Here is a 55,444-nt window from a genome sequence, read left to right on the forward strand (position 1 = left end):
CCCGCCGCTACGCGCGGTGTTTGACGGCGTAAACGGTGCCAGCAGCAGGTCAGCCAGGGTGATAGCGTAGCCGAGCGTCAGGCTGCGACGGCCCAGATATTTCACCAGAATCAGCGCCAGACGGCGGCCGAAGCGGGTTTTATCGTAACCGGCGGCGAACATAAACGCACCGAAGATAAGCCAGACGGTAGAGTTGCCGAAGCCGCTGACCGCCCATTTAAAGGAGGCTCCCGCCAGCTGGAACTTTGGTGCTGCCATCTGTTCAGGGCTGAACAGCACCCACTGGCTGCACAGGGCGATGGCGACCACCCCGGTCAGGCCGATAACGGCGCCCGGCAGCGGTTCAAAGATAAGACCGACAATCACGCCGACGAAGATAGCGAAATAGTGCCATGCGTACGGTGGAAGCCCGTCAGGGACCGGGACAAAGAGGAGCAGCACGGCCACGATAATAGGCAGTGCCATCATCAGAAGACGGTTTTTCTTACCGTCCTTTGGTTTACTCACCGGTGTCGGTGAGTGCGATGTCGCAGATTTCTCGTTCATATTACGCTTCTATAAGTAGTTAATAATTTGGTTTGCTAAAACTGCCGCTGTGCTTTTTTTAGTTTTTTTACTTTATTTAGATTTCAAAAGTACGGCCGGCAATTTTGTAAATAAGGCGGTTGTCGCTATATTATTTAGCGCCAGGTTTAAAAAATCTTATATTCATATAATGCGCTTTTGGATGCCATTACAATTGATCGCGATCAAAAAAGCACAAGCGTGGCATTATTTTTATACTTTAAGTAATAACCCTATTAGGTTATTTGGTATTAATGGTGTTAGGTTAAATTATTTTCTAAGTTTAATGTTATGATTCACATATGGATTTTATGTATGGCATTGATTTTAATGTCATTTTAAGTAATGAAACACTGGTTTGACCACTGTTAAAAAGGTTATAATTGTACTTGTATATATTAAATAATTGTGAATAAAATAGAATTTAATTAGTAACACCATAGAGGTATGTGTGTTATTTAAGGGATTAAATAGTTTTATAACTAACGTAATGACTTTAGTAACTAAAATTATCGCTATATTAATATCATGATATCGGCATAACAAATAACTCAAATGCAGCCCGATCCTGAATTCTTAAATTTTAATTTTTAAAAGTTTGGAGTTAACCCTTATGAACAATCATCATCGCGTACTGAGCTCTTGTACCTTACCGAATGGTATCGAGCTTAAAAACCGTCTGTTTATGGCGCCAATGACAACCTGCTCTGGTTATTATGATGGCTCTGTCAGTAGCGAGCTGGTGGAATACTACCGTGCACGTGCCGGTCTGATTGGCACTATCATCGTAGAATGTTGTTTTGTTGACGATTTAGGCCTGGCGTTCCCCGGTGCGCTCGGCATCGACAGTGATGACAAAATCGCCGGGCTGGCGAAAATCGCTGAGGCTATCAAATCAAAAGGCTCTAAAGCACTGCTGCAGATTTACCACGGCGGCCGTATGGTCGACCCGAAACTGATCGGTGGTCGTACGCCGGTTGGCCCAAGCGCCGTCGCGGCACCGCGTGATGGCGCGGCAACGCCGGTGGCCCTGAGCGCGGAAGAAGTGGAAGGGATGATCGGTAAATTCGGCGATGCCGTACGCCGCGCGATTCAGGCTGGTTTTGATGGCGTCGAGATCCACGGCGCCAATACTTATCTTATCCAACAGTTCTACTCACCAAACTCCAACCAGCGTGACGATGAGTGGGGCGGCAGCCGCGATAACCGCGCGAAGTTCCCGCTGGCGGTGCTGGATATCACTCACAAAATGGTTCGCCAGTATGCGGACGACGCCTTCATCATTGGCTATCGCTTCTCGCCGGAAGAGATGGAAGTGCCGGGGATCCGCTTTGATGACACCATGTATCTGCTGGAGAAACTGGCCGCGCGCGGTCTGGACTATCTGCACTTCTCCGTGGGCGCGTCGCTGCGTTCGTCCATTGTTGACACCACCGACCCAACGCCGCTGATTGAAAAATACGTTGCCCAGCGTTCTGAAACGCTGGCGCAGGTGCCGGTGATGGGCGTGGGCGGTGTCGTAAACGACAGTGATATTGATAGCGCGATGGAACATGGTTATGACCTGATTGCCGTGGGTCGCGCCTGTATCGCGTATCCAGACTGGGCTGAACGTATTGCCGACGGTCAGACGCTGGATCTGTTTATCGACAGCACCCAGCGTGAAGCGCTGAACATTCCTGAACCGCTGTGGCGTTTCTCGCTGGTGGAAGCGATGATCCGCGATATGAGCATGTCGGTATCTAAATTCAAACCGGGCGTGTTCGTTGAAAAAGTGCAGGATGAAGCCGGTGAACTGATTATCAACGTCAGCCTCGAAACCGACCGCATCGCCGACATTGAACTGACCGGCGGCGTGGATCAGGACGTCGAGTTCGTGACCAGCTTTGAAGAGATTCGTTCACGTATTCTGGACGCCAATACCCCGCATGTTGATGCCATCTCCGGGGCAACCAGCCAGAGCGAAGCGGTGAAAAAAGCCGTCTCCAAAGCGATGGTGAAATCCAGCAAAGCGCTGGTGGCGGAAGAGGGCGGCGATAGCGCGGCACCAAAAGCGTATGACGTGGTCGTGGTTGGGAGCGGCGGTGCCGGTCTTGCCGCGGCCATTCAGGCTCACGATGATGGCGCCAGCGTGCTGATTGTCGAAAAAATGCCGACCATTGGCGGTAACACCATTAAGGCTTCCGCCGGGATGAACGCCGCAGAAACACGCTTCCAGCGAGTGAAAGGGATTCAGGACAGCAAAGAACTGTTCTATGAAGAGACCCTGAAAGGCGGCAAAAACAAAAATAACTCAGCGCTGCTGCGCCGCTTCGTGGAAACCGCGCCGCAGGCTATTGAATGGCTGGCGGATCGCGGCATTATGCTGAACGACATCACCACCACCGGCGGCATGAGCATTGACCGTACGCACCGTCCGAAAGATGGCTCTGCGGTAGGCGGCTATCTGATCAGCGGCCTTGTGCGTAACGTCACAAAACGCCAGATCGATGTCATGCTCGACACCTCTGTGGTCGATATTGTCATGGATGGGGGCGAAGTCTCCGCCGTACGTCTGCTCACCGACGAGCAGGAAACGGTCACCATCCAGACCCGCAGCATCATCATGGCGACCGGCGGTTTTAGCGCCAACAGTGAAATGGTCGTGAAATACCGTCCGGATCTGGCGGGCTTCGTCACCACCAACCATAAAGGCGCTACCGGCGGCGGTATCGCACTGCTGGAACGTATCGGTGCCGGTACGGTAGATATGGGCGAGATCCAGATTCACCCAACCGTTGAGCAGAAAACCTCTTACCTGGTTTCTGAGTCCATTCGCGGCGGCGGGGCGATTCTGGTTAACCAGCAGGGTAACCGCTTCTTCAATGAGATGGAGACCCGTGACAAAGTCTCTGCGGCGATTATTGCGCTGCCTGAGCACTATGCTTACATCGTGTTTGATGAGCACGTTCGCGCGAAGAACAAAGCGGCGGATGAGTACATCGCCAAAGGGTTGGTGACCAGCGCCAGTACGACGGCTGAACTGGCAGCTAAACTGGGTTTGGATGAGCAGGCCTTTGAGGCCACGCTTGCCCGCTACAACGGCTTTGTGGAAAAGCAGGATGACGAAGAGTTTGGCCGTAAAACCGCGCTGCGTGCGCCGCTGAATGAAGGGCCATACCACGCTATCCAGATTGCGCCGGGTGTACACCACACCATGGGCGGGGTAACCATCAATACCGATACCTGCGTGCTGAATGTCAACAAACAGGTGATCCCTGGCGCTTATGCTGCCGGTGAGGTGGTCGGTGGTATCCACGGCGGTAACCGTATTGGCGGGAACGCAGTGGCTGATATTATTATCTTTGGTACGCTTGCCGGTCGTCAGGCCGCACAGCGTGCGCAGCAGGTACCCTGGGCGATGCTTGAGTCCGCATAATTAAACGGCATCGGATTGCCTGATGGCGCTACGCTTATCAGGCCTACAAAACCCAACCCGTAGCCCGGCCGAGCGTAGCGACGCCGGGTTGTTACCATCAGCAGAGGGGATATCGATGTCAGACAGTACAAGGGTATACAGCTATTCTGCCGTACTGATGGGCTCACCCATCCTGCTCAAGCTTTTCGCGCACAACGAAGCGCTCGCTTCACGTGTTTTTCGCCTTATCAAGCAGTATGAAGACCTGCTTACCGTCAACCGCGCCCAATCGCAGGTGATGGACATCAACCACGCCGCGGGCCAGCATCCGGTCGTCGTGAGCGCTCCTGTTTATGCTCTAATCAAATGCGCCAAATCGGCAAGCCTGCTGCCGCAAAGCGCGTTTAATCTCGCTATTGGCCCGTTGGTGAAGCGCTGGCGTATCGGCTTTAAAGGCGACAGCGTCCCACCGGTGGATGAAATTTCACATCTGCTAACGCTCACCAATCCTGAACAGGTTGTGCTGAACGATGACGATAACAGCGTGTATCTGGCGCAATCAGGTATGGAGATTGACCTCGGTGCGATTGCCAAGGGCTATATTGCCGACCGCGTGCGCGACTATCTGCGTCAGGAAGGGGTTGAACAGGGGCTGATTAATCTTGGTGGTAACGTCCAGACGCTGGGTACACCGGAGGGCGGTTGGTCTATTGGCTTGAAAAAACCGTTCTCAACCTCTGGGGCGATGATTGGCACGCTGGAAATTGAGAATAAATCGGTGGTGACTTCCGGCGTGTATGAGCGCTTCTTTGAGCAAAATGGTCAGCTCTATCACCATATTCTCGACCCGCGTACCGGCTATCCGCTGGATAATGAGCTGGACAGCGTGACTATCATCAGCGCCGACTCGATTGACGGCGATATCTGGACCACGCTGATGTACGGCATGGGCGTGGAGAAAGGGTGCGCGGCGCTACGTTCACGCCCGGATATTGAAGCTATTTTTGTGACTAAAAACAAAGAGGTGGTGCTCTCTTCATCCCACCTCTATCGTTTTACGCTGCTGGACAGCGAGTACCGTCTTACTGGCAGTATTGCTTGAGCAGACCGTACTGCTCTTGCAGCAAGCGGTAGCGATAAACCGGGCGGCCGGTCGCGCCGTAGTGAATGCTGGTGAACAGAATATTAATCTGCGCCAGCCAGATAAGATATTTACGGCAGGAGACGCGCGAGATATTGACCGCCTGCGCCAGATCGTCGGTGGAGAATTCAGTCTCGGGATGGGCATCAATCCACTGGCACAGCGTGCGCAGCGTCTGCGGCGTTAGCCCCTTTGGCAGCCGTTTGGTGTCCGCTAATTCTGGCGTGCCGCCATGCAGCAGGCGATCGACGTCAGCCTGCTCGTAGTAGGCGTGGCTGCCCATTAGCTGTTTTTTCTCACGCCAGCTCAGCAGCGCCTCTTCAAAGCGCGGAAACTGGAACGGTTTGATGAGATAGTCCACCACGCCATAGCGTAGCGACGTCTGCACGGTGGCGGCGTCCGAGGCGGATGAAATCATAATCACGTCGATGGCGCGGCCTGAGTCACGCACGATAGGCAACAGATCCAAACCGTTGTCCTGTTGCATATAGACATCCAGTAAAATCAGATCGATAGCCTGGGAAGCATCCTGCACTTTATCTTTCGCCTGCTGGAGCGTGGAGGCGATACCGCAGCAGACGAACCCATCGACGCGCTCAATGTAGCAGCGGTTCAGGTCGGCCACCATGGCATCATCATCGACAATTAAAACATTTATCACGCGCTTGTCCTCTCGCTATCCCAGGGAATTTGAACAAAAAATTGGGTGAACACGCCCGGCTCTGACTCGACGGAAAGTGTCCCGCCGAGATTCTCCGTCTGCTGGCGGGCTAAAAATAGCCCGACACCGCGGTTTTCGCCTTTGGTGGAAAATCCTTTATTAAAGATGGCGTCGATGCGGTCAGCCGCAATACCCGGGCCATCGTCGCTAACCTCACCGCTGAGCCAGCCGTTCTGGTAGTGCAGCAACAGGCCAATTTCACCTTCGCCCTGGTCTGCCATCGCATCCAGCGCGTTCTCAATCAGGTTACCCAGCACCGTGACCAGCACCGCAACCTGCTCTTCATTTGGGTTGTCCGGGATCAGGCTCTCTTCGGCCAGCGTTAGCGCGATCCCGGCGTCGCTGGCCCGGTTAATTTTACCGAGCAGGAAGCCAGCAATGATCGGCGATTTGATCTTATGCTGCAAGGTGCCAATATCGGTCTGGTAGTTTTGCGCGGTCTGCAGAATGTAGCCTTCCAGCTTATCGTAGCGCTTCATGTGCAGCAGCCCCAGAATCACATGCAGCTTGTTCATAAATTCATGGGAGTGGCTGCGCAGGGCATCAACATAGTTGACCAGCCCGTCCATTCGCTGCATCAGTTGGCTGATTTCAGTTTTATCGCGGAAGGTGGTGATCGCGCCAATCACGCGGCGGTTGTTGAGCACCGGCACGGTGTTGCACAGCAGCAGGCGGCCGTTACAGCCGATTTCGCGATTTTCAACGGGGGTGCCGCTGGCTAGCACCTCTTTCAGACTCGACAGCAGCGGTGCATGCTGGGCCGCGCCCAAAGCCGGTGCCTGAGGTGAAAACAGGATCTGCCGTGCGGCCTGGTTAATCAACGTGACCCGGCCTTTGGCATCGACGGCAATGACCCCTTCGCGAATCGACTGCAGCATTGCCTGGCGCTGCTCGAACAGGCTGGAAATTTCGTGGGGTTCGAGACCAAACAGGATGTTTTTAAGCACCCGCACCAGCCCCCAGACACCCAGCACGCCGACGATGGCGCTAAACAGCACGAACCAAATCGCATTCCGGCGGGCGGCGCTAATCTGCTCATCCACTTTTTGCAGCGAAATACCGACAATCACCACGCCAATCTGCTGATGTCTGTCGTTATAGATCGGGGTAAACACGCGCATGGCTTCGGCCAATACGCCGTGATTAATAGAGAGGTTTTCTTTGCCTTTCAGCGCCGGCTGGAGATCGCGACCGATAAAATGCTGGCCTATCAGATCCGCGTTCGGATGCGAGTAGCGAACACCGTCCATATTGGTGACAACAGCGTACAGTAGGCCGTTGTGCTGCTGCACGGCGCTGGCGATAGGCTGAATGCTATTGTGGTCCGGTGGCCCACTCAGCCCGCGCTTGATATCCGGGGAGTTGGCCAGCGTACGAGCAATGGCAAAAGCGGTGTCTTCCACACCAGAGCGGGTGGCTTTGGTTATCTGCACAAAGTAGAAGGCGTAAACCACCAGTAAAACGGAAATAATGACGCTGCAGACCATCAGCGTCACCAGCGTACTGAGCTTCATGGGGCGCTTCGGTTGGGGCTGAGTTTGCTGCATGGCGTGCATTAACACCTTTTATTATCAGAGGTCAAAAACACATTATCGCCGATGTGCCTGATTTCATAAAGCTATCCTCCCTTACAAAACCAAACCTCCCTTTGTGACGGTTCTCGCAGAGCAATCCATACAAAACACTTTAGTATTGCTTCAGAACCCATAATAAGGAGTCCGTTTATGAGCATTAAGCTTGCTGGTTCAGTCATGGAACGACGCAATTTAACGACGGCTGAGATTGATAGGTTGTCTACCCGTGATATGTTAAATGTTATTAATCAAGAAGATAAATGCATTGCTGATGCGATTACCCCTTGTCTCGACGACATTACCCTGCTGATTGATAACGCGGTGGCAACCCTTAGCCACGGCGGGCGCGTGGTGATGGTTGGCGCTGGTGCTTCCGGGCGCAATGCGGTGATGACTGCAAACGAATTTTCCCCGGATGAAAAACACCCGGTCATGGGCCTGATTGCCGGCGGGGCGCTGGCGATGCTGCACGATATGACGGGGGCTGCTCAGGACTATGATCGTGGGATGCTGGATCTTCAGGCGATTGGGTTCACGCAAAAAGATATGCTGGTGGCATTAACCGTCAGCGGTAAAACGCCGTGGATGTGGGGCGCGCTGCGCCATGCCTGGTCTTTGGGGGCAACACGTGCGCTGATAACCCGTAATCCACAAAGCGAAGCAACCGATCTGGCCAGTATCGTTATTGCGCCGCAAACCGGCGCTGAGGTGGTGGCAGGCTACGGCAATCCGAAGGCAATTGCCGCGCAAAAAATGGTGCTCTCGATGTTAACGACCGGTCTCGCCATCCGCAGCGGACGAGTCTATAGCAATATGCGTGTGGATATTCGCGATACCGGTACGCATATGGTTGAGCGACAAATTGCGATAGTGATGGAAGCGGGCGGATGTAGTCGGGCGGTAGCGAAAGCGGCGCTGGAAAGCTGCGATCACCAATGTAAGACGGCGGTGTTGATGGTGCTCACCGGGTTGGACGCCTGGAAAGCGCACGACCTTCTGGCGCAGAACAATGGTTTTGTGCGGATGGCGCTACAAGAGGCACCGTAGTTGGTAACAGCATAAAAAAAGCCCGCGTAGCGGGCTTTTTTACGTTGGTCGCTTAGAACTGATAAACCAGGCCGATAGCCAGGATATCGTCAGTGGCGATACCGTTATCTTTGTAGAACTGTACGTCTTCGTCCAGCATGTTGATTTTGTAATCAATGTAGGTGGACATGTTTTTGTTGAAGTAGTAGGTGGCACCGACATCAATGTAGTTCACCAGCGCTTTATCGGTGTACTCAACAACACCGTGAGGACCGTTGTAGCCGCCCATATCTATGCCCTTGGAGTAAACCCAGGCTAAAGATGGACGCAGGCCGAAATAAAACTGATACTGCGCTACGGCTTCGAAGTTCTGCGTTTTGTTGGCAATGCTGTCGTTGCTGTAGCGGGTCATGTTGTAGGTTTCGGCATACATCATCGCCAGATAGACGTCGTTGGCGTCGTATTTGGTACCGATGGTCCAGGCTTCAGCGGTATCACCACCGGCATTTTTGCTGTAGCGGTTATGAACGCCGCCAGCAACGACTTGATCGTTAGTACGATCGGAGCTGGAATAGGCTGCACCCACGCTTAAGCCAGGCAGCATATCGTTAAAGTCATAGGTGGTGGACATCGCGAAACCGTCGCCGTTGCCTTTCGCCAACTTGCCGCCAGCGCCGTTTGCGGTGCCTTCACCGGAGCCGCCATCTTCATTTTTGCCCTGATACTGCAGCGCAAAGTTCAGGCCATCCACCAGGCCGAAGAAATCGTTGTTACGATAGCTGGCAATACCGTTAGCACGGCCGGTGAAATAGACGTCGGTCTGGGTGTAGCTGTCGCCGCCGAACTCCGGCAGCATATCGGTCCAGGCTTCGATGTCGTAGATAGCGCCGTAGTTACGGCCATAGTCAAAAGAGCCCAACTCACCAAATTTCAGACCGGCGAAGCCAAGACGGGTCCAGGAGTTACCGCTGACGCTTTCCGGGGTATCGGCCTGAATGTTGTATTCCCACTGACCGTAACCGATCAGTTGGTCGTTGATTTGGGTTTCGCCCTTGAAGCCCAGACGTGCGTAGGATTGATCGCCATTATCACCGCTGTGGTCTGAGAAATAGTGCAGGCCAACGACTTTGCCGTACAGATCCAGCTTATTGCCATCTTTGTTATAAACTTCAGCAGCATTCGCTGCACCAGCCATCAGTAAAGCTGGGACTAACAGTGCCAGAGCTTTTATTTTCATTGTAATTTCCTTTGCATTATTGCGCATGTGAATATAAGTAATGTCATCCGGTGTTACTATGCTGGATGGTATAGGTAGAGTTCATTTTTTTTAAAAATATAAATGTAATAAAGTTATATAAAATATTTCAAAATATTTCTTTTATATTATATGCAATATGTATTGCATCGATTTATTTGTTTTTGTTGTTGTTTTTACTATAATTATTTTGTTTTTATATTTTTTTCTTTGTTAATATTGATAATGCAAATGTATATCATAAAGGCAAAAAAAATCCCGATCGTACTGGCATACGATCGGGGAGGTCAAAAACATAACTATAATGATGTATAACAAAAGGCTAATAACAAAAAGCATAATGGCATTGTTGCTATGAAAAATAAAGATACAGAAAAAGATTTTATGATTATTTATTATATGAATTTAAATCGGTAATTATTATATTATTTCTATTATTAAAACTGCATGGATGAGGTTATTCCACAGGGAAGGGGGCGAAAGATCTTGCCGGGAATCAAGAGTACCGCCGTCGGCGTAGATGTCATCTGACAAAATTGCTGGAGATCAAGCTAATGGTGAATTGTTACCGGTAACGTAGTGAGAGACTACCTCGTACCATTTTAATCGTTATAATGTGAGCGATATCACATCAATTGCCAGCGTGATGTTGTGGCAGTGAACATGAATAGCGTAATGAGAGTGTTTTTATGCAAGAGCAAATGGAGCGTGGCCCAGGCGGCAAACTGGCGCTATGGGTGTTTTACGCGTTTTGCGGCTACTTTGTCTGGGCGATGGCGCACTACCTGTGGGTCATCAGCGATGTACAGTCTATTCCCGGCGCGACGATCGATGGAGAAATCGGTTCGTCCATGGGGAAATGGATTGGCGCGCTGCTGGGCTTTCTGGTGCTTAGCATCGTCGGGGCACTGCTTGGCGGGATAGCCTGGTATACTCGTCCTCGTCGTCTGGAGCAGGAAGAACAACGCTAATATTGCTATGCTGGGGGTCAATGTACTCTCATCCGCGGTGAAGGAATGGATCTAGCAGCATGGCAGCAGGACGTTGAACGTTGGTTTGAAACCCATTATGTCGGCAGCGATGCGGCGCATGATATTGCCCATTTTCGCCGGGTCTGGCGCACCGCCAGGCGCATTGCTGCCGACGATCCCGTTGACCTCACGGTGATTCTGCTGGCGAGTTATTTTCACGATCTCGTCAGCCTGCCGAAGAATCATCCCGATCGCGCCCGTTCCTCTTTATTATCGGCGCAGCAAACGCTGCTGATTCTACAGCGCGATTTCCCACATTTTCCCGTTGAGCGCTATGATGCCGTGGCCCACGCTATTGAAGCGCACAGCTTTAGCGCGCGCATCACGCCGAATACCCCAGAGGCTAAAATCGTTCAGGACGCCGATCGGCTTGAAGCGCTGGGCGCAATCGGCCTAGCGCGAGTGTTTGCCGTCTCCGGCGCGATGAACGCGGCGCTGTTTGATGCCGACGATCCCTTCGCCGATAACCGTGACCTGGACGACAAAACCTACGCGCTCGACCATTTCCAGACCAAGCTGTTGCGGTTGCCTGAGACGATGCAAACTGAAAAAGGGCGCGAGTTAGCGCAGCATAATGCCGATTTTCTTGCGCACTTCATGGCGAAACTGAGCGCCGAACTGGCGGGCGACCCGCTCTCAGTGGACGCGCAGGTGTTGCGGAGATTCGCGACGCCAGACCCAGGCAACTTATGGTAACCTCAGGTTTATTTTTCTTTTTCTGTATCTGGTCAAATTTATGCAACAACGAGTCTTATCACACGAGGGCGCGTCGTTAGACGCACCGGATGCTCAGACGCTGCTTGAGCATATTCTGGAGATTTACGATCTAAAGACCGTTGTCGCTGAGCTTAGCGCTGTGGGGGAACAGCACTGGAGCCCGGCTATCGTCAAACGCGTGGTGACTCTGTCGAGGGCCAACACGCGTCTGAGTGAAAATGAGTGCGCCCATCTGGCTTCTCTGCTACCGAAACCGCCGAAACATCACCCGAAATATGCGTTTCGCTTTGTCGATCTTTTTGCGGGTATCGGCGGCATTCGTCACGGTTTTGAAGCGATTGGCGGCCAGTGCGTGTTTACCAGCGAGTGGAACAAGCACGCGGTGCGCACCTACAAAGCCAACTGGTACTGCGACCCGGCAGAGCATCGGTTTAATGCCGATATTCGTGATGTGACGCTGAGCAATCAGCCTGACATCAGCGACCGTGACGCTCAGGAACATATCCGGGCGTCAATTCCTCAGCATGACGTGCTGCTGGCGGGCTTCCCGTGTCAGCCGTTCTCGCTGGCGGGGGTATCAAAAAAGAATGCATTGGGCCGGGCGCACGGCTTTGCCTGCGACACCCAGGGCACGCTGTTTTTCGACGTGGTGCGGATTATTGATGCCCGCAGGCCGCCTATCTTTGTGCTGGAAAATGTCAAAAACCTGAAGAGCCACGATAACGGCAAAACCTTCCGCATTATTATGCAGACGCTGGATGAACTGGGCTATGAAGTCTCCGACGCCGCCGATATGGGGGCCGATGACCCGAAAATCATCGATGGTCAGAACTTCCTGCCCCAGCACCGCGAGCGCATTGTTCTGGTCGGTTTTCGCCGTGATTTAGGGCTGCACAATGGCTTCACCTTACGGGATATTCCGGCGCTCTATCCGGCGCAGCGCCCGACCTTTGGCGAACTGCTGGAGCCGAACGTTAACCCGAAATTTATCCTCACCCCGGTACTGTGGAAATATCTCTACCGCTATGCGCGTAAGCACCAGGAGAAGGGGAACGGATTCGGTTACGGTCTGGTGGACCCCACGCGCGCCAGCAGCGTGGCGCGGACGTTATCGGCGCGCTATTACAAAGACGGCGCGGAGATCCTTATCGACCGCGGCTGGGATCGCGCGCTGGGTGAAAAGCACTTTGACGATCCGCACAATCAGCTGCATCGTCCACGTCGCCTGACGCCGCGCGAGTGCGCTCGCCTGATGGGCTTTGAATCACCGCAGGGCTACGGTTTTCGTATTCCGGTGTCGGATACCCAGGCGTACCGGCAGTTTGGCAACTCGGTTATTGTGCCGGTGTTTGCCGCCGTTGCACGCCTTTTGCAGTCGCGCATTTTGCAGGCGGTGGCGCGGCGTGACTCGGAAACCGGCGATGACGGACGTTCACGATAAGGCCACCCGCAGCAAGAATATGCGCGCCATCGGCGCGCAGAATACGGCGATTGAAAAACGGGTGGCCGTGCTGCTGGATAGCCTTGGCCTGCAGTGGCTCGCGCAGGACACGTGCCTGCCGGGCCGTCCCGATTTTACCCTCGATGACTACCGCTGCGTGATATTCACCCACGGTTGCTTCTGGCATCACCACGACTGCTATCTGTTTAAAGTGCCCGCGACGCGCACCGACTTCTGGCTGAGCAAAATTGGCGCCAACGTAGCTCGAGACGAGCGGGTTATGCGTCAGCTCGTCGCTCTGGGCTGGCGCGTGCTGGTGGTATGGGAGTGCGCGTTGCGCGGGCGTGAGAAGCTCACGGACGCCGCGCTGTGCGAGCGGCTGGAGGAGTGGATCTGCGGCGGAGAAGGCAGCGCGCAGATCGGTATTCAGGGAATTTCCCGCCTGAGTTTTACTTCTGGGTCTGGCAGGGAATAGCGGCGGCTTTTGCCGGGAAGAGATATTTCCCCAGCGTCACCAACACCACGGCGGCAATGATAATTGCCAGCGCCACCCACTCGGTACCGGAGAGGTGCTCACCGTTAAAGCCGGTGCCTAACAGCACGGCGACTACCGGGTTGACGTAGGCATAGCTGGTTGCCACCGCTGGCGTGACGTTGCGAATCAAATACATATAGGCGTTGATGGCAATGATTGAGCCAAAGACCGCCAGATAGCCCACCGCCAGAAAACCGTGCAGGCTCGGCAGGGTGGTTAAACGCTCACCGCTGAGCAGCGAGGCGACCATCAGGACAATGCCGGCGGCCAGCATCTCGATGGCGCCTGCCATCATGCCGGTCGGCAGTTCAATACGCGATCCGTACACCGAACCAAACGCCCAGCTCAACGAACCAATCAGGATCATCAATGCGCCCCACGGGTTGCCGCTGAGGTTGCCGCCGCTGTTGAGCAGCACAATGCCTGCGAGACCAATGGCAATCCCCAGCCACTCCAGCTTGCGGGTAGCAATGCCAAAAAAACGGCTAAAGCAGAGGGTAAATAAAGGTACGGTGGCAACCATCACGGCGGCGATACCGGAAGGTACGTTCTGATGTTCCGCGACGGTTACCATCCCGTTACCCACCGCCAGGAGCAGCACGCCAATGATGGCGGCATTGAAAAGCGGCTTGCGCGCCGGTAAGCGATGACCGGTAGCGAGCAGAAACCCCATTAACACCACGCCCGCCGACAGGAAGCGAATGCCCGCCATCATTAAGGGGGGCCAGCTGGCAACGCCAATGCTGATGGCAAAGTAAGTTGAGCCCCAGATAATGTACAGCGCGAACAGCGCGCCTATCAGCGGTAACAGTTGTTTAAAACGCATACTTCCTCACGGCAAAATAGCAAGCAGGCAGATAGTAAACGCCAAAACTACCGCGCTGGCGAGTGCTTTAATTCAGGGCTTGATGTTGTTTTTATGTTGCAAATATGTATCTCTTACACCCCGCGCGATTTTGCTTCATACTTTGTTATCACTAAAAAAATGAAGGAAGACATTTGTGGCAGGAAGTAGCTTATTAACCTTGTTAGATGACATCGCCACCTTGCTGGATGATATCTCGATGATGGGGAAACTGGCGGCGAAGAAAACCGCTGGTGTGTTGGGGGATGATTTGTCGCTGAACGCCCAGCAGGTGTCTGGCGTGCGGGCCAACCGGGAGCTGCCGGTGGTGTGGAGCGTGGCGAAAGGGTCGCTGCTCAACAAGGTCATTCTGGTGCCGCTGGCGCTGCTCATCAGCGCGTTTATTCCGTGGGCCGTGACGCCACTGTTGATGATTGGCGGCGCGTACCTCTGTTTTGAAGGCGTGGAGAAGGTGCTGCATACCCTTCATGAACGTAAGCATAAAGGTGATGATGCCGCGCGTCAGAAACGACTGGAAGCGATAGCACAGCAGGACCCCGCCCTTTACGAGCGGGACAAAGTCAAAGGCGCTATTCGCACCGATTTTATTCTCTCCGCCGAAATCGTTGCCATCACTCTCGGCATCGTGGCGGAAGCGCCGCTGCTCAATCAGGTGCTGATTTTATCCGGCATCGCCATTCTGGTGACCATCGGCGTGTATGGCCTGGTCGGCGTGATTGTGAAGCTCGATGATATGGGCTACTGGCTGGTGGAGAAGCGCAACGCGCTGGCGCAAGGCGTGGGTAAAGGGCTGTTGGTGGTTGCCCCCTGGCTGATGAAAACGCTATCGGTGGTGGGCACGCTGGCGATGTTTTTGGTCGGCGGCGGCATCGTGGTTCACGGCGTGGCACCGGTGCATCATGCTATCGAAGCGTTTGCTGCCCAGCAGGGCGCATGGCTTGCTGCGCTGGTGCCGACGTTCGCTAACCTGGTGCTCGGTTTTATTATTGGCGCGGTGGTGCTGGCGGCGGTGAATCTGGTCTCACGCTGGCGAAAAACCGACGCATAAAAAGTGCGGTTCCGGTACGCAAACCGTCTGTGGATCGGCTAAGGTGAAACAGTTTCACCCTGATACCGGAGGCAACAATGGTCTTTTTGGTCAGTGATGAAGTCAGGCCCAAAAACGGTGGGCCGCGGATGGTTGTAACGGGGTATGCCAGCGGGATGGTGGAGTGTCGCTGGTATGACGGCTTTGGCGTTAAGCGGGAGGCATTCCGCGAAGACGAGTTGATCCCAGGCGAGATTCCTCCGCAGGAGCAAGTTTAGTCTCTACCTTTGCGCCCGGCGCTTGCCGGGCGGTTTAGCGCCGCATTATTCTGGCGCTTTGTCATAGTATGTCGTCGTGGAGCACCATGAATTATCTGCAGCAGGCAAGTATAGAACAGTATCGGGTGCTCGGCCCAAACGAGAGTGTGGGAGCGCAATTGTGCCACCCGTGAACGTGACGACAGTAACCCCCGCAGGCTGGTGGGCAAAGTTAACGCACCGTATTCGTCCAGACCGAGTGGTGAATATCTGCTTTCTGGTGGTGTTGTTCTTTTCAACGCTGCTGACCTGGCGCGAAACCATCGTGCTTGAAGACGCCTATATCTCCAGCCAGCGTAATAATCTGAAGAACGTCACCAACGATATGGACGCGCAGCTGCAGTTCAATACCGACCGGCTGATGTTTTTCCGCAACGGCATGCAATCAGCGCTGCAAATTCCGCTGGCGTTCGAAGTGTTGCGTACCGCCGAGCAAGAGTTTGAGCGCCAGCGCGGGCAGGCCGACTGGCGTATCTCCCTGAACAACAACCGTACGCTGCCGCTGAACGGCGTATCCGATGAGTTTGTTGAACACACTAACCTGCTCTCTCGCGATAATCCGCTGCTGGGCAACGAGTTTATGGCCGCCATTGAGCTTGGTTATCTGCTGCGTCTGTCGGCGATGACGCGTCAGCATCTGGCGCGTTTTGAAACTCATATGCTGTACGTCTCACGCGCCGGTTTTTATCTCAGTACCGAACCGACGCAGGAAGGCAGCATCACGGAGTATTACTATCGACTGGCAACCAGCCCGTGGTTTATCCAGCAGTCGCAGCGAGATAACCCGGAGCGGGGCGTTAAGTGGCAAACCACCTTTAGCCGCGATAAAACGCCGGTGGCGCAGACCGTCACGGCAGCGGTGCCGCTTGATTATCAGCAGTACTGGTTTGGCGTGCTGGCCATTCAGCTCTCGGTCAGCGAAATGACCCAGTTTCTCACGCGCGCGGTGGAAGGGGAGGATGAAGGTGAATATCAGCTTTATGACCGACGCATGAACCTGATTGCCTCTTCTGAACCCGATAAATCAAAGCACAACCAGCTGTCGCAGGAAGTCCAGGCACAGCTGGCGCGGGCCTACGAATCGGAAAATGAAGGCAGTGTGCGCCAGTTGTCGCGCTATATCAGCTGGGAGAAACTGCGGAATTTTGACGGCGTACTGCTGCGCATTCACTCTCTGGAAGAGGGGATTCGCGGTGATTTCGGCTCCATCAGTATTGCCATCACGCTGCTGTGGCTGCTGTTTACCGCTATGCTGCTGATCTCCTGGATGGTTATCCGCCGTATGGTGCGGAATATGTCCTCGTTGCAGGATTCACTTGAGTGGCGCGCGTGGCACGATATGCTCACCCGCCTCTACAACCGTGGGTCACTATTTGAGCGCGCGGGTATGGCGCTAGCAACCTGCCAGCGGGCCGGTGAACCGCTGGCGGTGATCCAACTCGATCTGGATCATTTCAAAAGCATTAACGACCGCTTTGGCCATCAGGCAGGTGACCGGGTGCTGATTCATATCGGCCGGGTGATCCTCAATAAGATCCGCCAGGACGATATTGCGGGCCGAGTCGGCGGGGAGGAATTTTGTATCGTGCTGCCAGGCACGTCGCTGGCGCAGGCGGAGGTGATTGCCGAACGTATCCGGGACAGCATCAACAGTCGGGAAATCCTGATTGCCAGAAAACAGACTATTCGGGTGAGCGCGTCGCTGGGCGTATGCAGTAGTGAAGAACTGGAACAGTACGACTTCCAGCACCTGCAATCTATTGCCGACAAGCGCCTGTATCAGGCTAAAACCGGTGGGCGAAATCAGGTCTGCGCGAAAGATGGCTAGCAGGGTGATTAATCACGGCATGAAATATAAGTTTCACTTATGGAATCCCGGTTGAATGGGATTAATCTCAAAGCCTGGGTGGCGCAAATCTGAAAATAAAAATGCTATATTCCTGATTTATCATTATGTTAGCGAATTGTCTACGTAAGCACGACTACGCTGTCATATTAATTTATTAGGTGAATAATTCTTGTCATTTGACATAAACGACGATAATGTTTCATCCACGTCAGGTTTCCTGATGTAACGAATATTTCAATGCTTCTTGCTTAGGCAAGGTTGATCCCGACGCTCGCGTGTCGGGATTTTTTTTCCATTCAGCGTGTGATTTCCGTGGCACTGAAATCGTGGATATCCAACTCAAAGGCTTCCGCCAGATCGCGCCAGGTATGGTATTCGCGGCCGTCGACGCTCACGTGGTGTGGGTCATCAGTCGCGCGGTGGATTTCGCTTTCGCTGATTTCGTTGATAGCTGCCAGCAGCGCATCAACGTTTACCCCTCGGGGGTCAATCGCCATCTTCATCACAGATACCCTTTATTTCCGTCCCTGTATAAGTATACATCTGATGAATAATATTGCTCAAAATTTGAGCGATTTTGTCAATGTGAATGAGAATTAAGCACTTATGCAGCGGGGCGCTGTCAGCGCGGTCATTTTGTTCTAAACTGGGCTAAACCACTCAGGAGATGACGTTTATGCAAGTTAACGATCGTGTGACGGTCAAGACAGATGGGGGGCCGCGTCGCTCCGGTGTCGTGCTGGCAATTGAGCAGTTTAACGAAGGCACGATGTATCTGGTGTCGCTGGAGGATTATCCGCTGGGGATCTGGTTCTTCAACGAGTCGGGGCACCCTGATGGCATTTTCGTGGAGAGCGAAGCGTAATTGAATCATCTGGCGGTAGCGATACCGCCAGTTTCCCTGCTGTCGTTGTCCTAGCGCATATTGACGTAGATGCCGGAGGTGACATTTTCCGCCAGACGAACAACATGATAGATAACCTGCTTGTTATGCGTTTTTATTTTCTTTTTAATATTACCCTTATGTGACGATACGGTTTTAGCTTTAATATTCATCTGATCGGATATTTGTATCGTTCCCTGTCCTGACATCCACATTTTCAGCATGCTGGATTCCGTCCGACTTAATGACAGGGTAGAGATATTAGTTTGCTTTACTTCTGCCGTTTCTTTTTTCAGATAATTCCCCAGGATGCTATCGAGCGTTTCGGGTTTTATTGATTTAGAACTAATTAGCAGATTACTGCGCACCATTAGATATTCGTCAAAATGTATATTGGCAATCGCCATAAAAACAATGAACAACGTCCTGGGGTGTTGATTAATGATCTGCTTAATATGCAGACTACTCTGCACATCATGAATGAAGCAGTCCTCATTAATAAACACGACAGCCGGACCGCGAGCAGCACAGATCTCAGCGAGTCCGTCGACGTTATCTACATTGTCAATATCACGTTTTTTTACCCCACGACTGGCCAGGTATCCGGTTAACCCTAGCCGCGTATAACTACATAAATCCATAATAATCGTTGACATGGCATACCCTCACTCAATGCGTAACGATAATTAACCCATTGCCTTCGAACTTCATCGCCGCAACGAACCTGGAAAAATAAAAAAACAAGAGGATGAAGACGAACAGGCGGCATCAACTATCCCGTAAAGTTACGTATAATTTGCCAGGAATCATCTCAAAGTAAAGTAAATGTTATGTTATGTGAAAGACCTAAAAACAAATAACCCGCGCCAGCGATATGCTGGTAGATGTTTTTTACGTTTGACTTTAGGAATTTCCTTATAATAACCAGGGGGGCATTATGGAGAATTTATGCGTGGTAACTCACTGATAATATCTGCTAATAGATCAAATATCTCGCTAAATAAGTGCTCGCAGAACGGTGCGATAAGCGGCATTAATGCGGCCATCAGTAGAATACCGACGGTGAGGGTAATGGGAAAACCGATAACGAAGACCGACAGCTGCGGCGTCATGCGGTTGAGCATCCCCAGCGCCAGGTTAACCGTTAGCAGCAGAGTGATGATCGGCAGCGCTAGCATCAGTCCGTTGAGGAAAATCATGCCGCCCGCGCGGGTTAGCGCCAGAAACGCGTTGCTGTTGATGGGCTCGCCGCCGATGGGCAGGGTGTGGAAGGTGTCGACCAGCAGCGAAATCAGCCACAAATGGCCGTTAAATACTAAAAACAGCAGCAGGGCGAGCATATCCATAATACGCGCCAGGATCGGCATGTTGAGGTTGCTGCCAGGGTCGACAAACGTCGCAAATGACAGCCCCATTTGCAGGCCGATAATCTCGCCGCAGTAGCGTATCGCGGCAAAAGCAAACTGCATGGTAAACCCGAGCGCAATGCCGATAAGAATCTGCTGTAGCGCCAGCCAGAGCGCGGTTGCCGAGAAAATGGGCACTTCCACCACCGGCAAAGAAGGGGCGATAACGAGGGTGATAATGACGCCCAACCCCACCTTGACGCGTTTAGGTACCGAGCGCTCGCTCAAAATCGGCGCGGTGGTGACCAGCGCCAGCACGCGCAGCAGCGGCCAGAAATAGAGGCTGAGCCAGGAGAGCCACTGGTCGCTGGTAACATTGAGCATTGCGCTTAGCCGATGATATAGGGCAGGTTGCTGAACAGCGTGCGCACGTAGTCCAGCAGCAGATTAAGCATCCACGGCCCGGCGACGATGATCGCGATAAACACGGCGATGATTTTGGGAATGAACGACAGCGTCATTTCGTTAATCTGCGTCGCCGCCTGCAGGATACTGATAATCAAACCGGTCACCAGCGAGACCAGCAGCAGCGGAGCGGCCAGTGCCAGCGCTACCTTCATCGCTTCGGTGCCCATCATCATGACGGATTCAGGGGTCATGGGTACTCCTTAACTGTAAAAACTCTGCGCCAGCGAACCGACCAGCAGTTGCCAGCCGTCAACCAGCACAAACAGCATTAGCTTAAACGGTAGCGCGATAGTAGCGGGGGGCACCATCATCATCCCCAGCGCCATCAGTACGCTGGCGATCACCAGGTCGATAATCAGGAATGGGATAAAAATGGTGAAGCCAATCTGGAAGGCGGTTTTCAGCTCGCTGGTGACGTAAGCCGGGAGCAGGATGCGCATCGGCACCGCTTCTGGCCCCTGAATCGGCTGGCTGTTGGCCAGCCGGGCAAACAGCGCCAGGTCGGCTTCACGCGTCTGGCGGAGCATAAATTCACGTAGCGGCTGCGCCCCTTTTTCCAGCGCGTCCTGCATCGTAATTTTGTCTTCGCTGAACGGCTGATAGGCGTCGGTGTAAACCTTATCGATGACCGGCGACATGATGAAAAAGGTGAGGAACAGCGCCAGCCCCAGCAGTACCTGGTTAGGCGGCGCGGACGGTGTGCCCAGGGCGCTGCGCAGCAGGCCGAAGACGATGATGATACGGGTGAAGCTGGTCATCATCAGCAAAATGGCCGGAAGAAAGGTCAGCGAGGTAATAAATACCAGCGTCTGAATCGGCAGCGACCAGCTCTGGCCGCCGTTCGCCAGCGGTTGGCTGATGAGGCCAGGAAGTTCAGCAAAAGCAGAAGGCGACAGCAGTAACAGCCCGCTCAGCGCAAGGGAATAAATACGACGCATCAGGATCTCCCGGGACGCTTAAGCATATTTTTCATCAGTGAAGCAAATTCAGGTGCAGTGGCCTGCGGCTGGCTATCGGTCGGCGCAGGCGGCAGTTTATGCAGCAGCGTGACCTGCTGGGCGGTGACGCCAAGCACCAGACGCGCGTCGTCGACGTTCACAATGACGACGCGTTCGCGAGTGCCAAGCGAAGCGCTGGCGCTCACTTTCAGCCCGCTAGCGGCCTGATTTCTCATCGCACCAGGCATCACGCGTTTGACTACCCACGCGGCGGCCAGAATCAAGACAATAATGCCCAGCAATGCGCCGCTCACCTGAATCAATGGTGAGGTCATGGGTTCATTGACATGGGCAACGGTCACCGGCGTGGTGGCCGGTGCAGCCGCCGCACCGTGGCTTGACGGCGCGGCGGCGTGGGCAGCAGGTGCGGGTAGTGCAGCGTGGTTGGTGCTCATCTTAACGGCTCAGGCGGCGCATACGTTCTGACGGCGTAATGATGTCGGTGATGCGTACGCCGTACTTGTCGGCCACGACCACGACTTCACCCTGGGCAATCAGATAGCCGTTGATCAGGATGTCCAGCGGCTCGCCGGCCAGACCGTCCAGCGCCACCACGGAACCCTGCGTCAGGCGCAGCAGTTCTTTGATGGTCATCCGGGTACGCCCCAGCTCAACGGTCAGCTTGACCGGAATATCCATGATCAGATCGATATCCTGCAGCGTGCCGCTGACGTCACCGCCGCCCAGTTGCTGGAATACCGCATCGGCAGCGCTTTTGCTGCTGGTCGTTTTCTGTTCGTTCAGCGCGTCAGCCCACAGATCGTCCACGGATCCGCTGTTGTCATCGGGTGGAGTATTCATATCACTCATTTGGGCTGTTCCTCGTTCAGCGAATTCAAAATCGGGTTGATCAAATGTTCTACGCGCAGCGCATATTGCCCGTTAACCGTGCCGTACTGGCTGGTTAGCACCGGCACGCCGTCGACGTGCGCAATAATGCGATCGGGCTTCTCTATCGGCAGCACATCACCGGGTTGTAGTTTGAGTATTTGTGAAAGTCGAAGCGAGATATCGGCGAAGTTTGCTACCAGTTCCAGCTCGGAATGCTGCACCTGGCGCACCAGGTTTTCGCGCCAGTTCTGATCTTCATGGCGCGAGTTTTCCAGCGGCGGGTTGACCAACAGTTCGCGCAGCGGCTCGATCATGCTGAACGGCAGGCAGATATTAAACTCGCCGGTCAGGTTGCCAATCTCCACGTGGAACGGAGTATTCACCACAATGTCGTTCGGTGAGGTGGTGATATTGGTGAACTTCACCTGCATCTCCGATCGTACGTACTCCACTTCCAGCGGGTTAATCGCTTTCCATGCGTCGCTATAGCCTTCCAGCGCCAGCTTCAGCATGCGGTTGATGACCCGCTGCTCGGTATGGGTGAACTCGCGACCTTCTACTTTGGTTGGAAAACGCCCATCGCCACCAAACAGGTTATCCACGGCGATAAACACCAGGCTTGGCGAGAACACCACCAGACCGGTGCCGCGCAGCGGCTTCAGATGGATCAGGTTAAGGTTGGTCGGCACCGGCAGGTTGCGGGCAAACTCGTGGTAGGGCTGAATGCGAATCGCCCCCACGGTGATGTCCGGGCTACGGCGCAGCAGGTTGAACAGCCCCATACGGAAGTGGCGGGCAAAACGCTCATTGATGATCTCCAGCGCCTGCAGACGCTCGCGGACGACGCGTCGCTGGGTATTGGGATCGTAGGGGCGAATATCATCTTCGCCCGTAGCGCGTGCCTGCGGTTCGTTAGGATTGTCGCTGTCGCCGTTCAACAGCGCGTCAATTTCGGCCTGAGAAAGAATGCTATCGCCCATGGTGCTATCGCAAAATAAAGGCTGTATACAGCACGTCAGTGATGTTCTGTTTCGGCTGACCGGCAATTAACGGCGCGCTCAGCGTCTCTTTAATCTCGGCGGCGAGCTGTTTTTTACCATCATCAGTAGCAAGCTTAGTCGCATCCTGGCGTGAGAGCAGCAGGAGCATACGGCTGCGCACTTCCGGCAGATAGTCATTCAGCCGGGCGCGGTCGGTCTCAGACTTCATGCGCAGCGTGACGCCAACGTACAGCACGCGGTCGGCATCGCCGAGATTGACGGTAAAGGTATCCAGCGGGAAGAAGACCGGCGCGGCGGGCGGCGGCGCTTCTTTTGGCGCGGCGGTCTCCGCTTTGTTGGTTAAACGCCAGTAGCTGTAGCCAGCGGTGGCGCAGGCGGCGAGCGTTACCAGCACCAGCAGGGGGATCCAGAGGGAGCGTTTGCTCTTTTTATTGATAGCGGTGTCAGTCATCTGATGCGGTCTTCCTTTTTACTACTGCTTATCCGATGATTATCCCGCCTCCCGCGCGGGTCAAAGCGTGGAAAAGACGGGAATAATCGTGTTACCTCGGGCGTTTAAGCAAAGATGTCTACCGCATTGTCTCCGCGCGCGGCGGATTGCAGGGCGGCAGGGACGACAAGAAGTTCATTGTCGTCCTGATTTTCACGGCCGTCAGCGTTGCTACGCGCGGAAAACGACTGTTGTGATGAAGGCTGTTGCTGCTGCCCGGCAAAACCATCGCTGCTGATATTACTCTGTCCCAGCTGTATACCGTTCCCCTCAAGCTGCGTACGCAGCACCGGCAGCGCGGCTTCCAGCGCAGCGCGAACGTGGCTGTGCGGGGAAGCCATCTGGATTTGCGCCAGGTTGTCTTCCACCTTCAGCGTAATGTGAACCTGACCGAGCGATTCCGGATGCAGGCGCAGTTCGGCGGTCTGTTGGCCCGAACGGGTAAAGAGCGTGATGTGCTGGCTCACGTTCTGCTGCCAGTCCGGGGTGCCAAGCTGGGCGCGAATATTTGCCGTAGCCGCTGTCGGAAGAACCGGTGCCGCATGGTTCTGGTTGGCGACCGGCGCCAGCGCAGCGGTTGCGGCCGTTGGGCTTGAGACGCTTTCGGATTCTGCTTTCTGCGTTGGGATCACAAAGGCGGAATCGGCGGGCAGCGTGCGAGCATCAACGCCCGTTTGCGTGGTCGGCGTGCCTTTGACATCCACAAAGCCCTGAGATTTTGCACCACCACGGCTGAGTGCGGTGGTCAGCGAACTAAGCGTGTCACCATTTTGCACAGGCGCGGTGACGGTCGCCGCCTGCTGAGTCGGCGGGGTGACTGGCAGCATTGCCATTAACGCGCTGAGACTTTTAAGGTCATCGTCGCTGAGTTTGCTCTCAGTGGTATCGTCGTCACTCTTCGCATCGGCAATACCGGTTTTGTCGGCAGCTAGCTCACCTTTCAGGTGGGCTGCCAGCGAGCTGAGCAGCGACTGCGCGTCGCTCGAGGTTGTTAAATCGAGGTCAGGCTCGGTGCCAGCGTTGGCACGCGTGGCTTCCTGCTGAACCAGCCATTTGGTCAATGACTGTCCCTGAACTTTAATATCGCGCAGGCTTTTTGCATCGTCGCCGGTCAACAGTGCGGTTTTGGCACCATTTGGATCGGCACTTTGGGTTAATGCGCCTGCCAACAGCGCCAGAAAATCCTCGGGAGACCCCGGGGTTTTCGCCGTCGCGTCCGCACCTGCAAGGTTCGCATCGCTAACAGCAAGGTTAGGCAGAGTAATCATTCGGGTTTCCTCAAGGTTGCGCGTTGGGCAAACTCATCCATTTTTTTCTGATCAAGACGGTTTTCTGCCAGCAGCGCGGCAGAGGCTTGTCGGTCCTGGAGCGTCTGCCATGCCTGCAAGCGCTGTTTTTTCTCGCGCCAGAAATTCAGCGCCTGTTCCACTTTGTTATTCCACTGAACCAACTGCTGACGGTGCTGATCGATGGCTTTTTCCAGCGTCTGAATAAACTGCTGGTAGTTCTGCCATCGCAGGCTGGCAATGCCCTGCGTCATGTCGTTATTCAGGCTGTTCTGGTATTCCAGTTGATAGTCCATCAACATTTTGAGCTGTTCTTCCGCCTGCTGGCAGCCGCGGCGCATCTCGCCCAGTACCAGGGCGGCGTTGTCTACGTCGGTTTCTGCCAATTCTTTCAGCGTTGCTAATGCACCGTGCTGCGCCATATTTGTGATCCTCTTGCTTCACTATGACGATGGGAAGATCAATTCCAGGGCCTGGATTGAAGATTCCCAGTCTGCTTTTTCAAGAATGCCTTGCTGTAAAAATGCTTCCAGATGCGGCCAGAGCGTAATGGCCCTGTCGAGCATCGGATCGCTGCCCTTGGCGTACGCGCCGACGCTTATCAGGTCGCGGTTACGCTGGAAGCTCGAGAGCAGCTGCTTAAAGTTGCGCACCCGAGCGTAATGCTCTTCGCTGATGAGCGCGGTCATCGCGCGACTGATTGACGCTTCAATATCAATCGCCGGGTAGTGCCCGGCCTCTGCCAGCCGACGCGACAGCACGATATGGCCATCAAGGATGGCGCGCGCGGAGTCGGCAATTGGGTCCTGCTGATCGTCGCCTTCGGTCAGTACGGTATAAAACGCGGTGATTGAACCACCGCCGGTGATACCGTTGCCCGCACGTTCAACCAGCGCGGGCAGTTTGGCAAACACGGAGGGCGGATAGCCTTTGGTAGCCGGTGGTTCGCCGATCGCCAGCGCGATCTCACGCTGCGCCATCGCGTAGCGGGTCAGGGAATCCATGATCAGCAGAACGTGCTGACCACGGTCGCGGAAATCTTCCGCCACGCGGGTCGCGTAGGCGGCACCCTGCATACGCAGCAGGGGAGAGACGTCCGCCGGGGCGGCAATCACCACCGAACGCGCACGGCCTTCGATGCCGAGAATGTTCTCGATAAAGTCTTTCACTTCACGGCCACGTTCGCCGATTAGCCCGACGACAATCACGTCGGCGCGGGTATAGCGGGCCATCATGCCGAGCAGCACGCTCTTACCGACGCCGGAGCCAGCAAACAGCCCCATACGCTGGCCGCGCCCGACGGTGAGCAGGGCGTTGATCGGCCGTACGCCGGTATCCAGCACGTGCTCAATCGGCGTGCGCTGTAAGGGGTTAAACGGCGCGGTGATCAGCGCCCCGGTTTCGGTGGTATCGGGGGCTGGCAGGCCGTCGAGTGGTTTGCCGCTGCCGTCCAGCACGCGGCCCAGCAGGGCCGGGCCAAGCGGCAGCTGTTTACCGCTTTGCAGGCCATCGCCGGCGGTGTTACGGGCATAGACGCGCGCGCCGGGCAGAATGCCTTCCACCTCTTCAAGCGGCATTAAAAACAGGCGATGACCGTTGAAGCCGACCACTTCGGCCTCCACTTCCTGCATCTCTGCCCCTTGCTGGCGTTCAATAATGCAGGTCGCGCCAAGCGGTAGCTGCAACCCAGTGGCTTCCAGCACCAGCCCGGTGGCGCGAGTCAGGCGACCGTAGCGGCGCACGGCAGGCAACTGCGCGATGCGCGCTTCAAAATTGTCGAGCGTATTCAGCCAGCGGGTCAGGCGCACGGTCATCAGCAGGCTCCCGGTGCCGCCAGGCGGCACAGTTCCTGCCAGCGCGTGGCGACGCTGGCATCGAGATCGCCTTCATCGGCGGAGACTTTGCAGCCGCCGGGGTGCAGCGTCGGGTCACCGCGCAGACGCCAGCCGTGCAGGTTGAGTGTGGCGCCGAGCATCTCCTCAACGCGCGGCAGATCTTCCGGGCTGACGCGCAGCTGGGGTTTACCGCTGAACAGCGGTTCTTGCTGGAGTAATGATTGGATCTGCTTAATCAGCGCGGTGTTATCCACCACCGGTACCTGGCCGACAATCTGTCGCGCCGCTTCCAGCGCCATCTGCATCAGGCGCGAGGCAATCACGCTGTCGAGGGTATCCAGCGTATGCTGAAACTCGCTCGCCAGCTGCTGCATCCGGGCGTGAATGGGGGCCTGCTCCTGTTTAGCCTGCGCCAGGCCCTGTTCGAGCCCTTGTGCCAGACCTTCCTGATAGCCCTGCTGCTGACCGGCGGCGTGACCTTCACGCAGACCGGCCTGGTAGCCCTGTTCGTGGGCCTGAATCTGCAGCTGAGCCAGTTGCTGCTGCTGTAGCTGTTCAGCGGAGATCTCCTCCTGCTCTTCACTCGGCTCATCGAGGGAGAGCGGGGTAAACTCCATTTCCATCGGCGGCGAGAGATCGTCAGGCTGCCAGACTTTCCACGGCGTGGTATCAGACATAGGTGTCGTCTCCGCTGCCAATCACCATCTCGCCGGTTTCCGCCAGACGACGCACAATAAGCAGGATGGCTTTCTGTTCGTTCTCGACCTGAGACAGACGGACCGGGCCACGGTTGGCCAGATCGTCGCGCAGAATGTCGGCCGCGCGCTGGGACATATTGCGCAGGAACTTCTCGCGCAACGGCGGCTCGGAACCTTTGAGGGCAATAAGCAGCGATTCGGAGTCCACTTCCTGCAGCAGGCGCTGGATACTGCGATCGTCGACCTCGACCAGGTTTTCGAACAGGAACATCTCGTCGATAATTTTCTGCGCCAGATCGCCGTCGAATTCGCGTACTGCGGTAATAACCGCCTCTTCCTGCTGCGTTTTCATCAGGTTGATAATTTCGGCAGCCGTTCTCACGCCGCCCATTTTGCTGCGCTTGAGGTTCTGGCCGTCGAGCAGGTTGTTCAGCACTTCGGTCAACTCCGCCAGCGCCGCCGGCTGCACACCGCCGAAGGTGGCGATACGCAGCATCACATCGTGACGCAGACGTTCGTCGAACAGCGCCAGAATATCCGCCGCCTGAGCACGTTTGAGGTGCACGAGGATGGTGGCGATAATCTGCGGGTGCTCGTCGCGGATAATATCGGCGGCGCTCTGTGGCTCCATAAAGTTGAGCGTTTCGATGCCGCTGGTGGTTTCGCGGGTTTCGAGAATATCCTCCAGCAGGCTGGCGGCACGCTCTTCGCCCAGCGCTTTCACCAGCACCGTACGCAGATATTCGTTGGCGTTGACGCTCAGCGCCGCGAACTGCTCGGCCTCTTGCTCGAACTCGGCCAGCACGTCGGTCAGCTGTTGATTAGAGATCTGCTTCACGCCCGCCATCGCGGTACTCAACTGCTGTACTTCGCGGGTGCTGAGGTGCTTAAACACCTCCGCCGCGCGGTCTTCGCCAATCGTCATCAGCAAAATGACGCTTTTATCGATTCCTGACAGGTTACTCATGGTCGTTATTCATCCATTGGCGAATGACCAGCGCTACCACGCGCGGATCGTTATCAGACATTTCGCGGATACGCTGGCTCATCACCTCAGCGCTCAGGCGCTGATTAGCACGGCGCTGCTGGGTCTGTTCATCTTTGCTGAGGCGGACCTCAACGGCCTGCTGCGTTTCTTGCTTAACTTTGGTCTGCTCGGCAGCGGCCAATGCGAGAGCTTCGCGACGCTGGAGCTGCGGTTTAATCGCTTTACGCCACAGCAGCCAGGCAACGATCAGCACCAGTAACCAACGACCGGCGGACAACAGCTGATCGATAAACGACTGCTGCTTCCAGAACGGCAGTTCGCCGCCGCTTTCATCAGTATCGTTAAACGGTGAGTTGACCACATTCAGGGTGTCGCCACGGGTGGTGGAGAAGCCCATCGCTTCGCGGGTCAGATCTTCAATCTGCTTCATCTGATCGCTGGTCAGCGGCAGCGGTTTACCGTCCGGCAGATTGCGATAGTTGACCACCACGGCCACCGACAGACGCTGGATATCGCCAACGTTCTTTTTGGTGTGCATGATGGTGCGATCAAGCTCGTAGTTGCTGGTTTCATTGCGCTGCGTATTACGCGGGCCGGTGGTGGTGGTATTCCGGTTCGCGGCGGTCTGGCCGTTAGCCTGATTGGCTGGCGGCGTGCTGATCGGAGCCGAAGGTGCCGGAGCCGGGGTGTTGGCTAACGCGCCCGGTACACCGCCCGGATAAGGGCTGCCTACCTGATCGCTTTCGCTGACCTGACGGGAACGCACCGCTGCCTGGCTGGCATCGCCGTTCGGGCGATACTGCTCGTCGGTTTGTTCTTTATTGTCGAAGTTAAGCTGGGCGGTAACCTGCGCGTGGACGTTGCCGTTGCCGACAATCGGCCCCAGAATGGCTTCGATACGGCGCTGAACGCGGCCTTCCACGTCGGCGGTGTATTTTAACTGCGCATCGTTGAGGTCACGGGCGTTGGTATTGGACTGGGTCAGCAGATGGCCGCCCTGATCGACCAGCGTCACGTTACCCGGCGGTAAGCCCGCTACGGCGCTGGACACCAGATGCACCACGGCAGAAATCTGGCCTTCATCGAGCGCGCGACCCGGTTCCAGGTTGACGGTGATGGAGGCGGAAGGGGATTTTTGTTCACGGACGAACAGCGATGGCTTCGGCATGGCTAAGTGCACGCGAGCGCTTTTCACCGGGCCGAGGGTTTCAATGGTACGGGCCAGTTCGCCCTCCAGCGCGCGCTGGTAGTTCACCTGCTCGCTGAACTGGCTGATGCCGAATTTTTCCTGGTCGAGCAGCTCAAAGCCAACCGCGCCGCCCTTCGGCAGGCCAATCTGCGCCAGGCGCAGACGCAGTTCGTGAACTTTATCCGCAGGTACTTCCAGCGCGCCGCCGTTATCGGCAAAGCGGTAGGGGACGTTCATCTGGGTTAACTGCGTGACGATGGCCCCGCCGTCCTGATCGGACAGGTTGCTGAACAGCGTACGATAGTCCGGGGTTTTTGCCCACAGCACCATCGCCACCAGTACGGCCACCGCAGCTGCGCTGGCGACCATCAGTGGAATTTTAGGATTCGCGCGCAGGCGGTTGACCCACTCTAAGGTTTTATTTTGTGGTGTAGCCGTAGCACTCGCGCTCATTGCGCACCTCGTCGATCCTGATCAATGGCGTTAAACGTTAACGAAAACAAAGCAGACTCCCAGGTCAGAACACATAAAGATAGCCATGCCATTATTTGTTTCTTTAGGAAATTTGATGGGCCAAATAACCCATTTTTATGGTGCTATTTAGCGCCTTTATCTTATTGACAAACTGGTAAGCTCGTCTCCAAGTTAAACACAATCCGGGAGTTCATATGGCGATTCAGGGTATTGAAGGTGTTCTGTCACAGCTGCAGGCCACGGCGGCGATGGCGCGCAATCAGAGCGTGGATACGCAACCAAGCATCAGCTTTGCCGGGCAGCTTCACGCCGCGTTGGATCGGGTGAGCGAAACGCAAAACAGCGCGAAGGCGCAGGCGGAGAAGTTTTCGCTGGGGGAGCCGGGCATCGCGCTGAACGATGTGATGACCGACTTGCAAAAAGCGTCGGTCTCGCTGCAGATGGGGATTCAGGTGCGCAATAAGCTGGTGAGCGCGTATCAGGACGTGATGGGCATGCAGGTTTAATATTGAGTGTGTAGGCTGGATAAGGCGTTTACGCCGCCATCCGGCAACAGTGTTTTGTAGTGCCGGATGGCGCTTTGCTTATCCGGCCTACAACGGGCATTTCCCTTTCTGACTTTTTCCTTTCATCTGGCAAACGCCAATGGTCAATTACCGTGAAACGGTAGTCGGTTTAACGCTATAATGTTTCTGTTTTTTTCTCCCGGAACAGGACGAATAATGAAAAAATTAGCCATTGTGGCGGCGCTGTTAACGCTGGCAGGTTGTGCGCAGATCACCGATTACTCCGCCGTGGTAAAAGCCCCGGCACCGGCGGGGCTGGCAGGGTACTGGCAGTCGGTTGGCCCGCAAAGCGCGTTGGTGAGCCCCGAAGCGATGGGCAGCCTGATTGTTACCCGTGATGGCGATACCCTGGACTGTCGCCAGTGGCAGCGTGTGATTGCTGTTCCGGGGAAACTGATGCTGCGTGATGCGGACGTCTATAACGTCACCGATAAGCTGGATGTCTACGCGGTGAAGCGCGATGGTAATACGTTGAAGTATGATGGGATGGCGCTACAGCGCGTCGAACGTCCAACGGTAGAATGTGCCGCTGCGCTGACCAAAGCGCCGCTGCCGTCCGTACTGCCGTAAGGCGCTGTCGCTCCGGCACAAACCGTTGCCGGAGCGAACCCTGTTAATGGTTCAGATCGACATTATCCTGAGGTACCAGCACCTGGCCCCCCTGTTTGCCATAGGTCGACATCACCGACTTTTGGATCGACGATTGTCCCACCAGTTTGGCCAGTTCATCCATGCGCGCCTGTAGCAGACGTTTTACGGTGTTTTCATTATCCAGTACCGTGCGCAGCAGCGGACGAAGCTGCTCCTGAACAGGGTCGGTAGGTTCACTTATCTGGGTTAACTGAGCAATCTTTTGCACCGCATTAACGTATTCCATTTCACTGGCAATCAGTTCATCCCATAGTCCTTCCGTAGCAAGTCTCAGCATCCTGTTGCTTTTTTCGACCAGATGTTGGTACGCGAGATAAAGGTGCGGTGCATAGCTCATTATACGGCGTCCTGAATCAAATTAGGCGTAAGGAGAGATTCCTTCCAGGCATCGGCGATATTGCGCATGAGGTTTTCCACCTCTTCAACGGCACCGGTGTCATTGTGCAGGTTGGCCTGCAGAAGTCGTCTCACCATATAGGCGTAGAGCGCTAACAGATTCTGCGTCAGCTCATCGCGGCTCTCTTCATCAAGGCCGATTTTCAGGCCATTTTCGATGATGTTAATTGCCTTCGACAGTGAAAGCCCTTTGCCCTGCAGATTGCCGTCCTGCATAAACAGGCGGGCGCGAATCAGCGCGCTGAGCGCGCCGTCGAACAGCATGCTGACAAGCTGCTGCTGGCTGGCGCTCATCACGGCGCTTTCTACTCCAATCTGTGCGTAGGCCTGCGTACCTTTTGCCCCGTACATGATGTCTCTCCTGGTTAAGAATGATTACTTGGAATTGCTGGTAGATTCGAACTGCTGCGTTAAATAGTTACTGGTGTTATTTAACGAGGTCATCAGCACGTCCAGTTGAGTAAATTGATCTTTATAGCGCGCGACTTTCTGATCGATCAGATCGCTGGCGGCGTTATAGTCTTTGGTCAGTTTGTTCAGCGTTTTGCTGACGCCATCTTTAGCGGCCTGAATGATCCCAGTGCTGGAGAGCCAGCTGGTCAGGTTGCTGCCGATGGTGGTAGTGATACCGGTTTTTTTGCCGTCGCCGACGATCAGGGTGCCAACGGCGGAGGAGTCTTTTTTCAGCGCGGCGCTGAGTTTGTCGTCATCGACTTCCAGCTCGCCGGTACTTGGGTCGGAGGTGATACCAATCTGGGCCAACGTTTTGTAAGAAGAGGTGCTCAGTGTATTGCTCAGCGCGCTCTTTAGCTGGGTCTGAATGGTGCGTAACGTAGTATCACCAATCAAGGCACCGTTGTTGGCGTTCTGACTATCTGAACCTGGATCAACCGCAGTATATTTGGTCAGACTGCTGAAGGTATCCTGCAGGGCGTTGTAGGCGGTCACCCACGCTTTTACCGCCGCTTGTGCTTTTGTCGTATCCTGGGTGATGGTCAGCGTCTGGTTGCCGGTGGTGACATCATTGAGGTTCAGCGTAATGTCTTCCAGCGCATCGCTAATGGTGTTGCTGCTGTTTTCAATGGCAACGTTGTTCACCGTCAGCTCGGCGTTTTGCGCCGTCACGCTCTCTAACATGCCGTTAGCGGCATCGCCTTTGGTGCCGTTATAGCCCATAAAGCTCTGCAGCGCACTGTCGCCGCTGACGCTCAGCGTCATGCCGTTATCTTTACCGGTGTCGTTCGACGTGATCGACAAACGGTAGGCACCCCCGACGTTAATGATACTGGCGCTGACGCCCGCTTTGGCATTGTTGATAGCATCGCGGATCCCGGTTAACGAGGAGTTTGCTGCGCTGATATCGATGGTCACCGGCTTTTTGTCGCCGCCCTGTTGAATGGTCAGGACGCTGTCGCTGGTAGCAATGGCCGTTTTGCTGTCTTTTTGCGTTGCGCTGGTAGTCAGGGTTTGTGCCTGCGCCAGCTGCGTAACGCTGATAGTGTATTTACCCGCAATGGCGTTACCGGTAGTGGTGGCGCTAAAGGCGGTAGTCGAGCTGGCGGTGGTGGTGGCGGTAAACAGGTCGGCTTTAGACAGCGCGGTGTTGGCGGTCTGGAACGCTTCCAGCGAGCTTTTCAACGTGCCGTAGCCGCTGAGCTTAGCGGAGTAGGAGGTTTGCTGTTTGGTAATAGGCGTTAACGTGGCTTTTTCAGCTGCGGTCAGGCTATCCAGAATGTCGCTCAGCTTCAGGCCCGATCCGATCCCCAATGAAGAAATGCTTGCCATTTTTATTCCTTAAATGTGTCGACACGTAGAATGAATGTCTGGGTTATCGGCCTGAATGCGTCAAAGTTTACGCTTAATTGTTTTTTTTTAATGGCGCGAATAAGCGCCAGAGAAAAGAGTATTTCGGTGGCTAAAAAAAAGCGGGATTGGTAAAAAAAATTCTAAAGGTTGTTTTACGGCAGACGATAACACCTTTGACGGCGATTGAGCCGACGGGTGAAAACCCAATACGTAATCAACGACTTGAAATATAGGATAACGAATCATGGCACAAGTCATTAATACCAACAGCCTCTCGCTGATCACTCAGAACAACATCAACAAGAACCAGTCTGCTCTGTCCAGTTCTATCGAGCGTCTGTCTTCTGGCTTGCGTATCAACAGCGCGAAGGATGACGCAGCGGGTCAGGCGATTGCTAACCGTTTCACCTCCAACATTAAAGGCCTGACTCAGGCGGCACGTAACGCTAACGACGGTATCTCTCTGGCGCAGACCACTGAAGGCGCACTGTCTGAAATCAACAACAACTTACAGCGTGTACGTGAACTGACCGTTCAGGCAACCACCGGCACCAACTCCGATTCTGACCTGTCTTCTATTCAGGACGAAATCAAATCCCGTCTGGACGAAATTGACCGTGTATCCGGTCAGACCCAGTTCAACGGCGTGAACGTGCTGGCAAAAGACGGTTCCATGAAAATTCAGGTTGGCGCAAATGACGGCCAGACCATCACTATCGACCTGAAAAAAATCGACTCTGATACTCTGGGTCTGAACGGTTTTAACGTCAATGGTCAAGGTACCATCGCGAACAAAGCTGCTACCGTCAGCGATCTGACTGCTGCTGGTGCAACTGGCACGGGCCCTTACGCTGTCACCACAAACAATACTGCACTCAGCGCTACCGATGCCCTGTCTCGCATGAAAACTGGCGATACCGTTGTTACTACCGGTACCGGCGCCGCGACCTATACATACGATGCCACTAAAGGGAGCTTCACCACTCAGGCGACAGTTGCTGATGGCGGAGTTGTTGCCTTTGCTAACACACTGAAACCAGCTGCGGGCACCACTGCATCAGGTGTTTATACTCGTAGCACGGGTGATGTTAAGTTTGATGTTGACGCTAATGGCGATGTGACCATCGGCGGTAAGGCAGCGTATCTGGATGCTACCGGTAACCTGTCGACAAACAACGCAGGTATTGCTACATCTGCAAAACTGTCCGATCTGTTTGCTAGTGGCAGTACTCTTGCTACAGCGGGTTCTATCCAACTCTCTGGTACTACTTATAACTTCGGTGCAGGGGCGACTTCTGGCCTGACTTACACCAAAACTGTAAGCGCTGATACTGTACTGAGCACCGTACAGAGTGCTGCAACGGCGAACGCTGCTGTTACTGGTGCAACAATTAACTACAACACCGGTATTCAGTCTGCAACGACCTCCTTCGGTGGCGCTAACACGAATGGTGCAGGTAACTCTAACGACACCTACACTGATGCTGACAAAGAGCTGACTAAAACCGCTGCTTACACTATCAACTACAACGTTGATAAAGATACCGGTACAGTGACTGTTGCTTCAAATGGCGCAGGTGCAACTGGTAAATTTGCCGCTACCGTTGGTGCACAGGCTTATGTTAACTCCGCAGGTAAACTGACCACTGACACCACAAGCGCAGGTACTGCAACCAAAGATCCTCTGGCTGCCCTGGACGCTGCTATCAGCTCCATCGATAAATTCCGTTCTTCCCTGGGTGCTATCCAGAACCGTCTGGATTCTGCGGTAACCAACCTGAACAACACCACCACCAACCTGTCTGAAGCGCAGTCCCGTATTCAGGACGCCGACTATGCGACCGAAGTGTCCAACATGTCTAAAGCGCAGATCATTCAGCAGGCCGGTAACTCCGTGCTGGCTAAAGCGAACCAGGTTCCACAGCAGGTTCTGTCTCTGCTGCAGGGCTAATCGCTCTCAACCTGACCAACCCCGCCTCGGCGGGGTTTTTTTGTTGCTGAAATTTCACTTACTCCGCAAATAACCCCACATTTCTCCCACTGTTCCATCGATTAAAACGGCTATAGAAACGGATAATCGTGCCGATAACTCATATTAATGCAGGGCTGTTTATCGTGAATTCAATGTATACCGCTGAAGGTGTAATGGATAAACACTCGCTATGGCAACGCTATGTGCCGCTGGTGCGTCACGAAGCATTGCGCCTTCAGGTGCGTTTGCCGGCGAGCGTGGAACTGGACGATCTGCTCCAGGCGGGCGGTATCGGCTTATTGAACGCAGTTGAACGCTATGACGCTCTGCAAGGTACGGCATTTACGACTTACGCAGTGCAACGCATCCGTGGGGCGATGCTGGACGAATTACGCAGCCGAGATTGGGTGCCGCGTAGCGTCCGGCGGAACGCGCGTGAAGTTGCGCAGACGTTAGGACAGCTGGAGCAGGAACTGGGACGAAACGCGACCGAAACTGAAGTCGCGCAGCGGCTGGGGATCGCGATTGAAGAATACCGTCAGGTGCTGCTGGATACCAATAACAGCCAGCTCTTCTCCTATGATGAATGGCGAGAAGAATACGGCGACAGCATTGAGCTGGTGACGGAAGAGAATCAACACGAAAACCCACTGCATCAACTACTGGAAGGCGACCTTCGCCATCGCGTGATGGAGGCCATCGAGGCCCTGCCGGAGCGTGAGAAGTTGGTGTTAACACTCTATTACCAGGAAGAGCTGAATCTCAAAGAGATCGGCGCGGTACTGGAAGTCGGGGAGTCGCGCGTCAGCCAACTGCACAGCCAGGCCATTAAGCGTCTGCGCATTAAACTGGGTAAATCGTAGGTTGGAGTAACGTCACGTTAGCGCCAAAAATGCCGCATTATGTAATGAGAACCCGGAGTTATCATAATGATGCAGGTAAAAAGACGGCCATTAAGCCGCTATCTCAAAGACTTTAAACACAGCGAAACGCATTGCGCCCACTGTCATAAGCTGCTCGATCGCATCACCTTAGTGCGTCAGGGGGTGATCGTGAATAAAATCGCCATCTCCCGTCTGGATACGCTAATGGATGACAGCGCGTGGCAGCAGGAGCGTAGCGCCTGGTCAGCGTTGTGCCGCTTCTGCGGCGATCTGCACTGCAAGGAGCAGAGTGCGTTCTTCAATATCATTGGCTTCAAACAATACCTCCTCGAACAAACCGACATGAGCGCGGGCACCGTACGCGAGTACGTGGTGCGCCTGCGTCGGCTGGGCAATCACTTCGTCGACAATGACGTCCCGCGCGCACTGCTGGATGAACGCCATGCGGATGAGAAGCTTGAAGCCTGGTTGCCGGATACCAGCACCAACAATTATCGTATTGCTCTGCGTAAGTACCTGCGTTTTCAGCGTCACTTACCGCTAAACAGCGAGCAAAATTTCGCAGACTGTGAAACCTCTGATATATATTAAATTGGAATAAGATGTAGCTCATGGTTGTTTGTCATTGATGATGAACGGCTTACACTACGAAAAAAATGATGCTTTTCGGGGGCATAATGAAGCTGAAGTTTCTGGGTCGTCAGGCGCTGATGGGCGCTATGGCCGTCGCGCTGGTCGCTGGGGCAAGCGTGCAGGCGTTTGCTGCAGAGAATTTATTAAACCAGGTTAAAGAGCGCGGTACGCTGCGCGTTGGCCTGGAGGGCACTTATCCTCCGTTCAGTTTCCAGGGCGATGACGGTAAGTTGACCGGTTTTGAAGTGGAGTTTGCCAACGAGCTGGCGAAACACCTGGGCGTGAAGGCTGACCTCAAACCGACCAAATGGGACGGGATGCTGGCATCGCTGGACTCAAAACGTATCGACGTGGTGATTAACCAGGTCACCATTTCGCCGGAACGTCAGAAGAAATATGACTTCTCCACCCCGTACACCATCTCCGGTATTCAGGCGCTGGTGAAAAAGGGTAGTGAAGACACCATCAAAACCGCCGCTGACCTGAAAGGTAAAAAAGTCGGCGTCGGTCTGGGGACCAACTACGAAGAGTGGCTGCGTAAAAACGTTCAGGGTGTGGATATTCGCACCTACGATGATGACCCGACCAAATATCAGGACCTGCGCGTAGGCCGTATCAACGCGATTCTGGTTGACCGTCTGGCGGCGCTGGATCTGGTGAAGAAAACCAACAATACGCTGGCCGTTGCGGGTGACGCGTTCTCTCGTCAGGAGTCTGGCGTGGCGCTGCGTAAAGGCAACGAAGACCTGCTGAAAGCGGTTGATGGCGCCATCGATGCCATGCATAAAGACGGTAGCCTGAAAGCGCTGTCTGAGAAATGGTTCGGGGCAGACGTGACAGAATAATCGTCATGCTTTAAAAAAGGCGCTGATTGAGCGCCTTTTTTTATTTAAGGCGCATAATAAAAACAAGACCAAGGAGATGCTATGTCACTGCAAAATTTAACCCGCTTTCCGCGCCTCGAATTGATTGGCGCACCCACGCCGCTGGAATATCTGCCGCGTTTTTCTGACTATATCGGCCGCGATATCTTTATCAAACGCGATGATGTCACCCCGCTGGCGATGGGCGGCAACAAGCTGCGTAAGCTCGAGTTCCTTGCCGCCGATGCGCTGCGCGAAGGTGCCGACACGCTGGTCACCGCCGGGGCGATTCAGTCTAACCACGTTCGCCAGACGGCGGCGGTAGCGGCAAAACTCGGCCTGCACTGCGTGGCGCTGCTGGAAAACCCGATGGGCACGACGGCGGAAAACTACCTCAGCAACGGCAACCGCCTGCTGCTGGATCTGTTTAACACCCAGGTCGAGATGTGCGACGCGCTGACCGACCCGAACGCGCAGCTCGCCGAGCTTGCTACGCGCCTGGAAGCACAGGGTTTTCGCCCGTACGTGATCCCGGTGGGCGGTTCCAATGCGCTGGGCGCGCTGGGCTACGTTGAAAGCGCGCTGGAAATTGCCCAACAGTGCGAAGGGGCGGTTTCGATTTCATCCGTAGTAGTGGCTTCCGGCAGCGCGGGAACCCACGCGGGCCTGGCCGTTGGCCTCGAACAGGTGATGCCTGAAGCTGAACTGATTGGCGTGACCGTTTCACGCAAAGTCGCCGACCAGTTGCCGAAAGTGGTGACGCTGCAGCAGGAGGTGGCCCGCAGCCTTGAGCTGACGGCAAGCGCCGGTATTACGCTGTGGGACGACTATTTTGCCCCAGCCTACGGCATGCCTAATGATGACGGCATGGAAGCGGTGAAGCTACTGGCGCGTCTGGAAGGCATCCTGCTTGACCCGGTTTATACCGGCAAAGCGATGGCCGGGCTTATCGACGGTATCAATCAGAAACGCTTTAAAGACGAAGGGCCGATTCTGTTTATCCATACCGGCGGGGCGCCTGCGCTCTTTGCCTATCATCCTCACATTTAAATAGAACGCGCTCATGCAAGAAAGTATTCAACTGGTTATCGACTCCGCGCCGTATCTGCTCAAAGGCGCGGTCTTTACGCTCCAGCTCAGTATTGGCGGGATGTTCTTCGGCCTGATACTGGGCTTTATTCTCGCGCTGATGCGGCTGTCGCCCATTGGCCCCATCCGCTGGCTGGCACGCTGCTATATCTCTATTTTCCGCGGCACGCCGCTGATTGCGCAGCTGTTTATGATCTACTACGGCCTGCCGCAGTTTGGCATCGAGCTTGACCCGATCCCGTCGGCGATGATTGGCCTGTCGCTCAATACCGCGGCCTACGCGGCGGAAACGCTGCGTGCGGCGATTTCGTCAATCGATAAGGGGCAGTGGGAAGCCGCCGCCAGTATCGGGATGACGCCGTGGCAAACCATGCGTCGGGCGATCCTGCCGCAGGCGGCCCGCGTGGCGCTGCCGCCGCTGTCTAACAGCTTTATCAGCCTGGTGAAGGACACCTCGCTGGCGGCGACTATTCAGGTGCCGGAACTGTTCCGTCAGGCCCAGCTTATCACCTCCCGCACGCTGGAAGTGTTCACCATGTATCTGGCCGCATCGCTGATTTACTGGGTGATGGCAACGGTGCTGTCGGCGCTGCAAAACTATTTTGAAAATCAGCTTAACCGCCAGGAGCGAGATCCGAAATGAGTGCAATCGAAGTCAAAAACCTGGTGAAGAAATTCCACGGGCAGACGGTGCTGCACGGGATTGACCTGGAAGTAAAAGAGGGCGAAGTGGTGGCGATCATCGGGCCAAGCGGCTCGGGGAAAACGACGCTGCTGCGCAGCATTAACCTGCTGGAAGTGCCAGAAAGCGGGACTATCCGGGTTGGCGATATGACCATCGACACCGCGCGTCCGCTCAGCCAGCAGAAAGGGCTGATCCGCCGCCTGCGCCAGCACGTCGGCTTTGTGTTCCAGAACTTCAACCTGTTTCCGCACCGCACGGTACTGGAGAACATCATTGAAGGGCCGGTGATTGTCAAAGGCGAAGATAAAGCTGAAGCCACCGCCAGAGCGCGGGAGCTGCTCGGCAAGGTGGGGCTGTCGGGGAAAGAGGAGAGCTATCCGCGCCGTCTTTCCGGTGGCCAGCAGCAGCGCGTAGCGATTGCGCGTGCGCTGGCGATGCGCCCGGACGTGATCCTTTTTGATGAGCCAACCTCGGCGTTAGATCCAGAGCTGGTAGGGGAGGTGCTCAACACCATCCGCGCGCTGGCCGAAGAGAAACGTACGATGGTGATTGTCACCCACGAAATGAGCTTTGCGCGCGACGTCGCCGACCGGGCCATCTTTATGGATCAGGGGCGCGTGGTTGAGCAGGGGGATGCGAAGGCGCTGTTTGCGAACCCACAGCAGGCGCGTACCCGCCAGTTCCTGGAAAAATTCCTTATGCAGTAATGGCGGCGCGGACGCGCTCGGTGATAAACGGCGCGCGTCCGTGTACGACTTATTTTTTATCGCAAATGATGCCCTAAGGTTAATTACGCGATTTTAATGAAAAATTTTACTTAAGTATGATTAATCAATAGGTGGACTTTATATCACCCTGAATAGAACCAAATGGCCTGGTGGCGGTGTTTCTGCGGCATTGGTTGCAAAAATAGGGGGGATTAGGATTATTTTGCCGAAGCGTGATATTTTATACATATAAATAAGATTTATGTGTTAGGTTTCTGTATTCATAAAAATGATTATTGATCAGGGGGTTTCTCGTAGTTATGAGAGACGATGATTTTTTCAGTTGGCGGCGGGAAATGCTGCACATTTTCCAGGCGGCTTCAGCAAGCGATCAGATATATGCGCTCCTACAGCAGCAAACCGAATATCTGGAATATGACTTCTTCGCACTGTGCGTGCGCCATCCGGTGCCTTTCACACGGCCTCGCATCTCGGTATATACCACTTATCCCGACGCCTGGATGAGTCACTATAAGTCTGCGAATTATATGGCTATCGATCCGGTGCTGAAACCGGATAACTTCTCACTGGGGCACCTGCGCTGGAACGATGAACTGTTTAGCGATGCGCAGGAGTTATGGCTCGCCGCTCGCAAGCACGGACTGCATACCGGGGCGACCCAGTGTCTGATGTTGCCAAACCATGCTCACGGTTTCTTGTCGGTATCGCGCACGCGCGTGGCGCGTCAACCGCTTGCGGAAGACGAAATGGCGCTGCGGTTGCAGATATTACTGGAGATGAGTCTGCTGGCGTTATTACGCGTCGAAGACGAAATGGTGATGCCGCGGGAAATGAAATTCAGTAAGCGGGAATTAGAAATTCTGAAATGGACGGCGGAGGGTAAAACGTCGGCAGAGATTTCGATGATTCTGTCTATTTCCGAGAATACCGTAAACTTCCATCAGAAGAACATGCAGAAGAAATTTAATGCGCCAAACAAAACGCAGATTGCCTGCTATGCGGCGGCGATTGGATTGATCTGACTCGTTCGTGCGTTCTGCGTGCCAGACGGCAAACCGGCTGTAAGCAGCGATGCTTCAGCCGGTTTAAGATTACTGGCGATAAGCTTGTTTAATTTGCTTAACGGTGCTGGAAAATACGGCAGCCTGAGCTTCGTCTTCTAACTGCGCAATTTGTTTTTCCATTTTAATAATCACACGCCCCGCGTCTGCCTGCCCCATTGCCTGCAGCATCAGCGTCAGCATTGCCTTCAGGCAGGAAAGTTCCTGGGCCAGATTTTGATTATTTTCAGCGGTAGAAAAATCAGGTGTGCTCATTTATTGCCTCGTACAATTTCTGCGCATTATGCGCGATCCGGATTATGAAAGCGGCGCAGTATACCACAAGCCGGGGAAAAAAAAGGAGCGCCTGTTTTTTGCGCGCAGCTCAGATCTGTTATTCATTATTATTTAGCGGTGAGAAGACAGACAGTTAGCCCTGAATTGTTTAAATATGGTTCCTTCATCGTTAATTGTTGTTACATATTATAGGGGCTATTTATCAAATATACGAAAAAGTGCCTGTTTACTCGACTTATTGTTGTCCGCATACTGACTTTTGTGCTGGGCATCTTATTGTTTTTTAGGACTTTCCAGCACCTGTACACGAATATTTCCAAAAACGAGATCGAAATCGGTGCTCTGGCATTTTTAGACTTTCACAGTTGATATAAAACCCGGTAGTATGGGCAAATTAAGAAGTAGTAGCGTTATCCCTATTCTGGAGATTATTCCTTTGATCAACGTCCTTCTTGTTGATGACCACGAACTGGTGCGCGCAGGGATACGACGCATTCTCGAAGATATAAAAGGTATTAGAGTGACCGGCGAAGCCAACTGCGGGGAAGATGCGGTGAAATGGTGCCGCGCTAACCCGGTCGATGTTGTGCTGATGGACATGAATATGCCGGGCATCGGTGGCCTGGAAGCCACGCGTAAGATTGCGCGCTCTGCCGTCGACACCAAAGTCATCATGTTAACCGTACACACGGAAAACCCACTTCCCGCGAAGGTCATGCAGGCCGGAGCTGCGGGTTATCTGAGTAAAGGTGCCGCCCCGCAAGAGGTGGTCAACGCGATTCGCTCGGTCTTCTCAGGGCAGCGTTATATTGCCTCAGACATCGCCCAGCAAATGGCGTTAAGCCAGATTGAGCCGGAAAAGACCGAATCCCCGTTCTCCAGTTTGTCTGAACGTGAATTGCAGATTATGCTGATGATCACTAAAGGTCAGAAGGTGAATGAGATCTCAGAACAGTTGAATCTGAGTCCTAAGACGGTCAACAGCTACCGCTATCGTATGTTTAGCAAATTGAACATACACGGTGACGTTGAACTGACGCACCTGGCAATTCGCCATGGCCTGTGCAATGCGGAGTCGTTAGCAAGTCAGTGAGTGATGTTTTTGATTCAAAAGCCTTTCTGAAAACCGTAACCAGCCAGCCCGGCGTTTATCGTATGTATGATGCCGGCGGTACGGTCATTTACGTTGGCAAAGCCAAAGATCTCAAAAAACGCCTTTCCAGCTATTTCCGCGCTCAGGTCGCTTCCCGCAAAACGGAAGCGCTGGTAGCGCAGATAGCGCAGATTGACGTCACCGTCACCCATACCGAGACGGAAGCGCTGCTGCTAGAGCATAACTACATTAAGCTTTATCAGCCTCGCTATAACGTTCTGCTGCGCGATGACAAATCCTATCCCTTTATCTTCCTGAGCGGCGACACGCATCCGCGTCTGGCGACCCATCGCGGTGCAAAACACGCGAAAGGGGAGTACTTCGGGCCGTTCCCGAATGGCTATGCGGTGCGGGAAACGTTGGCGCTGCTGCAAAAGATCTTCCCGATTCGCCAATGCGAAAACAGCGTCTACCGTAACCGCTCTCGTCCGTGCCTGCAGTACCAGATTGGTCGCTGCCTGGGGCCGTGTGTAAAAGGGTTGGTGAGCGAAGAAGAGTACGCCCAACAGGTTGACTACGTGCGGCTGTTCCTCGCCGGGAAAGACGACCAGGTGCTGACGCAGCTGATTGCGCGGATGGAGAAAGCGAGCCAGGCGCTGGCGTTTGAAGAAGCCGCGCGTATTCGCGATCAGATTCAGGCCGTCCGTCGCGTTACTGAAAAACAGTTTGTTTCCAACAACGGTGACGACCTTGATGTGATTGGCGTGGCGTTTGAAGCGGGTATGGCATGCGTGCACGTGCTGTTTATCCGCCAGGGGAAAGTGCTGGGCAGCCGCAGTTATTTTCCCAAAGTCCCGAGCGATACCGAACTGGGTGAAGTGGTGGAAACCTTCGTCGGCCAGTTCTATTTCCAGGGTAGCCAGATGCGAACGCTGCCGGGTGAGATCCTGCTCGACTTTACGCTGAAAGACAAAACGCTGCTGGCCGATTCGTTATCCGAGTTGGCGGGGCGTCGCATTCAGGTGCAAACCAAGCCACGCGGTGACCGCGCGCGCTACCTGAAACTGGCGCGTACCAATGCGGTGACGGCGCTGTCGACTAAACTGTCTCAACAGTCGACCGTCCATCAACGTCTGCAGGCGCTCTCCGCCGAGCTAAAATTACCGGCTATCAAGCGCATGGAGTGTTTTGATATCAGCCACACCATGGGGGAGCAGACCGTTGCCTCGTGCGTGGTATTTGATGCCAACGGCCCGCTGCGCGCCGAATATCGCCGCTACAACATTACCGGCATTACGCCGGGCGATGACTACGCGGCGATGAACCAGGTGCTGCGTCGCCGTTATGGTAAAGCTATTGATGACAGCAAAATTCCGGACGTTATTCTGATCGACGGCGGGAAAGGGCAACTGGGGCAGGCCAAGGCAGTATTTGCCGAACTTAACGTGCCGTGGGATAAAAACCACCCGCTGCTGCTGGGCGTGGCAAAAGGCAGCGACCGTAAGGCGGGCCTTGAGACGCTGTTCTTTGAGCCGGAAGGCGAGGGGTTCAGCCTGCCGCCGGATTCACCGGCGCTGCACGTCATTCAACATATTCGCGACGAATCACACGATCATGCGATTTCCGGGCACCGTAAGAAACGCGCTAAGGTTAAAAGCACCAGTTCGCTGGAGACCATCGAAGGCGTGGGGCCGAAGCGCCGCCAGATGCTGCTGAAGTACATGGGCGGGCTGCAAGGTTTGCAGCAGGCAAGCATTGAAGATATTGCGAAAGTGCCAGGAATCTCGGTCGGACTCGCAGAAAAGATCTTCTACTCGTTGAAACATTAGGGGCTCTGTAGCAACATAGGGCTAATATTTACTGACAACAGATAGTTACCTCGCCATGCAATATAATATTCCTACATTGCTCACGTTGTTCCGCGTCGTCCTGATCCCGTTTTTCGTGCTGGCGTTCTACCTGCCGTTCACCTGGGCTCCCTTTGTTTGTGCGCTCATCTTCTTTATCGCAGCGGTAACCGACTGGTTTGATGGCTACCTGGCGCGCCGCTGGAACCAAAGTACCCGTTTCGGTGCCTTCCTCGATCCGGTGGCGGATAAAGTAATGGTAGCGATTGCGATGGTGCTGGTGGCAGAACACTACCACACCTGGTGGGTGACGCTGCCGGCAGCGACTATGATTGCCCGTGAAATTATCATCTCCGCGCTGCGCGAGTGGATGGCGGAGCTGGGTAAACGCAGCAGCGTGGCGGTCTCCTGGATTGGTAAAGTAAAAACCACCGCACAGATGGCTGCGTTGGTCTGGATGCTGTGGCGCCCCAATATCTGGGTTGAGTGGGCCGGTATCGCGTTATTCATGGTTGCGGCGGTGCTGACGTTGTGGTCAATGCTGCAATATTTGAACGCGGCGCGCGGTGATTTGCTTCAAGAGTGATCGTTTCGGCGTAATTTTCAGCAAACGATTCAAAGTTGAGAAAATTACCGTTGACTCACCGCGTCAGATAAGTAGAATGCAACGCATCGAACGGCAGCGCTGATTGCCAGACGATAGCAAAATCAAGTGGTTAGCAAATAAACTTGATAATGCGGGAATAGCTCAGTTGGTAGAGCACGACCTTGCCAAGGTCGGGGTCGCGAGTTCGAGTCTCGTTTCCCGCTCCAAATTAAAAGCATCGGCAATTGCGGGTGTTTAAGCATCAAAGGCGCGTTAGCAAAGCGGTTATGTAGCGGATTGCAAATCCGTCTAGTCCGGTTCGACTCCGGAACGCGCCTCCACTTTTTTCCCTGGCCGGATGGTGGAATCGGTAGACACAAGGGATTTAAAATCCCTCGGCGTTCGCGCTGTGTGGGTTCAAGTCCCACTCCGGCTACCATGGGAAACAAAAGAATAATCAAAGCAATAAGCAGTGTCGTGAAACCACCTACGGGTGGTTTTTTTGTTTTTGTCCTTTCTACTCTCTTTAAATCTATCTCCTTATTTTTACTGTTTATTTCCCCCAGTATTTTTAATTTTGTCTTGTCTGACGCGTTCCTGCTTTGGGGTTTCGAGTAGTATCGATCATGCCAATTGCATTGAGGTACTGACGCTCGAATTGATGCCGCTAAGAGCGCCATTCTGCAGTGTGGATGAGATGGACAAAGTAGGTGTTAGCATGAAAAGGATGGTTAAATGCCAATAACAGAGTTAGATGCCAATTTTATCGAACGGCTTAAAAACATTTCAATTGATAGCGAATCTGAGCCCAACTTTTTTGAACTGGGTGGCTCCGGGTATCTTGAAAATCCAACGTCAGACTTAATCGCGCTTTTTATGGGGGCTCAGAAGACCGTTTCCCCATGGTTGCTCAAAGCATTGTTGTGCAACCTGGATACGACTCTCGATGTTGATGATATTGATTTCACTTCGCTGGAAGTTCAGAGAGAGGCTCAGACCGTTGATGGAAAGTATCTGGATATCCTGATAAAGCATGATGAGTTCATTATCGGCATTGAGCATAAGGTTCGTGCTGATACGTATAACCCTTTCCCAAGCTATGTAAATCTCATTGAGAGCTACGGTGATAACAACCAACGCGTTTATCGATGCATATTGAAGCCCGATAACAACTACGCGAAAGGTGCGGAGGGTTGGCAACTTGTCAATTATTCAGAACTGTTAACAACCGCATTGCAGCGTTTAGGCTGCGAGTTAATGAACAATCCGCTCAGCAAGTGGACTGTCTTCTATCAAGAGTTTTTAAATCATCTTAAAAATTTAAGCGAGACTAGCATGGATAGCGTATCTGACAAGAATGTAGAGTTCGTGACTGAGAACTTCAGCTCATTAATTAAGTCGGTCCAATTGCTTGAGATGTATGAGAGCGCTATGACCGAAGAAGCAAAGCTCGTGGTATCAACAGTTCTGCCAGATGTGAATATATCCGCCAGCATCAATAACTGGAAGGGCTACTATAAAGCCATTCATCTGATGCCTGGATGTTGGGGGCAGGGGAAAACCGGTGTGACCCTGGTTTATCGCCCTTCTCCTAATGAGCAAGGCGAAGCTGAGTTTTACGTCAACGGTTGGATTCACTCTGATAATTACCCAGATATTAATGCGCTCAAAGAAGAAGTGAGGCTTGCGCTAAGCACCGGGAGTTTTATTCCAACGGCCAGCCCAGAAGATTACGACGTCTCAATCACGAGCAAGGGACAGCTTCTTGAGTTGAGTTTCTGGGGTAATACGCACAGTAAAAAGGATGCAATGATTCTTCTGAAAGATATGACTACGTGGGTAGATGAACGCATCAGGGCGTAGCGGCGGTGAGTGTTTAATAACCATCTGAATGCTCATATTTCTTGATTCTCGCGACAATATTGCTTCACAGACAGAAACGGTTGCCCGAAAACGATACTTTGAGGGCAATCATTCAACAGCTTGTTCCTCTGATTCTCCCAACCCAAATTACCTGCAAAATGATACCATCCAGCGATAGTCTGATAATAACGCCACGACGGTGATGCAAAGATGATTGATCCGCATGCAGTAGGGCAGCGTAAAGCATTATGGGATGCTTTCTGTCGCGATCAGAACATAATTGAAAACAGTGCGCCGCTCTTCGATTTAGACCACGAATCTGTCGTGCGGATTCGCCAGATAGGCAAAACCGCATCCAGGAGTATTCTCTCGCGAAGTTTATCGATGGAAGAAAAGGTAATCACCGAGACCAACATCCTTATCGATGATATTTCTAACGCCGGCGAGCAGTTCGACGGACTTATTTATATGATGTTTACCCGCCAGAACGACGATGTCATGCCGCTCTATATCGGTAAAGCGGAGTCAAAAGGGCGCAGTAATCCGGTGTCCGCCAATATTAAAGATATCGCCCGCGTAAAAGACAAATTTGCCCGATGGGGAGATAACTACCAGTACCATATCGGCGATCTGAGCGCTTCTGTGCTGCCGGGACACGATGCTAAATACGTGACCTTAAAGTATCAGCACTGGGCTGAACGTCTGTTTGTTTCATATCCCTCGGAAAGGCCGCAGCTAAAGCAGGATGTTTGGTTCTGGTGCAAAGCGTGGAATAAAAATGATGTCGGTATCTGGCCCGAGTTTGGCCCAACACGATTAACGTTTCTGGAATATCTTTTGATCGGCGTAGCAAGCTCGCTATTCCCTGACGTATTGCTTAACCGTGAAGGGCACAGCCGAAGCTGATTGCCCTATATCATGCCGGGGAGTTATGTACCCAAAAACCGAATCAGGACGCTTAGGCAAATCCCTCAGGTCAAATCCTTCATAAACTCGCTACGAAAGCGTGCAATCGGGTTTTTCTTGCGTGACCAGCCGGGCTGGAAATGCTGCCAGTGCGCATCGCTGGCGGTGGCCAGCAGTTCATAATCGCCGCGCGTATCTCCCCAGGCGCGGAGGTGATAGCGGTTGAGCGGGCCATAAACAGCCTCAAGGCGATTGATTTTATGGATGCATCGGCAGTTATGGCCGACGATCCGGCCCGTCAACACGCCGTCCTTGCTCTCAAGCTCGGTGCCTATCAGCTTAATCCCCAGCTTTTCAGCAAAAGGTCGCAGGACGATCATCGGCGAGGCGGAGCACAGCGTCACTTCGGCGCCGGATGCGCGTTCTGCTGCTACCGCCATCAGCCCGGCCGGGCGCATCAGTTTTTTCCAGGTGCGCTGGCAGTAGGCTTCCGCTTTGTCCTGTACCCATTTTTCGTCGCAACCGGCGAGGAAGGTGGTGATCAGCACTTCCTTAAGCTCATCACGAGTCAGTCGGCGGCGAAAACACTGCAGTGACGGGATAACGAGACGCAGCATTTTGCGGGCGAATTTACGACGACCGAAGGCGAACTTCAGGAAGGGGATGAAGCTGTCGTGCCGGGTCAGGGTACCGTCAAAGTCAAAAACGGACAGGATCTGTTTATCGGCCTCGATTATCGTCATTATTTTTCTCGCGCTGGTATGTATAGATAAAATGTTACCACTAGCCATAGTGGAAGCAAAATATGCCCCGTTTTCTCTGCACGCCGTCAGCGCAACGTATCCCCCTTTGCACCATCACGTAACATAAACCAAGCAATTTGCTACAAAAATGCACAAAGCGTGACTATTGCATTATTTATGTACTTTATTGTTAACGAGATGTGATCCCAGCCGTAATTTCACCGCGCCGAGGCAGAGGCTTGACCCGCGCGCTCTATACTCAAAACTGTCAAATTCCAGGCAAGGGTGCGTAAAGTTGGCAACCATTTTGCTTAATGATTTGGCCTGAAAAGCGTAAGGAAACCTCGCCGTTATCAGCAGGATATTGTCAGGATGTCGTTGTTTGGTGCTCGCGCCAGTCGTTCGGCTTCACACCGTTACGCATAAACCTCTTTGCTAAGGTAGATAATAATGTCGCTGAAATTTATAAAAAGTCCGCTTTCTCTTGTGTTGGCAGGGTGTCTGGTGACGGCGTTTTCCGCCCAGGCCGATATCGTGATTGGCGTGGCAGGGCCGTTTACCGGGCCAAACGCCACCTATGGCGATCAATACTGGCATGGCGCCACCCAGGCGGCAGCGGACATCAACGCTGCCGGTGGGATCAACGGTGAGAAAATTAAGCTGGTGCAGGGGGATGACGCCTGCGAACCTAAACAGGCCGTGTCGGTGGCCAACCGCCTGGTCGATCAGGATAAAGTCCAGGCCGTCGTCGGCCATTTCTGCTCGTCTTCCACCATGCCTGCCTCAGAGGTTTATAACGATGCAGGCGTGCTCGCGATTACCCCTGGTTCCACCAACCCACTCATCACCGAACGCGGGATGAACGATATGTTCCGTATGTGCGGCCGTGATGACCAGCAGGGCGGCGTCGCCAGCGATTTCATCATCGATAAGCTGAAGGCCAAGCGCGTGGTGATCATCCACGATAAAGACACCTACGGTCAGGGGCTGGCGGATGCCACCCGCGCCGCGCTGGCAAAACGTGGCGTCAAGGATGTGATGTACGAAGGTCTGTCACGCGGGGAGAAAGACTTCAACGCCCTGGTGACCAAGATTGGCGCGCAGAAACCGGACGTGGTTTTCTTCGGTGGCTGTCACCCGGAAGCGGGCCCGTTGGTGCGCCAGATGCGTGAGCAGGGCGTGCAGGCGAAATTCTTCTCCGGCGACTGTATCGTCAACGAAGAGATGGTCACCGCTGCGGGCGGGCCACAGTATACCAAGGGCATCTATATGACCTTCGGTAAAGACCCGCGCCTGATCCCGGACGGCAAAGCGGTTATCGAGAAGTTCCGCGCCAACAAGTTTGAGCCAGAAGGCTACACCCTATACTCCTACGCCTCTATTCAGGCGATTGCTGCGGCGTTCAAAGCCACCGGTGGAGCCGACTCCGCGAAAGCCAGCGCCTGGCTGAAAGTGAATCCGGTGGAAACGGTGATGGGCAAAAAAGCCTGGGACAGCAAAGGCGACCTGAAAGTCTCGGATTATGTGGTCTACCAATGGGATGACCAGGGCAAGTACAAGGAAGTCGAGTAACGGGACGGAATCACGCTCAGTGCCGGTATGAATCCATACCGGCGCTCAATAATAGATGACACAACACGAGTGAGCGATGATGGAGACATTCTTTCTGCAACAGTTAGTCAATGGCTTGACGCTGGGTTCTGTCTACGGATTGATAGCCATTGGTTACACCATGGTCTACGGCATTATTGGTATGATTAACTTCGCGCACGGCGAAGTGTATATGATATCGGCTTATCTCTGCGCCATCGGTCTGGCGCTGCTCTCCTTTTTTGGTCTGCACTCTTTTCCGCTGCTGATCCTCGGCACGCTGGTGTTTACCATCGTGGTGACGGGGGTTTATGGCTGGACAATTGAACGCATCGCCTACAAACCGCTGCGTAACTCCACGCGCCTGGCACCGCTGATCTCCGCTATTGGCATGTCGTTAATCCTGCAAAACTACGCACAAATCAGCCAGGGTCCGCGCCAGCAGGGCGTGCCGACGATGCTCGACGGCGTGCTGCGTCTGCATATTGGCGAAGGCTTTGTGCAGATAACCTATACCAAAGTCTTTATTCTGCTGGCCTCGTTTGCGGGCATGCTGCTGCTGACCTGGATAATCGGCCATACCCGCCTTGGGCGCATGTGCCGCGCCGTACAGCAGGATCGCAAAATGGCGTCCATCCTCGGCATTAATACCGACCGGATTATCTCGCTGGTGTTCGTTATCGGCGCGGCGATGGCGGGGCTGGCTGGGGTGCTTATCACCATGAACTACGGCACTTTTGATTTCTATGCCGGGTTTATTATCGGTATCAAAGCCTTCACTGCCGCGGTGCTGGGGGGCATTGGTTCGCTGCCGGGAGCGATGCTTGGCGGGTTGCTGCTAGGTGTGGCCGAGGCGCAATTCTCGGGGCTGGTGAACACCGACTATAAGGATGTCTTCTCCTTTGGTCTGCTGGTGGTCATTCTGATTTTCCGTCCGCAGGGGCTGCTTGGCCGCCCAATTGTCGCCAAAGTGTAGGAGCCGAACATGATGCATTCAACGGCCGTACACGACGGTATTTCTCTCAAGCGCTGCGTGCTGGATACGATTTTCGCAGGCCTGGTGGCGCTGATTATCTTTGGCCCCATCGTCGGCGTGGTGCTGGACGGCTACAGCTTCAACTTTAACGGTCAGCGCCTGGTGTGGATTGTCGCGGCGGTGATGATAGGGCGTTTTGCCTTAAGCGCGCTGTCGATGACTACCGTGGGCAGGCGTTTCAGCGCGCGGTTTGAAGGCGATAGCGCTGGGGTTTACGTTCGCTCGCCGGACTATAAAAGCAGCATGCGCTGGGTTATCCCGCTGATGCTGGCGCTGGCGGTCTGCTTCCCGTTCGTGGCGACTAAATATGTGCTGACGGTGGCGATCCTCGGGCTTATCTACGTGCTGCTCGGCCTGGGGCTGAACATCGTCGTCGGGCTGGCGGGGCTGCTGGATCTTGGCTACGTCGCCTTCTATGCCATTGGCGCTTATGGGCTGGCGCTGGGATATCAGTATCTGGGGCTGGGCTTCTGGTCGATGCTGCCGATTGCGGCGCTGATGGCCGCCGCCGCCGGCGCACTGCTCGGCTTCCCGGTGCTGCGGATGCACGGCGACTATCTGGCTATCGTGACGCTGGGGTTTGGCGAAATCATCCGCCTGGTGCTCAACAACTGGCTGAGCTTTACCGGCGGCCCAAACGGCGTATCGGCGCCGCCTCCAACCTTTTTCGGCCTCGAGTTTGGCCGTCGGGCCAAAGAGGGCGGCGTGCCGTTCCACGAGTTTTTCCATCTCACCTACAACCCCAATATGAAGTTTATCTTTATCTATGCGGTGCTGGTTCTGGTGGTGCTGCTGGTACTTTACATCAAGCATCGTTTAACCCGCATGCCGATTGGCCGCGCGTGGGAAGCGCTGCGGGAAGATGAGATCGCCTGTCGTTCGATGGGGCTTAACCACGTGCTGGTGAAGCTGTCGGCGTTTACGCTCGGCGCTTCCACGGCGGGAATCGCCGGAGTGTTTTTCGCGACCTATCAGGGGTTCGTCAACCCGACTTCGTTCACCTTCTTTGAGTCGGCGCTGATCCTCGCTATCGTAGTGCTGGGCGGCATGGGCTCGACCATCGGCGTGGTGCTGGCGGCATTTGTGCTCACCGTTACCCCGGAGCTGCTGCGTAGCTTTGCCGAATATCGCGTGCTGCTGTTTGGCGTGTTGATGGTGGTAATGATGATCTGGCGGCCGCGTGGCCTGATTCGCATCAACCGCAGCGGCTTTGCCGTGCGTAAAGGAGTTGCGCCATGAGCCAGGACGTGATTCTGAGCGTTGAGCATCTGATGATGCATTTTGGCGGTATTAAGGCGCTGAACGACGTTAACCTTGAGGTTAAACGTGGGTCAATTACCGCGCTGATTGGCCCGAACGGCGCGGGGAAAACCACGGTGTTTAACTGTCTGACCGGCTTCTATAAAGCTTCCGGCGGTAACATTCTGTTCAATACCCGCAATAAAACCACCAACGTGATTCAAATTCTCGGGCAGAAATTTCAGCCCGGCGACTGGATAAACCCCGCGCAGTTCGGCCAGAGGTTGTTCTACAAAATGTTTGGCGGTACCCACCTGGTAAACCGGGCGGGGCTGGCGCGCACGTTCCAGAATATCCGCCTGTTCCGCGAAATGTCGGTGATTGAAAACCTGCTGGTGGCGCAGCATATGCAGGTCAACCGCAACCTGATTGCCGGGGTGCTCAATACGCCAGCCTATCGCCGGGCGGAAAGCGACGCGTTGGATCGCGCCTTCTACTGGCTGGAGGTGGTGGATCTGGTGGACTGCGCTAACCGGCTGGCGGGCGAGATGTCCTACGGCCAGCAGCGACGCCTCGAGATTGCTCGCGCCATGTGCACCGGGCCGGAGATGATCTGCCTTGATGAACCGGCGGCGGGACTGAACCCGGTGGAAACCCGGGCGCTAAGCAAGATTATCCGCTTCCTGCGCGAGCACCACGCGATCACGGTGCTGTTGATTGAACACGATATGGGGATGGTGATGGAAATATCGGACAACATTATCGTGCTCGACCACGGCGATGTGATTGCACAGGGAAGGGCTGAGCAAATTCAGAACGATGAAAAGGTGATCGCCGCCTATCTGGGGACCAGCGAAGATGAGGTGAGCCTATGAGCGAGCCGATGCTGGAGTTTCGCGACGTCGACGTGTTTTATGGCGTGATTCAGGCGTTAAAACAGGTCTCTTTGCAGGTCAATAAAGGCGAAACGGTCTCGCTGATTGGCGCCAACGGGGCGGGAAAATCGACCCTGTTGATGTCGATTTTCGGCCAGCCGCGCATTCGCGGCGGGCAAATTCTCTTCTGCGGTGACGATATCAGCCACAAATCGACCCACTACGTGGCCTCGGGCGGGATCGCCCAGGCGCCGGAAGGACGACGGATTTTTCCCGATATGACCGTTGAAGAGAACCTGCTGATGGGCACCATCCCGGTAGGAACGCAGTATGCGGCGGAAGACCTGCAAACCATGTTCGACCTCTTTCCCCGCTTAAAGGAACGGCGCAAGCAGCGAGCGATGACCATGTCTGGCGGCGAACAGCAGATGCTGGCGATCGCCCGCGCGCTGATGAGCCGCCCAAAGCTGCTGCTGCTGGATGAACCGAGCCTTGGGCTGGCGCCGATCGTGGTCAAACAGATCTTCCAGACCCTGCGCGAACTGGCGTGCAACGGCATGACCATTTTTCTTGTGGAGCAGAACGCACACCATGCGCTGAAACTCTCGGACCGCGGCTACGTGATGGTCAACGGCCAGATTCGCCTCAGCGGCAGCGGTGAAGAACTGCTCGGCAATCAGGAGGTGCGCAAAGCGTATCTGGGCGGGGCGTAGCGTGCTATAACAGAGCATCTTTAACTGCTGCTCGCAAAAATCATGCCTACGCTCGAAACCTTTTTAACCTTCCTTGCCGCGCTAGCGCTGCTTGAAATCTCACCCGGCCCGGACATGATGCTGACCATCGCACGCGGTATCGGTCAGGGTCGGCGTATTGCGCTGCTCTGTGTTCTGGGGAATGTCTTTATTGCCGGGTTCGTGCAGGTCTCGTTCCTGGTCTTAGGACTGGTGGCGGTGGTCTACGCCTGGCCGATGGCGTTGGATATCCTGCGCTGGGTCGGCGCGGCCTACCTTATCTGGCTCGGTATTAAGATGCTGGCGACCTCAGGCACGGATACCCGGCTGAAGCGCACCGTGCGCATCTCCGGCAAACAGGCGCTGAAAGAGGGGGCTATTAACAGTCTCACAAATCCAAAATCGGTGCTGTTTATGTTTGCCTTCTTGCCGCAGTTTGTCGACCCGGCGGTGGGGCCAATCTGGATACAGTTGCTTATCTTTGGCGTTATCCAGAAGCTTGCCGGTATCTTCTCACTGGGTAGCGTGGCGATGGCCTCCGGCAGCTTTGGGGAATGGCTCGCTAAGCATCCGGGTTTTCTGAAGTGGCAGGAACGTTTTACCGGTGTGGTGATGATAGGTCTTGGCCTGCGCATGCTGCTTGGCGGCAGCGCAATGTCGCCGGGGAAAGGGCAATGACGCTGGAGTTCAACGCCAAACTCCTGCATCATTGCGCCTTAAATGATATGCCTCATCAACAACGATAGAGAAAGAGTATGAAAACGGGACCGTTAACCGAAAGCGAACTGGAATGGCTGGACGAAACAATTGCAAAGTATGCCACCGATGCGTCAATTATTGATGTGTCTGAACTGGACGGCATGCTGACGGCGATTTTGTCGTCTCCACTGGAGATTGAACCTGCCGAGTGGATGTTCGCCGTATGGGGCGGGGCTGACCACGTGCCACACTGGGCAACCGACCGCGAGCGTGACCGTTTCGTCAACCTGACGCTGCAGCATATGAGCGACATCGCCGACCGTCTGAACGACTACCCGGACCAGTTTGATCCGCTGTTTGGTACCCGCGAAGAAGAGGGGCAGGAGCTGACCATCGTCGAAGAGTGGTGCTATGGCTACCTGCGCGGCGCGGCGCTGACCGATTGGTCCGGCCTGCCGGAAGAACAGCAGGCGGCGTTTGACTGTATTGCGCTGCACGGTGACGAAGAGAAAACGACGGCGCTGGGTGCCTTCACCGCCGAGCAGTATCTCGACAGCATCGATAGCATCAGCCCGGCCGCGCTGGCGCTGTTTGATTACTGGATGGACAATCCGAAAGAAGCACCGGTTAAACAACCGATTAAAAACGAGCAGAAGGTTGGGCGTAATGACCCTTGCCC

At 54.4% G+C, this 55,444-nt stretch carries 58 protein-coding genes and 3 tRNA genes (2 of these 61 only partly in view); 36 read left to right on the top strand and 25 right to left on the bottom strand.

Annotated elements, in window-relative coordinates:
* Positions 1 to 546, bottom strand: partial view of a DASS family sodium-coupled anion symporter gene (locus ACLGE8_RS13470; RefSeq protein ID WP_410999161.1) — the beginning only. The gene continues 969 nt to the left of window position 1, outside the view; only the first 546 of its 1,515 coding nucleotides appear in the window; its start codon is at positions 544 to 546; its stop codon lies off the left edge, out of view.
* Between the two features lie 631 nt (positions 547 to 1,177).
* On the opposite strand from ACLGE8_RS13470, the gene ACLGE8_RS13475 reads away from it, so the two are divergent.
* A complete protein-coding gene (locus tag ACLGE8_RS13475) occupies positions 1,178 to 3,982 on the top strand; it encodes a flavocytochrome c (protein ID WP_410999163.1) in 2,805 nt (934 codons plus the stop codon).
* Between the two features lie 115 nt (positions 3,983 to 4,097).
* Positions 4,098 to 5,063 carry an FAD:protein FMN transferase gene (locus tag ACLGE8_RS13480; protein ID WP_410999165.1) on the top strand — a complete coding sequence of 322 codons (966 nt, stop codon included), beginning with the start codon at positions 4,098 to 4,100 and terminating at the stop codon, positions 5,061 to 5,063.
* Here ACLGE8_RS13480 and dcuR read toward each other — a convergent pair.
* A complete protein-coding gene (dcuR, locus tag ACLGE8_RS13485; RefSeq protein WP_410999167.1) occupies positions 5,044 to 5,763 on the bottom strand; it encodes a two-component system response regulator DcuR in 720 nt (239 codons plus the stop codon). The two genes, ACLGE8_RS13480 and dcuR, sit on opposite strands and share 20 nt — an antisense overlap.
* Positions 5,760 to 7,379, bottom strand: a complete 1,620-nt coding sequence (locus tag ACLGE8_RS13490; protein ID WP_410999169.1) for a sensor histidine kinase — start codon at positions 7,377 to 7,379, stop codon at positions 5,760 to 5,762. The genes dcuR and ACLGE8_RS13490 overlap by 4 nt, the downstream gene beginning before the upstream one ends.
* Positions 7,380 to 7,547: 168 nt before the next feature.
* Here ACLGE8_RS13490 and ACLGE8_RS13495 point away from each other — a divergent pair, with 168 nt between their 5' ends.
* The gene (locus ACLGE8_RS13495) at positions 7,548 to 8,444 is read left to right on the top strand and encodes an N-acetylmuramic acid 6-phosphate etherase (RefSeq protein ID WP_410999171.1); all 897 of its coding nucleotides are present in this window, start codon (positions 7,548 to 7,550) and stop codon (positions 8,442 to 8,444) included.
* Positions 8,445 to 8,496: 52 nt separating this feature from the next.
* On the opposite strand, the gene ompC is transcribed toward ACLGE8_RS13495, so the two are convergent.
* Complete coding sequence (gene ompC / locus ACLGE8_RS13500; RefSeq protein WP_410999173.1) at positions 8,497 to 9,660, bottom strand: porin OmpC; 1,164 nt, start codon at positions 9,658 to 9,660, stop codon at positions 8,497 to 8,499.
* Between the two features lie 707 nt (positions 9,661 to 10,367).
* Here ompC and drpB point away from each other — a divergent pair.
* From drpB to ACLGE8_RS13520, 4 genes are read left to right on the top strand one after another with little or no spacing between them, the layout of a single operon-like run.
* On the top strand, positions 10,368 to 10,649 hold the full coding sequence (gene drpB, locus ACLGE8_RS13505) for a cell division protein DrpB (protein ID WP_410999175.1): 282 nt from the start codon (positions 10,368 to 10,370) through the stop codon (positions 10,647 to 10,649).
* Between the two features lie 45 nt (positions 10,650 to 10,694).
* Entirely contained in the window at positions 10,695 to 11,405 is a 711-nt protein-coding gene (locus ACLGE8_RS13510) for a phosphohydrolase (protein WP_410999177.1), read from the top strand.
* 40 nt (positions 11,406 to 11,445) lie between these two features.
* Positions 11,446 to 12,867, top strand: a complete 1,422-nt coding sequence (locus ACLGE8_RS13515; protein WP_410999179.1) for a DNA cytosine methyltransferase — start codon at positions 11,446 to 11,448, stop codon at positions 12,865 to 12,867.
* Positions 12,848 to 13,342: a very short patch repair endonuclease gene (locus ACLGE8_RS13520; protein WP_410999181.1), complete on the top strand. Its 495-nt coding sequence runs from the start codon at positions 12,848 to 12,850 to the stop codon at positions 13,340 to 13,342. The genes ACLGE8_RS13515 and ACLGE8_RS13520 overlap by 20 nt, the downstream gene beginning before the upstream one ends.
* Here the strand turns inward: ACLGE8_RS13520 and yedA are convergent.
* Positions 13,317 to 14,228, bottom strand: coding sequence for a drug/metabolite exporter YedA (yedA, locus tag ACLGE8_RS13525; RefSeq protein WP_410999183.1), 912 nt, complete (start codon positions 14,226 to 14,228; stop codon positions 13,317 to 13,319). The genes ACLGE8_RS13520 and yedA overlap by 26 nt on opposite strands.
* Before the next feature lie 175 nt (positions 14,229 to 14,403).
* On the opposite strand from yedA, the gene ACLGE8_RS13530 reads away from it, so the two are divergent.
* The 3 genes from ACLGE8_RS13530 to dgcQ all read left to right on the top strand — a co-directional run bounded on the left by ACLGE8_RS13530 (position 14,404) and on the right by dgcQ (position 17,439).
* Positions 14,404 to 15,315 carry a DUF808 family protein gene (locus ACLGE8_RS13530; RefSeq protein WP_410999185.1) on the top strand — a complete coding sequence of 304 codons (912 nt, stop codon included), beginning with the start codon at positions 14,404 to 14,406 and terminating at the stop codon, positions 15,313 to 15,315.
* A gap of 77 nt (positions 15,316 to 15,392) precedes the next feature.
* A complete protein-coding gene (locus tag ACLGE8_RS13535) occupies positions 15,393 to 15,572 on the top strand; it encodes a YodC family protein (RefSeq protein WP_410999187.1) in 180 nt (59 codons plus the stop codon).
* A 160-nt stretch (positions 15,573 to 15,732) separates the two neighbouring features.
* On the top strand, positions 15,733 to 17,439 hold the full coding sequence (gene dgcQ / locus ACLGE8_RS13540) for a cellulose biosynthesis regulator diguanylate cyclase DgcQ (RefSeq protein WP_410999189.1): 1,707 nt from the start codon (positions 15,733 to 15,735) through the stop codon (positions 17,437 to 17,439).
* A 317-nt stretch (positions 17,440 to 17,756) separates the two neighbouring features.
* Here dgcQ and ACLGE8_RS13545 read toward each other — a convergent pair whose 3' ends face one another.
* Positions 17,757 to 17,963, bottom strand: coding sequence for a DUF2525 domain-containing protein (locus tag ACLGE8_RS13545; protein ID WP_410999191.1), 207 nt, complete (start codon positions 17,961 to 17,963; stop codon positions 17,757 to 17,759).
* A 173-nt stretch (positions 17,964 to 18,136) separates the two neighbouring features.
* Between ACLGE8_RS13545 and dsrB the strand changes: the two genes are divergently transcribed.
* Positions 18,137 to 18,325, top strand: coding sequence for a protein DsrB (gene dsrB, locus ACLGE8_RS13550; RefSeq protein WP_185669465.1), 189 nt, complete (start codon positions 18,137 to 18,139; stop codon positions 18,323 to 18,325).
* A gap of 50 nt (positions 18,326 to 18,375) precedes the next feature.
* Here the strand turns inward: dsrB and rcsA are convergent, their stop codons facing one another.
* The 14 genes from rcsA to fliF all read right to left on the bottom strand — a co-directional run bounded on the left by rcsA (position 18,376) and on the right by fliF (position 29,926).
* Positions 18,376 to 18,999, bottom strand: a complete 624-nt coding sequence (gene rcsA, locus ACLGE8_RS13555; protein ID WP_185669464.1) for a transcriptional regulator RcsA — start codon at positions 18,997 to 18,999, stop codon at positions 18,376 to 18,378.
* A gap of 279 nt (positions 19,000 to 19,278) precedes the next feature.
* Positions 19,279 to 20,073: a flagellar biosynthetic protein FliR gene (gene fliR / locus ACLGE8_RS13560; protein WP_410999193.1), complete on the bottom strand. Its 795-nt coding sequence runs from the start codon at positions 20,071 to 20,073 to the stop codon at positions 19,279 to 19,281.
* 5 nt (positions 20,074 to 20,078) lie between these two features.
* Positions 20,079 to 20,348, bottom strand: a complete 270-nt coding sequence (gene fliQ / locus ACLGE8_RS13565; protein WP_062778154.1) for a flagellar biosynthesis protein FliQ — start codon at positions 20,346 to 20,348, stop codon at positions 20,079 to 20,081.
* 9 nt (positions 20,349 to 20,357) lie between these two features.
* Positions 20,358 to 21,095 (bottom strand): flagellar type III secretion system pore protein FliP, encoded by a 738-nt coding sequence (gene fliP, locus ACLGE8_RS13570; RefSeq protein ID WP_410999195.1) that lies wholly within the window; start codon positions 21,093 to 21,095, stop codon positions 20,358 to 20,360.
* A complete protein-coding gene (gene fliO, locus ACLGE8_RS13575) occupies positions 21,095 to 21,430 on the bottom strand; it encodes a flagellar biosynthetic protein FliO (protein WP_410999327.1) in 336 nt (111 codons plus the stop codon). Before fliO ends, fliP begins: the two co-directional genes overlap by 1 nt.
* Before the next feature lie 121 nt (positions 21,431 to 21,551).
* Positions 21,552 to 21,965 (bottom strand): flagellar motor switch protein FliN, encoded by a 414-nt coding sequence (gene fliN, locus ACLGE8_RS13580; protein WP_185669461.1) that lies wholly within the window; start codon positions 21,963 to 21,965, stop codon positions 21,552 to 21,554.
* A complete protein-coding gene (gene fliM / locus ACLGE8_RS13585; RefSeq protein ID WP_410999198.1) occupies positions 21,962 to 22,966 on the bottom strand; it encodes a flagellar motor switch protein FliM in 1,005 nt (334 codons plus the stop codon). The genes fliN and fliM overlap by 4 nt, the downstream gene beginning before the upstream one ends.
* 4 nt (positions 22,967 to 22,970) lie before the next feature.
* The gene (gene fliL / locus ACLGE8_RS13590; protein WP_220439315.1) at positions 22,971 to 23,438 is read right to left on the bottom strand and encodes a flagellar basal body-associated protein FliL; all 468 of its coding nucleotides are present in this window, start codon (positions 23,436 to 23,438) and stop codon (positions 22,971 to 22,973) included.
* Between the two features lie 104 nt (positions 23,439 to 23,542).
* A complete protein-coding gene (locus ACLGE8_RS13595; protein ID WP_410999201.1) occupies positions 23,543 to 24,745 on the bottom strand; it encodes a flagellar hook-length control protein FliK in 1,203 nt (400 codons plus the stop codon).
* Entirely contained in the window at positions 24,742 to 25,185 is a 444-nt protein-coding gene (gene fliJ, locus ACLGE8_RS13600; protein ID WP_106929946.1) for a flagellar export protein FliJ, read from the bottom strand. Before fliJ ends, ACLGE8_RS13595 begins: the two co-directional genes overlap by 4 nt.
* Positions 25,186 to 25,206: 21 nt before the next feature.
* On the bottom strand, positions 25,207 to 26,577 hold the full coding sequence (gene fliI, locus ACLGE8_RS13605) for a flagellar protein export ATPase FliI (protein ID WP_410999202.1): 1,371 nt from the start codon (positions 26,575 to 26,577) through the stop codon (positions 25,207 to 25,209).
* Complete coding sequence (gene fliH / locus ACLGE8_RS13610; RefSeq protein ID WP_410999203.1) at positions 26,577 to 27,275, bottom strand: flagellar assembly protein FliH; 699 nt, start codon at positions 27,273 to 27,275, stop codon at positions 26,577 to 26,579. Before fliH ends, fliI begins: the two co-directional genes overlap by 1 nt.
* Positions 27,268 to 28,263: a flagellar motor switch protein FliG gene (fliG, locus tag ACLGE8_RS13615; RefSeq protein WP_410999204.1), complete on the bottom strand. Its 996-nt coding sequence runs from the start codon at positions 28,261 to 28,263 to the stop codon at positions 27,268 to 27,270. Before fliG ends, fliH begins: the two co-directional genes overlap by 8 nt.
* Positions 28,256 to 29,926 (bottom strand): flagellar basal-body MS-ring/collar protein FliF, encoded by a 1,671-nt coding sequence (gene fliF, locus ACLGE8_RS13620; RefSeq protein ID WP_410999206.1) that lies wholly within the window; start codon positions 29,924 to 29,926, stop codon positions 28,256 to 28,258. Before fliF ends, fliG begins: the two co-directional genes overlap by 8 nt.
* A 215-nt stretch (positions 29,927 to 30,141) precedes the next feature.
* On the opposite strand from fliF, the gene fliE reads away from it, so the two are divergent.
* Positions 30,142 to 30,453, top strand: coding sequence for a flagellar hook-basal body complex protein FliE (fliE, locus tag ACLGE8_RS13625; RefSeq protein ID WP_220439309.1), 312 nt, complete (start codon positions 30,142 to 30,144; stop codon positions 30,451 to 30,453).
* Positions 30,454 to 30,669: 216 nt separating this feature from the next.
* Positions 30,670 to 31,083 carry a lipoprotein YedD gene (gene yedD / locus ACLGE8_RS13630; protein ID WP_410999208.1) on the top strand — a complete coding sequence of 138 codons (414 nt, stop codon included), beginning with the start codon at positions 30,670 to 30,672 and terminating at the stop codon, positions 31,081 to 31,083.
* A gap of 43 nt (positions 31,084 to 31,126) precedes the next feature.
* Here the strand turns inward: yedD and fliT are convergent, their stop codons facing one another.
* From fliT to fliD, 3 genes are read right to left on the bottom strand one after another with little or no spacing between them, the layout of a single operon-like run.
* Positions 31,127 to 31,501, bottom strand: a complete 375-nt coding sequence (gene fliT, locus ACLGE8_RS13635) for a flagella biosynthesis regulatory protein FliT (protein WP_185669452.1) — start codon at positions 31,499 to 31,501, stop codon at positions 31,127 to 31,129.
* Entirely contained in the window at positions 31,501 to 31,911 is a 411-nt protein-coding gene (fliS, locus tag ACLGE8_RS13640; RefSeq protein ID WP_035894125.1) for a flagellar export chaperone FliS, read from the bottom strand. Before fliS ends, fliT begins: the two co-directional genes overlap by 1 nt.
* Before the next feature lie 24 nt (positions 31,912 to 31,935).
* Positions 31,936 to 33,345 (bottom strand): flagellar filament capping protein FliD, encoded by a 1,410-nt coding sequence (gene fliD, locus ACLGE8_RS13645; RefSeq protein ID WP_410999211.1) that lies wholly within the window; start codon positions 33,343 to 33,345, stop codon positions 31,936 to 31,938.
* A gap of 265 nt (positions 33,346 to 33,610) precedes the next feature.
* On the opposite strand from fliD, the gene ACLGE8_RS13650 reads away from it, so the two are divergent.
* From ACLGE8_RS13650 to sdiA, 8 genes are all read left to right on the top strand, one after another.
* Positions 33,611 to 35,317, top strand: coding sequence for a FliC/FljB family flagellin (locus ACLGE8_RS13650; RefSeq protein WP_410999213.1), 1,707 nt, complete (start codon positions 33,611 to 33,613; stop codon positions 35,315 to 35,317).
* Between the two features lie 164 nt (positions 35,318 to 35,481).
* Positions 35,482 to 36,201: an RNA polymerase sigma factor FliA gene (locus ACLGE8_RS13655; protein WP_185669448.1), complete on the top strand. Its 720-nt coding sequence runs from the start codon at positions 35,482 to 35,484 to the stop codon at positions 36,199 to 36,201.
* Positions 36,202 to 36,261: 60 nt separating this feature from the next.
* Entirely contained in the window at positions 36,262 to 36,813 is a 552-nt protein-coding gene (gene fliZ / locus ACLGE8_RS13660; RefSeq protein WP_410999329.1) for a flagella biosynthesis regulatory protein FliZ, read from the top strand.
* Between the two features lie 86 nt (positions 36,814 to 36,899).
* Positions 36,900 to 37,700, top strand: coding sequence for a cystine ABC transporter substrate-binding protein (gene tcyJ, locus ACLGE8_RS13665; RefSeq protein ID WP_185669447.1), 801 nt, complete (start codon positions 36,900 to 36,902; stop codon positions 37,698 to 37,700).
* Positions 37,701 to 37,781: 81 nt separating this feature from the next.
* Entirely contained in the window at positions 37,782 to 38,768 is a 987-nt protein-coding gene (dcyD, locus tag ACLGE8_RS13670; RefSeq protein WP_410999216.1) for a D-cysteine desulfhydrase, read from the top strand.
* A gap of 13 nt (positions 38,769 to 38,781) precedes the next feature.
* Positions 38,782 to 39,450 (top strand): cystine ABC transporter permease, encoded by a 669-nt coding sequence (gene tcyL, locus ACLGE8_RS13675; RefSeq protein ID WP_123652198.1) that lies wholly within the window; start codon positions 38,782 to 38,784, stop codon positions 39,448 to 39,450.
* The gene (gene tcyN, locus ACLGE8_RS13680; RefSeq protein WP_410999218.1) at positions 39,447 to 40,199 is read left to right on the top strand and encodes an L-cystine ABC transporter ATP-binding protein TcyN; all 753 of its coding nucleotides are present in this window, start codon (positions 39,447 to 39,449) and stop codon (positions 40,197 to 40,199) included. The genes tcyL and tcyN overlap by 4 nt, the downstream gene beginning before the upstream one ends.
* Before the next feature lie 320 nt (positions 40,200 to 40,519).
* Positions 40,520 to 41,242 (top strand): transcriptional regulator SdiA, encoded by a 723-nt coding sequence (gene sdiA, locus ACLGE8_RS13685; protein ID WP_410999220.1) that lies wholly within the window; start codon positions 40,520 to 40,522, stop codon positions 41,240 to 41,242.
* A 69-nt stretch (positions 41,243 to 41,311) separates the two neighbouring features.
* On the opposite strand, the gene ACLGE8_RS13690 is transcribed toward sdiA, so the two are convergent.
* Positions 41,312 to 41,536, bottom strand: coding sequence for a DUF2594 family protein (locus tag ACLGE8_RS13690; protein ID WP_035894108.1), 225 nt, complete (start codon positions 41,534 to 41,536; stop codon positions 41,312 to 41,314).
* Positions 41,537 to 41,993: 457 nt separating this feature from the next.
* On the opposite strand from ACLGE8_RS13690, the gene uvrY reads away from it, so the two are divergent.
* The 8 genes from uvrY to ACLGE8_RS13730 all read left to right on the top strand — a co-directional run bounded on the left by uvrY (position 41,994) and on the right by ACLGE8_RS13730 (position 47,852).
* Entirely contained in the window at positions 41,994 to 42,650 is a 657-nt protein-coding gene (gene uvrY, locus ACLGE8_RS13695) for a UvrY/SirA/GacA family response regulator transcription factor (RefSeq protein WP_064544562.1), read from the top strand.
* Positions 42,647 to 44,479 carry an excinuclease ABC subunit UvrC gene (gene uvrC, locus ACLGE8_RS13700; protein ID WP_410999222.1) on the top strand — a complete coding sequence of 611 codons (1,833 nt, stop codon included), beginning with the start codon at positions 42,647 to 42,649 and terminating at the stop codon, positions 44,477 to 44,479. Before uvrY ends, uvrC begins: the two co-directional genes overlap by 4 nt.
* Positions 44,480 to 44,534: 55 nt before the next feature.
* On the top strand, positions 44,535 to 45,083 hold the full coding sequence (pgsA, locus tag ACLGE8_RS13705; RefSeq protein WP_185669406.1) for a CDP-diacylglycerol--glycerol-3-phosphate 3-phosphatidyltransferase: 549 nt from the start codon (positions 44,535 to 44,537) through the stop codon (positions 45,081 to 45,083).
* 151 nt (positions 45,084 to 45,234) lie between these two features.
* A tRNA-Gly gene (locus tag ACLGE8_RS13710) sits at positions 45,235 to 45,310 on the top strand.
* A gap of 40 nt (positions 45,311 to 45,350) precedes the next feature.
* Positions 45,351 to 45,424, top strand: a tRNA-Cys gene (locus ACLGE8_RS13715).
* Between the two features lie 11 nt (positions 45,425 to 45,435).
* A tRNA-Leu gene (locus ACLGE8_RS13720) sits at positions 45,436 to 45,522 on the top strand.
* Positions 45,523 to 45,818: 296 nt separating this feature from the next.
* Complete coding sequence (locus ACLGE8_RS13725) at positions 45,819 to 46,946, top strand: PD-(D/E)XK nuclease family protein (protein WP_410999224.1); 1,128 nt, start codon at positions 45,819 to 45,821, stop codon at positions 46,944 to 46,946.
* Positions 46,947 to 47,156: 210 nt separating this feature from the next.
* Complete coding sequence (locus ACLGE8_RS13730; protein ID WP_410999226.1) at positions 47,157 to 47,852, top strand: hypothetical protein; 696 nt, start codon at positions 47,157 to 47,159, stop codon at positions 47,850 to 47,852.
* A gap of 65 nt (positions 47,853 to 47,917) precedes the next feature.
* Here the strand turns inward: ACLGE8_RS13730 and ACLGE8_RS13735 are convergent, their stop codons facing one another.
* Positions 47,918 to 48,595: an HAD family hydrolase gene (locus ACLGE8_RS13735; protein WP_410999228.1), complete on the bottom strand. Its 678-nt coding sequence runs from the start codon at positions 48,593 to 48,595 to the stop codon at positions 47,918 to 47,920.
* 450 nt (positions 48,596 to 49,045) lie between these two features.
* On the opposite strand from ACLGE8_RS13735, the gene ACLGE8_RS13740 reads away from it, so the two are divergent.
* The 7 genes from ACLGE8_RS13740 to ACLGE8_RS13770 form a co-directional block, all read left to right on the top strand.
* Entirely contained in the window at positions 49,046 to 50,167 is a 1,122-nt protein-coding gene (locus ACLGE8_RS13740) for a branched-chain amino acid ABC transporter substrate-binding protein (protein WP_410999230.1), read from the top strand.
* A gap of 79 nt (positions 50,168 to 50,246) precedes the next feature.
* Positions 50,247 to 51,161, top strand: a complete 915-nt coding sequence (locus tag ACLGE8_RS13745; RefSeq protein WP_410999331.1) for an ABC transporter permease subunit — start codon at positions 50,247 to 50,249, stop codon at positions 51,159 to 51,161.
* Positions 51,162 to 51,173: 12 nt separating this feature from the next.
* Entirely contained in the window at positions 51,174 to 52,460 is a 1,287-nt protein-coding gene (gene livM, locus ACLGE8_RS13750) for a high-affinity branched-chain amino acid ABC transporter permease LivM (RefSeq protein ID WP_410999333.1), read from the top strand.
* Positions 52,457 to 53,335, top strand: a complete 879-nt coding sequence (locus ACLGE8_RS13755) for an ABC transporter ATP-binding protein (protein WP_185669411.1) — start codon at positions 52,457 to 52,459, stop codon at positions 53,333 to 53,335. The genes livM and ACLGE8_RS13755 overlap by 4 nt, the downstream gene beginning before the upstream one ends.
* Positions 53,332 to 54,048 (top strand): ABC transporter ATP-binding protein, encoded by a 717-nt coding sequence (locus tag ACLGE8_RS13760; RefSeq protein ID WP_410999232.1) that lies wholly within the window; start codon positions 53,332 to 53,334, stop codon positions 54,046 to 54,048. Before ACLGE8_RS13755 ends, ACLGE8_RS13760 begins: the two co-directional genes overlap by 4 nt.
* Before the next feature lie 42 nt (positions 54,049 to 54,090).
* The gene (locus tag ACLGE8_RS13765; protein ID WP_410999234.1) at positions 54,091 to 54,744 is read left to right on the top strand and encodes a LysE family translocator; all 654 of its coding nucleotides are present in this window, start codon (positions 54,091 to 54,093) and stop codon (positions 54,742 to 54,744) included.
* Between the two features lie 77 nt (positions 54,745 to 54,821).
* A protein-coding gene (locus ACLGE8_RS13770) for a YecA family protein (protein WP_410999236.1) crosses the window boundary here: on the top strand, positions 54,822 to 55,444 show its 5' portion. Its footprint extends 43 nt past the window's final position; the window shows 623 of its 666 coding nt (coding positions 1-623); its start codon is at positions 54,822 to 54,824; its stop codon lies off the right edge, out of view.

Source organism: Kluyvera sp. 142486 (assembly GCF_046569695.1).
Classification (GTDB): Bacteria; Pseudomonadota; Gammaproteobacteria; order Enterobacterales; family Enterobacteriaceae; genus Kluyvera.

Excerpts from the sequence above, each read along its gene's own strand:
- drpB (WP_410999175.1), top strand. The coding sequence starts at position 10,368 with ATGCAAGAGCAAATGGAGCGTGGCCCAGGCGGCAAACTGGCGCTATGG.
- sdiA (WP_410999220.1), top strand. The coding sequence starts at position 40,520 with ATGAGAGACGATGATTTTTTCAGTTGGCGGCGGGAAATGCTGCACATT.
- fliM (WP_410999198.1), bottom strand. The coding sequence starts at position 22,966 with ATGGGCGATAGCATTCTTTCTCAGGCCGAAATTGACGCGCTGTTGAAC.
- ACLGE8_RS13730 (WP_410999226.1), top strand. The coding sequence starts at position 47,157 with ATGATTGATCCGCATGCAGTAGGGCAGCGTAAAGCATTATGGGATGCT.
- tcyJ (WP_185669447.1), top strand. The coding sequence starts at position 36,900 with ATGAAGCTGAAGTTTCTGGGTCGTCAGGCGCTGATGGGCGCTATGGCC.
- dcyD (WP_410999216.1), top strand. The coding sequence starts at position 37,782 with ATGTCACTGCAAAATTTAACCCGCTTTCCGCGCCTCGAATTGATTGGC.
- ACLGE8_RS13480 (WP_410999165.1), top strand. The coding sequence starts at position 4,098 with ATGTCAGACAGTACAAGGGTATACAGCTATTCTGCCGTACTGATGGGC.
- ACLGE8_RS13545 (WP_410999191.1), bottom strand. The coding sequence starts at position 17,963 with ATGAAGATGGCGATTGACCCCCGAGGGGTAAACGTTGATGCGCTGCTG.
- ACLGE8_RS13650 (WP_410999213.1), top strand. The coding sequence starts at position 33,611 with ATGGCACAAGTCATTAATACCAACAGCCTCTCGCTGATCACTCAGAAC.
- tcyL (WP_123652198.1), top strand. The coding sequence starts at position 38,782 with ATGCAAGAAAGTATTCAACTGGTTATCGACTCCGCGCCGTATCTGCTC.
- ACLGE8_RS13745 (WP_410999331.1), top strand. The coding sequence starts at position 50,247 with ATGGAGACATTCTTTCTGCAACAGTTAGTCAATGGCTTGACGCTGGGT.
- ACLGE8_RS13510 (WP_410999177.1), top strand. The coding sequence starts at position 10,695 with ATGGATCTAGCAGCATGGCAGCAGGACGTTGAACGTTGGTTTGAAACC.
- fliJ (WP_106929946.1), bottom strand. The coding sequence starts at position 25,185 with ATGGCGCAGCACGGTGCATTAGCAACGCTGAAAGAATTGGCAGAAACC.
- ACLGE8_RS13735 (WP_410999228.1), bottom strand. The coding sequence starts at position 48,595 with ATGACGATAATCGAGGCCGATAAACAGATCCTGTCCGTTTTTGACTTT.
- fliR (WP_410999193.1), bottom strand. The coding sequence starts at position 20,073 with ATGCTCAATGTTACCAGCGACCAGTGGCTCTCCTGGCTCAGCCTCTAT.
- pgsA (WP_185669406.1), top strand. The coding sequence starts at position 44,535 with ATGCAATATAATATTCCTACATTGCTCACGTTGTTCCGCGTCGTCCTG.
- ACLGE8_RS13725 (WP_410999224.1), top strand. The coding sequence starts at position 45,819 with ATGCCAATAACAGAGTTAGATGCCAATTTTATCGAACGGCTTAAAAAC.
- fliI (WP_410999202.1), bottom strand. The coding sequence starts at position 26,577 with ATGACCGTGCGCCTGACCCGCTGGCTGAATACGCTCGACAATTTTGAA.
- rcsA (WP_185669464.1), bottom strand. The coding sequence starts at position 18,999 with ATGTCAACGATTATTATGGATTTATGTAGTTATACGCGGCTAGGGTTA.
- fliT (WP_185669452.1), bottom strand. The coding sequence starts at position 31,501 with ATGAGCTATGCACCGCACCTTTATCTCGCGTACCAACATCTGGTCGAA.
- fliH (WP_410999203.1), bottom strand. The coding sequence starts at position 27,275 with ATGTCTGATACCACGCCGTGGAAAGTCTGGCAGCCTGACGATCTCTCG.
- fliS (WP_035894125.1), bottom strand. The coding sequence starts at position 31,911 with ATGTACGGGGCAAAAGGTACGCAGGCCTACGCACAGATTGGAGTAGAA.
- livM (WP_410999333.1), top strand. The coding sequence starts at position 51,174 with ATGCATTCAACGGCCGTACACGACGGTATTTCTCTCAAGCGCTGCGTG.
- yedD (WP_410999208.1), top strand. The coding sequence starts at position 30,670 with ATGAAAAAATTAGCCATTGTGGCGGCGCTGTTAACGCTGGCAGGTTGT.
- yedA (WP_410999183.1), bottom strand. The coding sequence starts at position 14,228 with ATGCGTTTTAAACAACTGTTACCGCTGATAGGCGCGCTGTTCGCGCTG.
- dsrB (WP_185669465.1), top strand. The coding sequence starts at position 18,137 with ATGCAAGTTAACGATCGTGTGACGGTCAAGACAGATGGGGGGCCGCGT.
- ACLGE8_RS13490 (WP_410999169.1), bottom strand. The coding sequence starts at position 7,379 with ATGCACGCCATGCAGCAAACTCAGCCCCAACCGAAGCGCCCCATGAAG.
- ompC (WP_410999173.1), bottom strand. The coding sequence starts at position 9,660 with ATGAAAATAAAAGCTCTGGCACTGTTAGTCCCAGCTTTACTGATGGCT.
- ACLGE8_RS13515 (WP_410999179.1), top strand. The coding sequence starts at position 11,446 with ATGCAACAACGAGTCTTATCACACGAGGGCGCGTCGTTAGACGCACCG.
- fliP (WP_410999195.1), bottom strand. The coding sequence starts at position 21,095 with ATGCGTCGTATTTATTCCCTTGCGCTGAGCGGGCTGTTACTGCTGTCG.
- fliN (WP_185669461.1), bottom strand. The coding sequence starts at position 21,965 with ATGAGTGATATGAATACTCCACCCGATGACAACAGCGGATCCGTGGAC.
- ACLGE8_RS13495 (WP_410999171.1), top strand. The coding sequence starts at position 7,548 with ATGAGCATTAAGCTTGCTGGTTCAGTCATGGAACGACGCAATTTAACG.
- ACLGE8_RS13765 (WP_410999234.1), top strand. The coding sequence starts at position 54,091 with ATGCCTACGCTCGAAACCTTTTTAACCTTCCTTGCCGCGCTAGCGCTG.
- ACLGE8_RS13520 (WP_410999181.1), top strand. The coding sequence starts at position 12,848 with ATGACGGACGTTCACGATAAGGCCACCCGCAGCAAGAATATGCGCGCC.
- ACLGE8_RS13595 (WP_410999201.1), bottom strand. The coding sequence starts at position 24,745 with ATGATTACTCTGCCTAACCTTGCTGTTAGCGATGCGAACCTTGCAGGT.
- fliQ (WP_062778154.1), bottom strand. The coding sequence starts at position 20,348 with ATGACCCCTGAATCCGTCATGATGATGGGCACCGAAGCGATGAAGGTA.
- ACLGE8_RS13740 (WP_410999230.1), top strand. The coding sequence starts at position 49,046 with ATGTCGCTGAAATTTATAAAAAGTCCGCTTTCTCTTGTGTTGGCAGGG.
- fliF (WP_410999206.1), bottom strand. The coding sequence starts at position 29,926 with ATGAGCGCGAGTGCTACGGCTACACCACAAAATAAAACCTTAGAGTGG.
- fliL (WP_220439315.1), bottom strand. The coding sequence starts at position 23,438 with ATGACTGACACCGCTATCAATAAAAAGAGCAAACGCTCCCTCTGGATC.
- ACLGE8_RS13535 (WP_410999187.1), top strand. The coding sequence starts at position 15,393 with ATGGTCTTTTTGGTCAGTGATGAAGTCAGGCCCAAAAACGGTGGGCCG.
- ACLGE8_RS13755 (WP_185669411.1), top strand. The coding sequence starts at position 52,457 with ATGAGCCAGGACGTGATTCTGAGCGTTGAGCATCTGATGATGCATTTT.
- ACLGE8_RS13690 (WP_035894108.1), bottom strand. The coding sequence starts at position 41,536 with ATGAGCACACCTGATTTTTCTACCGCTGAAAATAATCAAAATCTGGCC.
- ACLGE8_RS13475 (WP_410999163.1), top strand. The coding sequence starts at position 1,178 with ATGAACAATCATCATCGCGTACTGAGCTCTTGTACCTTACCGAATGGT.
- ACLGE8_RS13760 (WP_410999232.1), top strand. The coding sequence starts at position 53,332 with ATGAGCGAGCCGATGCTGGAGTTTCGCGACGTCGACGTGTTTTATGGC.
- fliO (WP_410999327.1), bottom strand. The coding sequence starts at position 21,430 with ATGACCTCACCATTGATTCAGGTGAGCGGCGCATTGCTGGGCATTATT.
- fliD (WP_410999211.1), bottom strand. The coding sequence starts at position 33,345 with ATGGCAAGCATTTCTTCATTGGGGATCGGATCGGGCCTGAAGCTGAGC.
- fliE (WP_220439309.1), top strand. The coding sequence starts at position 30,142 with ATGGCGATTCAGGGTATTGAAGGTGTTCTGTCACAGCTGCAGGCCACG.
- tcyN (WP_410999218.1), top strand. The coding sequence starts at position 39,447 with ATGAGTGCAATCGAAGTCAAAAACCTGGTGAAGAAATTCCACGGGCAG.
- fliG (WP_410999204.1), bottom strand. The coding sequence starts at position 28,263 with ATGAGTAACCTGTCAGGAATCGATAAAAGCGTCATTTTGCTGATGACG.